Source organism: Vibrio sp. T20 (genome assembly GCF_007858795.1).
Taxonomy (GTDB): domain Bacteria; phylum Pseudomonadota; class Gammaproteobacteria; order Enterobacterales; family Vibrionaceae; genus Vibrio; species Vibrio satsumensis.
Genome location: NZ_VFEB01000183.1, coordinates 1 through 57,671, shown reverse-complemented (window position 1 = coordinate 57,671; position 57,671 = coordinate 1). Strand labels below are relative to the sequence as shown.

49 protein-coding genes and 1 tRNA gene (1 of these 50 running past the window's edge) are annotated in these 57,671 nt (G+C 44.7%); 30 read left to right on the top strand and 20 right to left on the bottom strand.

The genetic code is table 11. From position 1 onward, the window contains the following. Window positions 1–1,011, top strand: the 3' portion of a protein-coding gene (locus tag FTW16_RS20340) for a cation:proton antiporter (protein ID WP_146492290.1). The gene continues 804 nt to the left of window position 1, outside the view; 1,011 of the gene's 1,815 nt are visible here — the last part of the coding sequence; the start codon falls outside the window, past its left edge; it ends in the stop codon at window positions 1,009–1,011. A gap of 118 nt (window positions 1,012–1,129) precedes the next feature. On the opposite strand, the gene folD is transcribed toward FTW16_RS20340, so the two are convergent. Then, window positions 1,130–1,987, bottom strand: a complete 858-nt coding sequence (gene folD / locus FTW16_RS20335; RefSeq protein WP_017062367.1) for a bifunctional methylenetetrahydrofolate dehydrogenase/methenyltetrahydrofolate cyclohydrolase FolD — start codon at window positions 1,985–1,987, stop codon at window positions 1,130–1,132. Between the two features lie 211 nt (window positions 1,988–2,198). Between folD and FTW16_RS20330 the strand changes: the two genes are divergently transcribed. Together FTW16_RS20330 and aroC are read left to right on the top strand one after the other, a co-directional pair. Beyond that, window positions 2,199–2,275 (top strand) — tRNA-Arg (locus FTW16_RS20330). Between the two features lie 270 nt (window positions 2,276–2,545). Beyond that, on the top strand, window positions 2,546–3,631 hold the full coding sequence (gene aroC, locus FTW16_RS20325; RefSeq protein WP_004734182.1) for a chorismate synthase: 1,086 nt from the start codon (window positions 2,546–2,548) through the stop codon (window positions 3,629–3,631). Between the two features lie 131 nt (window positions 3,632–3,762). Here aroC and FTW16_RS20320 read toward each other — a convergent pair whose 3' ends face one another. Beyond that, window positions 3,763–4,386 carry a trimeric intracellular cation channel family protein gene (locus FTW16_RS20320; RefSeq protein WP_004734183.1) on the bottom strand — a complete coding sequence of 208 codons (624 nt, stop codon included), beginning with the start codon at window positions 4,384–4,386 and terminating at the stop codon, window positions 3,763–3,765. Between the two features lie 299 nt (window positions 4,387–4,685). Between FTW16_RS20320 and FTW16_RS20315 the strand changes: the two genes are divergently transcribed. From FTW16_RS20315 to FTW16_RS20305, 3 genes are all read left to right on the top strand, one after another. After that, on the top strand, window positions 4,686–5,216 hold the full coding sequence (locus FTW16_RS20315) for an elongation factor P hydroxylase (RefSeq protein ID WP_146492289.1): 531 nt from the start codon (window positions 4,686–4,688) through the stop codon (window positions 5,214–5,216). Between the two features lie 9 nt (window positions 5,217–5,225). Continuing rightward, window positions 5,226–5,489 carry a YfcL family protein gene (locus tag FTW16_RS20310; protein ID WP_017632537.1) on the top strand — a complete coding sequence of 88 codons (264 nt, stop codon included), beginning with the start codon at window positions 5,226–5,228 and terminating at the stop codon, window positions 5,487–5,489. A 175-nt stretch (window positions 5,490–5,664) separates the two neighbouring features. Continuing rightward, entirely contained in the window at window positions 5,665–6,186 is a 522-nt protein-coding gene (locus FTW16_RS20305) for an NADPH-dependent FMN reductase (protein WP_146492288.1), read from the top strand. A gap of 147 nt (window positions 6,187–6,333) precedes the next feature. Here FTW16_RS20305 and mnmC read toward each other — a convergent pair whose 3' ends face one another. After that, window positions 6,334–8,412, bottom strand: coding sequence for a bifunctional tRNA (5-methylaminomethyl-2-thiouridine)(34)-methyltransferase MnmD/FAD-dependent 5-carboxymethylaminomethyl-2-thiouridine(34) oxidoreductase MnmC (gene mnmC / locus FTW16_RS20300; protein ID WP_222433367.1), 2,079 nt, complete (start codon window positions 8,410–8,412; stop codon window positions 6,334–6,336). A 128-nt stretch (window positions 8,413–8,540) separates the two neighbouring features. On the opposite strand from mnmC, the gene fabB reads away from it, so the two are divergent. The 10 genes from fabB to purF all read left to right on the top strand — a co-directional run bounded on the left by fabB (window position 8,541) and on the right by purF (window position 23,516). Next, the gene (gene fabB / locus FTW16_RS20295; protein WP_048660829.1) at window positions 8,541–9,752 is read left to right on the top strand and encodes a beta-ketoacyl-ACP synthase I; all 1,212 of its coding nucleotides are present in this window, start codon (window positions 8,541–8,543) and stop codon (window positions 9,750–9,752) included. Between the two features lie 483 nt (window positions 9,753–10,235). Next, complete coding sequence (locus FTW16_RS20285; protein ID WP_146492285.1) at window positions 10,236–11,369, top strand: 4-phosphoerythronate dehydrogenase; 1,134 nt, start codon at window positions 10,236–10,238, stop codon at window positions 11,367–11,369. 12 nt (window positions 11,370–11,381) lie between these two features. Further along, the gene (locus FTW16_RS20280) at window positions 11,382–12,395 is read left to right on the top strand and encodes an aspartate-semialdehyde dehydrogenase (protein WP_017062350.1); all 1,014 of its coding nucleotides are present in this window, start codon (window positions 11,382–11,384) and stop codon (window positions 12,393–12,395) included. Window positions 12,396–12,602: 207 nt separating this feature from the next. Further along, complete coding sequence (locus FTW16_RS20275; protein ID WP_146492284.1) at window positions 12,603–17,441, top strand: FimV/HubP family polar landmark protein; 4,839 nt, start codon at window positions 12,603–12,605, stop codon at window positions 17,439–17,441. Window positions 17,442–17,635: 194 nt separating this feature from the next. Continuing rightward, entirely contained in the window at window positions 17,636–18,430 is a 795-nt protein-coding gene (truA, locus tag FTW16_RS20270) for a tRNA pseudouridine(38-40) synthase TruA (protein ID WP_004734161.1), read from the top strand. Between the two features lie 176 nt (window positions 18,431–18,606). After that, window positions 18,607–19,533: an acetyl-CoA carboxylase, carboxyltransferase subunit beta gene (accD, locus tag FTW16_RS20260; protein ID WP_017062348.1), complete on the top strand. Its 927-nt coding sequence runs from the start codon at window positions 18,607–18,609 to the stop codon at window positions 19,531–19,533. Window positions 19,534–19,575: 42 nt separating this feature from the next. Further along, window positions 19,576–20,838, top strand: coding sequence for a bifunctional tetrahydrofolate synthase/dihydrofolate synthase (gene folC, locus FTW16_RS20255; RefSeq protein ID WP_146492283.1), 1,263 nt, complete (start codon window positions 19,576–19,578; stop codon window positions 20,836–20,838). After that, window positions 20,839–21,414, top strand: coding sequence for an SPOR domain-containing protein (locus FTW16_RS20250; RefSeq protein WP_052878957.1), 576 nt, complete (start codon window positions 20,839–20,841; stop codon window positions 21,412–21,414). Between the two features lie 61 nt (window positions 21,415–21,475). Further along, on the top strand, window positions 21,476–21,967 hold the full coding sequence (locus FTW16_RS20245) for a CvpA family protein (RefSeq protein WP_009848678.1): 492 nt from the start codon (window positions 21,476–21,478) through the stop codon (window positions 21,965–21,967). A gap of 34 nt (window positions 21,968–22,001) precedes the next feature. Continuing rightward, the gene (gene purF, locus FTW16_RS20240; protein WP_060982247.1) at window positions 22,002–23,516 is read left to right on the top strand and encodes an amidophosphoribosyltransferase; all 1,515 of its coding nucleotides are present in this window, start codon (window positions 22,002–22,004) and stop codon (window positions 23,514–23,516) included. 122 nt (window positions 23,517–23,638) lie between these two features. Here purF and FTW16_RS20235 read toward each other — a convergent pair whose 3' ends face one another. After that, the gene (locus FTW16_RS20235) at window positions 23,639–24,514 is read right to left on the bottom strand and encodes a LysR family transcriptional regulator (RefSeq protein WP_017067604.1); all 876 of its coding nucleotides are present in this window, start codon (window positions 24,512–24,514) and stop codon (window positions 23,639–23,641) included. A gap of 228 nt (window positions 24,515–24,742) precedes the next feature. Here FTW16_RS20235 and FTW16_RS20230 point away from each other — a divergent pair, with 228 nt between their 5' ends. The 7 genes from FTW16_RS20230 to recR all read left to right on the top strand — a co-directional run bounded on the left by FTW16_RS20230 (window position 24,743) and on the right by recR (window position 30,697). Continuing rightward, window positions 24,743–25,846, top strand: a complete 1,104-nt coding sequence (locus FTW16_RS20230; RefSeq protein ID WP_048669227.1) for a response regulator — start codon at window positions 24,743–24,745, stop codon at window positions 25,844–25,846. Window positions 25,847–25,994: 148 nt separating this feature from the next. Continuing rightward, the gene (locus FTW16_RS24580) at window positions 25,995–26,132 is read left to right on the top strand and encodes a hypothetical protein (protein ID WP_017067606.1); all 138 of its coding nucleotides are present in this window, start codon (window positions 25,995–25,997) and stop codon (window positions 26,130–26,132) included. A 74-nt stretch (window positions 26,133–26,206) separates the two neighbouring features. Then, complete coding sequence (locus FTW16_RS20225; RefSeq protein ID WP_146492282.1) at window positions 26,207–26,578, top strand: YbaN family protein; 372 nt, start codon at window positions 26,207–26,209, stop codon at window positions 26,576–26,578. A gap of 161 nt (window positions 26,579–26,739) precedes the next feature. After that, window positions 26,740–27,285 (top strand): adenine phosphoribosyltransferase, encoded by a 546-nt coding sequence (gene apt, locus FTW16_RS20220; protein ID WP_019823185.1) that lies wholly within the window; start codon window positions 26,740–26,742, stop codon window positions 27,283–27,285. An 18-nt stretch (window positions 27,286–27,303) separates the two neighbouring features. Further along, window positions 27,304–29,538 (top strand): DNA polymerase III subunit gamma/tau, encoded by a 2,235-nt coding sequence (gene dnaX / locus FTW16_RS20215; RefSeq protein WP_146492281.1) that lies wholly within the window; start codon window positions 27,304–27,306, stop codon window positions 29,536–29,538. A gap of 152 nt (window positions 29,539–29,690) precedes the next feature. Then, window positions 29,691–30,020 carry a YbaB/EbfC family nucleoid-associated protein gene (locus FTW16_RS20210; RefSeq protein WP_017062338.1) on the top strand — a complete coding sequence of 110 codons (330 nt, stop codon included), beginning with the start codon at window positions 29,691–29,693 and terminating at the stop codon, window positions 30,018–30,020. Between the two features lie 77 nt (window positions 30,021–30,097). Beyond that, window positions 30,098–30,697, top strand: coding sequence for a recombination mediator RecR (gene recR / locus FTW16_RS20205; protein WP_019823189.1), 600 nt, complete (start codon window positions 30,098–30,100; stop codon window positions 30,695–30,697). A gap of 98 nt (window positions 30,698–30,795) precedes the next feature. On the opposite strand, the gene FTW16_RS20200 is transcribed toward recR, so the two are convergent. The 3 genes from FTW16_RS20200 to FTW16_RS20190 form a co-directional block, all read right to left on the bottom strand. After that, window positions 30,796–31,455, bottom strand: a complete 660-nt coding sequence (locus tag FTW16_RS20200) for a porin family protein (RefSeq protein ID WP_048662027.1) — start codon at window positions 31,453–31,455, stop codon at window positions 30,796–30,798. Between the two features lie 231 nt (window positions 31,456–31,686). After that, window positions 31,687–32,376, bottom strand: a complete 690-nt coding sequence (gene aqpZ / locus FTW16_RS20195) for an aquaporin Z (protein ID WP_146492280.1) — start codon at window positions 32,374–32,376, stop codon at window positions 31,687–31,689. A 93-nt stretch (window positions 32,377–32,469) separates the two neighbouring features. After that, complete coding sequence (locus tag FTW16_RS20190) at window positions 32,470–32,718, bottom strand: YkgJ family cysteine cluster protein (protein ID WP_146492279.1); 249 nt, start codon at window positions 32,716–32,718, stop codon at window positions 32,470–32,472. A 159-nt stretch (window positions 32,719–32,877) separates the two neighbouring features. Here FTW16_RS20190 and FTW16_RS20185 point away from each other — a divergent pair, with 159 nt between their 5' ends. Next, a complete protein-coding gene (locus FTW16_RS20185) occupies window positions 32,878–33,315 on the top strand; it encodes a YcgN family cysteine cluster protein (protein WP_017059388.1) in 438 nt (145 codons plus the stop codon). A 148-nt stretch (window positions 33,316–33,463) separates the two neighbouring features. Here FTW16_RS20185 and FTW16_RS20180 read toward each other — a convergent pair whose 3' ends face one another. The 8 genes from FTW16_RS20180 to gap all read right to left on the bottom strand — a co-directional run bounded on the left by FTW16_RS20180 (window position 33,464) and on the right by gap (window position 44,347). Beyond that, on the bottom strand, window positions 33,464–35,041 hold the full coding sequence (locus tag FTW16_RS20180; protein WP_146492278.1) for an alkaline phosphatase: 1,578 nt from the start codon (window positions 35,039–35,041) through the stop codon (window positions 33,464–33,466). Window positions 35,042–35,234: 193 nt separating this feature from the next. After that, window positions 35,235–37,121, bottom strand: a complete 1,887-nt coding sequence (locus FTW16_RS20175; protein ID WP_146492277.1) for a BCCT family transporter — start codon at window positions 37,119–37,121, stop codon at window positions 35,235–35,237. Between the two features lie 129 nt (window positions 37,122–37,250). Continuing rightward, window positions 37,251–37,604: a hypothetical protein gene (locus FTW16_RS20170; RefSeq protein WP_029405548.1), complete on the bottom strand. Its 354-nt coding sequence runs from the start codon at window positions 37,602–37,604 to the stop codon at window positions 37,251–37,253. Between the two features lie 265 nt (window positions 37,605–37,869). Next, window positions 37,870–38,823, bottom strand: coding sequence for a ChaN family lipoprotein (locus FTW16_RS20165; protein WP_146492276.1), 954 nt, complete (start codon window positions 38,821–38,823; stop codon window positions 37,870–37,872). Between the two features lie 75 nt (window positions 38,824–38,898). After that, window positions 38,899–39,714 carry a 23S rRNA (guanine(745)-N(1))-methyltransferase gene (gene rlmA / locus FTW16_RS20160; protein ID WP_146492275.1) on the bottom strand — a complete coding sequence of 272 codons (816 nt, stop codon included), beginning with the start codon at window positions 39,712–39,714 and terminating at the stop codon, window positions 38,899–38,901. Between the two features lie 169 nt (window positions 39,715–39,883). Beyond that, entirely contained in the window at window positions 39,884–41,920 is a 2,037-nt protein-coding gene (locus FTW16_RS20155; protein ID WP_146492274.1) for a methyl-accepting chemotaxis protein, read from the bottom strand. Window positions 41,921–42,217: 297 nt separating this feature from the next. Further along, window positions 42,218–43,108 carry a D-hexose-6-phosphate mutarotase gene (locus FTW16_RS20150; protein WP_146492273.1) on the bottom strand — a complete coding sequence of 297 codons (891 nt, stop codon included), beginning with the start codon at window positions 43,106–43,108 and terminating at the stop codon, window positions 42,218–42,220. A gap of 243 nt (window positions 43,109–43,351) precedes the next feature. Continuing rightward, window positions 43,352–44,347 carry a type I glyceraldehyde-3-phosphate dehydrogenase gene (gene gap / locus FTW16_RS20145; protein WP_017059382.1) on the bottom strand — a complete coding sequence of 332 codons (996 nt, stop codon included), beginning with the start codon at window positions 44,345–44,347 and terminating at the stop codon, window positions 43,352–43,354. Window positions 44,348–44,666: 319 nt separating this feature from the next. Here gap and msrB point away from each other — a divergent pair, with 319 nt between their 5' ends. Next, window positions 44,667–45,104, top strand: coding sequence for a peptide-methionine (R)-S-oxide reductase MsrB (gene msrB, locus FTW16_RS20140; protein ID WP_019823761.1), 438 nt, complete (start codon window positions 44,667–44,669; stop codon window positions 45,102–45,104). Window positions 45,105–45,276: 172 nt separating this feature from the next. Here the strand turns inward: msrB and FTW16_RS20135 are convergent, their stop codons facing one another. Next, on the bottom strand, window positions 45,277–46,083 hold the full coding sequence (locus FTW16_RS20135) for a DUF2989 domain-containing protein (protein ID WP_146492304.1): 807 nt from the start codon (window positions 46,081–46,083) through the stop codon (window positions 45,277–45,279). Window positions 46,084–46,196: 113 nt separating this feature from the next. Between FTW16_RS20135 and FTW16_RS20130 the strand changes: the two genes are divergently transcribed. Then, window positions 46,197–46,478, top strand: coding sequence for a YeaC family protein (locus tag FTW16_RS20130; RefSeq protein WP_146492272.1), 282 nt, complete (start codon window positions 46,197–46,199; stop codon window positions 46,476–46,478). A 104-nt stretch (window positions 46,479–46,582) separates the two neighbouring features. Here the strand turns inward: FTW16_RS20130 and ansA are convergent, their stop codons facing one another. Beyond that, the gene (gene ansA / locus FTW16_RS20125) at window positions 46,583–47,599 is read right to left on the bottom strand and encodes an asparaginase (protein WP_060982262.1); all 1,017 of its coding nucleotides are present in this window, start codon (window positions 47,597–47,599) and stop codon (window positions 46,583–46,585) included. A gap of 118 nt (window positions 47,600–47,717) precedes the next feature. Further along, window positions 47,718–49,568, bottom strand: a complete 1,851-nt coding sequence (gene sppA, locus FTW16_RS20120; RefSeq protein WP_146492271.1) for a signal peptide peptidase SppA — start codon at window positions 49,566–49,568, stop codon at window positions 47,718–47,720. A gap of 279 nt (window positions 49,569–49,847) precedes the next feature. Here sppA and FTW16_RS20115 point away from each other — a divergent pair, with 279 nt between their 5' ends. From FTW16_RS20115 to FTW16_RS20100, 3 genes are all read left to right on the top strand, one after another. Next, a complete protein-coding gene (locus FTW16_RS20115; protein WP_048660802.1) occupies window positions 49,848–51,857 on the top strand; it encodes an NADPH-dependent 2,4-dienoyl-CoA reductase in 2,010 nt (669 codons plus the stop codon). Window positions 51,858–52,064: 207 nt separating this feature from the next. Further along, window positions 52,065–52,613, top strand: coding sequence for an NAD(P)H nitroreductase (locus FTW16_RS20110; protein ID WP_146492270.1), 549 nt, complete (start codon window positions 52,065–52,067; stop codon window positions 52,611–52,613). A 115-nt stretch (window positions 52,614–52,728) separates the two neighbouring features. Then, entirely contained in the window at window positions 52,729–54,705 is a 1,977-nt protein-coding gene (locus tag FTW16_RS20100; RefSeq protein WP_146492268.1) for a DNA topoisomerase III, read from the top strand. Window positions 54,706–54,744: 39 nt separating this feature from the next. On the opposite strand, the gene FTW16_RS20095 is transcribed toward FTW16_RS20100, so the two are convergent. Further along, window positions 54,745–55,746 (bottom strand): DUF3080 domain-containing protein, encoded by a 1,002-nt coding sequence (locus FTW16_RS20095; RefSeq protein WP_146492267.1) that lies wholly within the window; start codon window positions 55,744–55,746, stop codon window positions 54,745–54,747. Window positions 55,747–55,753: 7 nt separating this feature from the next. Continuing rightward, complete coding sequence (locus tag FTW16_RS20090) at window positions 55,754–56,440, bottom strand: SDR family oxidoreductase (protein ID WP_146492266.1); 687 nt, start codon at window positions 56,438–56,440, stop codon at window positions 55,754–55,756. 261 nt (window positions 56,441–56,701) lie between these two features. Here FTW16_RS20090 and FTW16_RS20085 point away from each other — a divergent pair, with 261 nt between their 5' ends. Further along, entirely contained in the window at window positions 56,702–57,622 is a 921-nt protein-coding gene (locus FTW16_RS20085) for a histone deacetylase (protein ID WP_146492265.1), read from the top strand. Window positions 57,623–57,671: the final 49 nt, after the last annotated feature.

Below are 57,671 nucleotides of genomic sequence, written 5' to 3'. Positions count from 1 at the left end.
GAAACCCTAACCGTGTTGCTTATTTCTGCGTTGTTTATTCTGTTAGCGAGCAGGCTCGATTCAGGTACTTTTCTCTCGATAGGTTGGGGTGGTGTTGGCCTATTAGCGGTAGTGATGCTGGTGGCGCGTCCTTTAAGTGTATGGATCAGCGGGATCGGCACGGATCTTACTTCGGCGGATAAATGGTTTTTGAGCTGGATGGCACCGCGCGGGATCGTTGCAGCCGCGGTTTCTTCTCTGTTTGCAATCAAGCTTCAAGAGAAGCAATTAATCGAAGGCGCGGATTTACTGGTGCCAATGGTGTTCTTGGTCATCATTGGTACGGTTGTGATTCAAAGCCTTACCGCGAGTTGGTGGGCGAGAAGGCTAGGTGTGACTCAAGAGAAGGCACAAGGCGTTATCTTCTTTGGCGCGACTCAGTTTTCACGCCAGTTTGCCAAAGTGCTAGCGACACATAATATCAACAGTGTGCTTGCCGATACCAACTGGGAGAGCATTCGTTTAGCTCGCATGGAAAACTTGAATGTTTATTTTGGTAATCCAGCCTCAAGCCACGCGGAAAATAATCTGGAATTGGATGGAATAGGGCGTGCCATGATCGTGTCGCCTTATCGTCAAACCAACCCGTTAGTTAGCATGCACTATCAAGACGAGTTTGGTGAGAATAAGGTGTTTGAACTTGAGTCATCAGAGAATAAACATGAAAGGCATCAGGTGAGCCGCGATGGTAACAGAAGCTTGTTTTCTGAAGGGATTACCTATTCCAAGCTTAACTCGCTGATGGCTCAGGGTAGCCAAATTAAGAGTACAGGTTTGACTGAGGCATTTGATTTAAAAGAGTTTAACGCTCTGTACCCTAAAGCCATTCCTCTTGGGATTATTATTAGCGGTGATTTCCGTTTAATTACACAAGGGTCTGAGTTGGAAAAACTCATATCAACGGAGTGTGAGCTAATTAGTTTATTACCGCCTTCTGAACAGACGGAAAAAGTTGAGACTCCAGATAAGTAGCAACGAGCACTGCATCAAAAGCGAGCCGGGCTGTTTCAAAGCGAATCTCTAAGTATCAAAAAAGCCGCAACCTTTTCACGCTGCGGCTTTCTAATTTTATTTATACTGCGCTTAAAGATTACTTCGAGTGAAATTGCTCACAAGCGATCATCGTGTTTTCGATTAGGCTTGCCACTGTCATTGGGCCAACACCGCCCGGTACAGGAGTGATGAAGCTTGCGCTTTCTTTCGCGACATCGTATTCAACGTCACCCACTAGCTTGCCAGATTCTAAACGGTTGATGCCAACATCAACCACAACAGCCCCTTTCTTAATCCAAGCACCAGGAATGAAGTTAGGCTTACCCACGGCAACCACAACAACGTCTGCTTGACGCACGTGGCCTTCAAGGTCTTTGGTGAAACGGTGACATGTCGTCGTTGTACAACCCGCTAGAAGAAGTTCTAGGGTCATTGGGCGACCTACGATGTTTGAAGCGCCAACCACAACCGCGTGCTTACCACGTAAGTCGATGTTGTAACGGTCAAGCAGCGTGATGATACCTTTTGGCGTGCAAGAGCGAAGCTTAGGCATACGCTGAGCCAAACGGCCGACATTGTATGGGTGGAAGCCATCAACGTCTTTCTCTGGCGTGATACGCTCAAGAACGTGAGTGCTATCAATGCCTGCTGGTAGAGGCAGTTGAACAAGAATACCGTCGATCTCTGGATCGTCGTTCAGTTGGTCTACCAGTGTTAACAATTCGTCTTCTGTCGCAGTGGCTGGCAAGTCGTAAGATTTAGATACGAAGCCAACTTCTTCACACGCTTTACGCTTACTTCCAACGTAAACTTGAGAAGCAGGGTCTTCACCCACTAAAACAACCGCTAGGCCCGGAGCGCGTAATCCAGCTTCAGTACGAGCTTTTACACGTGCAGCAACTTCAGAGCGAACCGTTTGAGAAATTAGCTTTCCATCAATATTTTGAGCAGTCATGAATTTCCTTAGTATTGATATTCAAGTTAGTGGCTGATGTTTTTGGCGCATTATTCCAGAAAATCTTTTTGATTACCATTAAGCAAACGTTTGCTTTGTTCTATTTTCCAACACTTATATGTTTGTTGCCCTTTTTTTACTCACTTAGATCAGAATGTTACATAAAGCCGTTGCTTTACTGATTCGAATTCGTATAATTCGTTCCTGTAGCGCGCCCTTAGCTCAGCTGGATAGAGCACCTCCCTTCTAAGGAGGTGGTCGAAGGTTCGAATCCTTCAGGGCGTGCCATTATTTAAAGGAACCCGATAACTCTCCGAGTTGTCGGGTTTTTTGCTTTCCTAACATAATAAAAATACTCTTCTTAAAGCGCCACTCATTTTCCTACGTTATTCATTTCATTCGGCTCATGTAATAGAAAGTTAAAATTGTTCGTTTTTTGGGGTTTACATCATTTGGTAATAAAGCCACTATGAATTCACGAAGAATAGACAAGTAAAGCTATTAGCCAGTCGGTTTAGGAATCAAACCTTCTGCTCAATAGCTGATTTAGAGGAAGTAATGGCAGGAAACAGTATCGGACAACATTTCCGCGTGACCACGTTCGGAGAAAGTCACGGTATCGCACTAGGATGTATCGTAGATGGGTGCCCACCAGGATTAGAAATTACCGAAGCAGACCTTCAGAGAGATTTGGATCGTCGTCGCCCTGGTACTTCTCGTTATACAACGGCTCGCCGTGAAGCGGATGAAGTGAAAATCTTATCAGGTGTATTTGAAGGCCAAACTACGGGCACTTCTATTGGTCTATTGATTGAAAATACAGACCAACGCTCTAAAGACTATTCCGAAATTAAAGACAAGTTCCGCCCTGGACACGCTGACTATACGTACCATCAAAAGTACGGTGTGCGTGATTACCGTGGTGGTGGTCGTTCTTCAGCTCGTGAAACTGCAATGCGTGTAGCGGCAGGTGCAATTGCGAAGAAATACCTAAAACAAGAATTTGGTGTTGAAATCCAAGCTTACCTTTCTCAAATGGGTGATATCTCAATTGATAAAGTGGATTGGAACGAGATTGAAAACAACGCTTTCTTCTGTCCAGATGCCGACAAAGTACCTGAATTCGACCAACTGATTCGTGACTTGCTAAAAGAAGGCAACTCTATCGGTGCGAAGATTCAAGTGGTTGCGACTAAAGTGCCTGTAGGCCTTGGTGAGCCAATCTTTGATCGTTTAGATGCAGACATCGCGCACGCTCTAATGAGCATCAATGCGGTGAAAGGTGTTGAGATTGGTGATGGCTTTGATGTGGTTAATCAACGCGGTAGTGAACACCGTGACCCATTAACTCCAGAAGGTTTCAGCAGCAACCACGCTGGCGGTATCTTAGGCGGTATTTCTACAGGCCAAGATATTGTGGCAAGTATCGCGCTTAAGCCAACATCAAGCATTACCGTTCCGGGTGACACGATCACTAAAGACGGTGAAGCAACGCAGCTAATCACGAAAGGTCGTCACGATCCATGTGTTGGTATTCGTGCGGTGCCAATTGCAGAAGCGATGCTGGCGATTGTATTGCTTGATCACTTGCTACGTCACCGTGGTCAAAACTTTGGTGTGACAACTGAAACGCCAAAAATCTAATTCTGTGTATCTTTATTTAGTACGTATATGTTCTTCAATACTGAAGTTATAGATACTAAAAGGGGCTGTCTCGTTATGAGACAGCCCCTTTTTATAGTTAGTGCATTACGTGTTTTCGTAAGAGTAAGCGCTTAGTGTACCGAGCTTTCAGGATCAAGCTGGAACGAAGGTAAACGCCACTTGAATCGCACGGCCGCCATGCGCAGCAAGTAACCAACCACAAGCGTAACAATCGTCGCGGTTACGTCGTTAATGCCAAGTTCAAGCAAACCTAGGTATAAACCTGAGGCGACCAGTGCGACAGACGCATACAGCTCTTCATGCAATACCAATGGTGTTTGACGACAGATAAGGTCGCGCAGCAAACCACCAAAGACCCCGGTGACTAGCGCAGACACCATGCAGATCATTGGGTGTAGACCCATGGTCATCGCGACTTTAGTACCAATGATACTGAACACGATAAGCCCTAGAGCATCTAAACGAATGAATAAGCCTTTTAGCTTGATTACCCACTTAGCCAGCCCCGTTGTAATAACACCCGCGATACAGGTGATTGCCAGATACTGCGGGTTTTCAACCCAACCTAAAGGGTAATGGCCGAGTAAGATATCGCGTACTGTGCCACCGCCAATTGCCGTTGCACTCGCAACCAACATTACACCAAACCAATCCATTTTTTGTTTGCCAGCACTGAGAGCGCCGGTCATGGCTTCTGCCGTGATGCCAATGATATACAAAACACTTAGTAGCATTGCTGTAGCTCTATAATATAGGTCTATAAATTGGAGTCTTATAGGCCTTAGGGATATAAAAATGAAGCGCGAGTGTAGTAGTAAAAACACTGATTGACGAATGAATATTTGTACCGTGAATCGGCATTTCAGATTAGCTAAACTAATCATTCACCTCAAAGTAGTGTAATCTGGGATCAGCAATCGATTGTCACGGTAAAATATTGGGGTCAACCTAATGCCATTGCCCGTTATAGGGCTTTACCGAACGCTTAAAAAAACGCAAAATGCCCCAGTTCTTTTTACTTAAATTTGATTTTATGACGCACCAATACTCAGACATCATCGATATTTTCAATCAAACCTTTTTCGAGAGCTACAATACCAAGATCGAACTGGGTGCAGACGAGCCTATTTACCTGCCAGCCGATGAACAGGTTTCTCACCACCGTATCGTATTTGCTCGCGGTTTTTATGCGTCTGCACTTCACGAAATCGCACACTGGTGTGTCGCTGGCCCAGAACGTCGTTTGTTGGAAGATTTTGGCTATTGGTATGAGCCTGATGGTCGAACAGAAGCGGTTCAAGCTGAGTTTGAAAAAGTAGAAATTCGCCCACAAGCGTATGAATGGATCATTGCGATGAGTGCGGGCTTTCCTTTTAATGTCAGCTGTGACAATCTACACGGCGATTTTGAGCCAGATCGTTTGGCCTTTATGAATAAAGTACACAGCGAAGTCATGGGTATCTTTGAAGCTGGTCTTCCGCCTCGCGTGAAAATGCTCTCTGAAGCATTACGCAGCTTCTACGATGTAGAACCTTTATGCACTAGCCAATTTATTGTGAAATAAGAGAATATTATGATTATCGAATTTGAAGAAAAACTACTTGAAGTAATTGATGCTCGCATTGAAAACGCATCAGACGATGAACTGTTTGCTGGTGGTTACTTACGTGGTCATATTTCTCTTTCTGTGGCTTCATGTGAAGAAGAAGGCATTGAAGATGTGGCTGAAGTAAAAGCTCGCATTGAAAAGAGCCTAGACGACGCTCGCTCTGAACTCACGCCTGCAGACCGTACCATCGTGAATGACCTTTGGGTTGAACTGCAAAACCAAGCTTAATCGCTGGTTGTTTATCATTATCCGCTCAGTCCCTTCCTTTTCATTTTGCTGAGCCGTGAATAGTTTGAGACTCATTCGAAATTTTTGAATGAGTCCGTTCAATCCTTGTGATGGTTCCATTCTCTGACTACGTTATTCTAATCCCACTTAACGGAATTACAGAAAAGGTCACATCATGAAAGTTATCGCATTTGGCGCAAGCACAAGCTCTACCTCTATCAACAAAACTCTAGCAACTTACGCAGCTAACTTGATTGAAGGTGCTGAAGTTAAAGTTCTAAACATCAACGATTACAACGTTCCTATGTTCAGTGAAGACACTGAAAAAGAGATCGGCCAAGCAGAAGGTGCGCAAGCATTCTTGCGTGATCTAGCCGAAGCGGATGCGTTTGTTATCTCTTTTGCTGAGCACAACGGCCACTACCCAGCCGCGTACAAAAACCTATTTGATTGGGCGACACGCATTGATCGCTCTGTGTTTGGCGAGAAGCCTGCGGTTTACCTAGCGACTTCACCTGGGCCAGGCGGCGCACAAACTGTACTAGGCGCAGCAACAGGTTCAGCACCATACTTTGGCGGTAACGTAAAAGCGTCAGTTTCAGTTCCAAGTTTCTACGATAACTTTGATTTTGAGTCTGGCTCTATCAGCAACGAAGAGATTGCTCAGCAGATCAAAGACGCGGTTGCTAAGCTGTAAACACCGAGCAGTTTAAAAAATCGTTTTAAAACAACACGATTAACAAAAAGCCCGAGGGACATAACGTCGCTCGGGCTTTTTAGCTTTTAGTTTCAGGTATTTCCAATATTCAGATGTTTTAGATGTTCAGAATAGTTGAACTAGAAACTACTGGTTTGTTTTTGAATGCTTGTCAGCAACCCATCCAGCCGTTAGTGCCTTGCCTTTACGCAGTCTACGCACCCACATTCTGCTTGGGTGGATGGCTTCTAGTACATCGACAGGTAAAGGCAGTGGATCGCCACAAATTTGTGACGCTAAAACCTCTGCCAGTAATGGAGCTGAGCTTAGCCCTCGCGAACCTAAACCGATAAAACAGTATAGGTTAGGGAAGCTTGTTACCGTTTCAACATCCTCAACCGAGTCACGCTGAGGGTTGAAGTTGTGCAGGTCTTGGTATTGCTCTTTGATTGATTCGAAATTGCCGACATTGCCGACAAAGGGTAAGTGGTCACGGCTTACGCTTCGAATCCCTTGGCGCGCTAGGTTGTCACTGGTGTCGACATCTTTTGTCCATGCTTGGTCTGGTAGCGACCCATGCAGGCGCTCGCCATTGTGCTGCTGAACCTCAATATCAAATTCTTGGTCGATATTGGTCTTGTCGTAGTTCGCACCAATACAGTGGTGTCCATTGTTTGGGTTTTGTGGCGTTAAGTAGCCATCAAAGCACAACACGGTTTTTAGCTGGCTGAGATTTTCCGTGGTCGGAATATGGCTTACTTGGCCTTTAACCGGAGTCAGTGGAACTGGCTGAGTTTGTTCAAACTGAGTGAACTTGTGTCCGTTCGCGACAACTACTTGGTCGTGCTTGGTTTGAATCTCACCTTGTGGTGCTTCAATCGTCAACAACCATTGTTGTTCAGCTTCGAGCCACTCAAGTTGAGTCACTTGATGTTGATATTGTGCGCTCACTTGGTTGCTCTCTTCTAACTTGCCAATCAAACCTTGAGTAAGTTGAAGAGGGCTCAACCAGCCACCCAGTGGAAAGTAAACACTCTCTTTATCGACCGGTAAGCCAATCTCTTCGTTGGCTTGGTCTGGCGTTAAACGCTGAATCAGGTCTGTGTGAAAGTTGCCTTCCAACATGCGGTTGAGCTTTTTAGTGGAGCCTTCGTCCCACATCAAAATGTTTACGCCGCACCAGCTGTGATCAAATTGGACAGACTGCGCCGCTTGATTAATAAATTGACGAGCAAACAGTAACCCTGGGCCAAATATGCGAGACACGTTCGAGGTTGCTTCACTTAACAACGGGTAAATCGCACCTTGGTTGTTACCTGAGGCATTGCCCGCAGCTTGTGGGTGTTCACAATAAAGGGTGATGTTTTTACCACGACGGCTTAGTGTTTTGGCTAATGCAGCACTGGCTACGCCACCACCAATAATCGCAATGTCCTGTGATTCTCTGTGTTGAGCGAGGCCATACCAAGGTTTGATGTTGGTGTGAACATGCTTCTCGCCAAGTCGACCGGCAATCATTTCGCGCTTAGTACCAAATCCTTTAACCTTCTTCATCTCAAAGCCAGCTTCAATTAAACCGCGACGCACAAAGCCAGCGGCGGTGAAAGTGGCGCAACTACAATCTTGTTTAGCCAGCTTGGCCATGCCGTTGAATAGGTTTTGATTCCACATCTCTGGGTTCTTGCTTGGAGCAAAACCGTCTAAGAACCAAGCATCAACTAAACCTTCACGTGGGGTAGGCACATTTGGCATACAATCTTTAATATCACCAAACCATAAATCAAGCGTGATCGCGCCATCACCCAGCACAATACGGTGACATTCAGGTAGGGCTATAGGGTAGTGTTCTTGGAGTTGCGTCGCATACTCTGCCAATTCTGGCCATGATTGATGTGCTTTGATGAGATCCTCTTTATTTAAAGGATATTTTTCAAAACTGATGAAATGTAACTCTTTGGTCATCGCTTGTGGGTTATCTTTAATAAAAGCATCGAACCATTGCCAAACTGCAAGAAAGTTCAAACCTGTGCCAAAGCCGGTTTCGGCAATCACAAAACGGCGTTGTTTATGTTCAAGCCAACGCTCTGGAAGGTGGTTTTGCTTTAAAAAAACGTAGCGAGTTTCTTCTAAACCGTTAACATTAGAGAAGTAAACGTCGTCAAATTGGTCTGAAACTGGTGTACCAGACTCATTCCATTCCAGCTCTGCATTAGTAATTGAAGTCATAAAATCTATCATTTTGTGATTTGAAGCGATATGTTGGTAGGGATTGTACGAATTTCTAGGAAAGCTGACCACTTTTGTTAGGCTTCTTAGTTATCATCTAGCTGAATTTAGAATTATAGGAATGTCACATGAAACGAGTCGTAATCACCGGTATGGGTATTGTTTCAAGTATCGGTAACAACGTCGAAGAAGTTTTAGCATCACTGAAAGAGGGTAAATCTGGTATTACCGCTTCAGAGCAGTTCAAGGAAAATGGCTTGCGCTCTCAAGTTTGGGGTAACCTAAAAATGAACCCTGCTGACCATATTGATCGCAAAAAGATGCGCTTTATGGGTGATGCAGCGGCATTCGCTTATCTTTCAATGGAGCAAGCAATTGCTGATTCTGGTTTAACTGAAGATCAAGTATCTAATGACCGCACGGGTATCGTTGCGGGTTCTGGTGGTGCTTCATCTCTAAACCAAGTAAACGCGGTAGACATCATTCGTGAGAAAGGCGTGAAGCGCGTTGGTCCATATATGGTGCCACGTACAATGGCTTCTACTGTTTCTGCTTGTCTAGCAACTCCTTTCAAAATCCGTGGTGTGAACTACTCTATGAGCTCTGCATGTGCGACATCTGCACACTGTATTGGTCACGCAATGGAGCTTATCCAACTTGGTAAGCAAGACGTTGTATTCGCTGGTGGCGGTGAAGAACTGGATTGGTCTCTGACTATGATGTTCGACGCAATGGGCGCACTTTCTACTAAGTACAACGACACACCAGAACTGGCTTCTCGTACCTACGATGCAGACCGTGATGGTTTCGTTATCTCTGGTGGCGGCGGCATGCTAGTTATCGAAGAGCTTGAGCACGCTGTTGCTCGTGGCGCGAAAATTTACGGCGAGATCGTAGGTTACGGAGCAACTTCAGATGGCTACGACATGGTTGCTCCTTCTGGTGAAGGTGCGGTTCGTTGTATGAAGATGGCAATGCAAAACGTCGATGGCGTTGACTACGTGAACACTCACGGTACTTCAACTCCAGTTGGCGACGTGAAAGAGCTAGGTGCTATCCAAGAAGTATTTGGTGGCAACAGCCCAGCAATTTCCGCAACGAAAGCGATGACAGGTCACGCTCTAGGTGCTGCTGGTGTACACGAAGCAATTTACTCAACGCTAATGCTAGACAATGGCTTTATTGCTCCAAGCATTAACGTTTCTAACCTAGACGAAGCTGCTGCTGGCCTAGACATCGTAACTGAAGCTCGTGAGCAAGAGCTAACAACGGTTATGTCTAACAGCTTTGGTTTTGGCGGTACGAACGCAACGCTAGTAATCAAAAAATACCAAGCTTAACTTAGGCTTGAGTTAGAGAGACAAGGTTAATCGTTAAAGGGTTGCGCTAGTGCCAATTCAACACGCACAGGTCACCCAGTAATAATGACCATCAGAACAAAGTTTTTAGACGTAGGTTTGTAAACGTGTTTTTTAAACATAGTTTTTAAATCTGGTTTTAGAAATTGAAAGGTTTCCAGAGCTTGACCAGTGCTGACCTTGGTTAGTACTGGTTGAACAGACGCAAGACTCTGTCTCCTGGAGAGCGAGATAGGATCCTTTTGTTCTGGATGTTTGCCCGATTGTTTATTCAATCGGGCATTTTTCGTTTTAGCCTTTTGATTTTTTTGCGTGGACTCTTATGTCTGTTGTTTGCGCAGACTCGGCGATTCAGCCCTTTATTCATAATGTATTCCATTTGCTACTCGACACCGTGTGTGGAATTTTGCACAATCATTTCAATTCACATTTAGGTCGATAGACCCCAACAAAAGTACTCGCCAAATGAAAATCTTAATCGATGAAAATATGCCTTATGCTGAAGCGCTTTTTAGCCAGCTAGGTGAAGTGACAATGAAGTCCGGTCGAACGCTAACCGCTGACGATCTTGTTGACGTAGATGCTCTGATGATTCGCTCGGTGACTAAGGTCAATGAAGCGCTGATCAGCAAAGCCAATAAGCTGAAGTTTGTCGGTACTGCGACGGCTGGTATGGACCATGTTGACCAAAAATTGATGAAAGAGCGTGGCATTTTCTTTACTGCGGCGCCTGGCTGTAACAAGGTGGGTGTTGCTGAGTACGCGTTCAGTGCGATGATGGTGCTTGCGCAGCAACAAGGCTTCTCTGTTTTTGATAAAACGGTTGGTATTATCGGCTGTGGTCAAGTGGGCAGTTACTTAGCTAAGTGCCTAGAAGGCATTGGTATTAAAGTTCTGCTGAACGATCCTCTAAAACAGCAAGAGGGTGATACTCGCGAATTTACTGAGCTAGAGACTCTGCTTGAGCAATCAGACGTTATTACATTGCATACACCCATCACCAAGACAGGTGAGTTTCCAACGCATCACTTGATCAATGAGCAAGTGCTGAACAACTTACGTGCTGATCAAATCCTGATTAATGCAGCTCGCGGTCCTGTGGTTGATAACCAAGCGCTAAAAGCTCGCCTGCAAAAAGCCGACGGTTTCACTGCGGTTCTGGATGTGTTTGAATTTGAACCTGAAGTCGACTTCGAGCTTCTTCCGTTACTCGCTTTTGCAACTCCTCACGTAGCGGGCTACGGTTTAGAGGGTAAAGCGCGTGGTACGACGATGATCTTCAACAGTTATTGTGAGTTTTTAGGTACTGAACAGCGTGCGTATGCAAGTGACTTATTGCCGACAGCGCCTGTACCTCAAATGAAATTAGATAGAGCTTGGGATGAAGCAACACTGCACAATTTGACTCAGTTGATCTATGATGTGCGCAAAGACGACGCCTTATTCCGTCGCAATATCGCTACGCCGGGTTCTTTTGACAAGATGCGTAAAGAATATTGGGACCGTAGAGAGTACAGTGCAGTCGAGTTAACGGGCGACGAATCTTGTAATTTGACGCCGTTATCTAAACTCGGTTTTATGGTAAAGCCAACTTTATAAAAGAGAGAAACAATGAGCCAAGAATTTAATATTGCTATTTTAGGTGCGACTGGTGCGGTTGGTGAAACCATTCTTGAAGTACTTAAAGAGCGTAAATTCCCTGTCGGTGAAATGCACTTACTAGCAAGTGAACGTAGTGAAGGCAAAACTTCCCGTTTTAACGGCAAAACAATACAAGTACAAAACGTAGAAGACTTCGATTGGTCTCAAGTACATATTGCGTTTTTCTCTGCAGGTAGCGAGCTTTCGGAGCGCTGGGCTCCAATTGCAGCTGATGAAGGTGTTGTTGTTATCGATAATACATCACGTTTCCGTTACGAATACGATGTTCCTCTGGTTGTGCCTGAGGTGAACCCTGAAGCAATTGCTGAGTTCCGTAACCGTAACATCATCGCGAACCCTAACTGCTCGACTATCCAAATGGTAGTCGCTCTGAAACCAATTCACGATGAAGTGGGCCTTGAGCGTATTAACGTTTCAACTTACCAATCTGTGTCTGGTGCAGGTAAGCCTGGTATCGATGAGCTAGCGGGTCAAACGGCTAAGCTTCTTAATGGTATGCCAGCTGAAAATTCAGCGTTCTCACAGCAGATCGCGTTTAACTGTATTCCTCAAATCGATGAATTTACAGAGAACGGCTACACGCGTGAAGAGATGAAGATGGTTTGGGAAACTCAAAAAATCTTTGCTGACTCTTCAATCACAGTGAACCCGACTTGTGTTCGCGTACCAGTATTCTATGGTCACGCAGAATCTCTGCACATTGAAACTCGCGCGCCAATCGGTGCAGAACAAGTGGTTCAGCTTCTAGAGAACACAGAAGGTGTTGAAGTATTCCAAGCGCTAGACTTCCCAACTCAAGTTCGTGATGCAGGTGGTAAAGACCACGTAATGGTTGGTCGTATTCGTAACGACATCAGCCATCACAGCGGCGTGAACATGTGGGTTGTAGCTGATAACGTTCGTAAAGGCGCAGCAACAAACGCAGTTCAAATCGCTGAAGTTCTGATTCGCGATTACTTCTAAGCTTTATTGCTTTGATAAACAAGCCTCACTCTTTAGTGGGGCTTTTTTAATCGATTAAAAATATTGTTAGTCAAATTGTGTGAAATTGCTGCGAATATTGTTGCTGCAACACATTTTTTGTTTTCATCTCTATAGTTTTACGTCATTTATCCGATATATTTAATAGATCATCACTTTTCCGAATTTAAGCACCTAGCTGAGCCTTTTATGTTTCAAATTTTCAAGCCGTGGTTAATGCCTTTTGCCTTTATCATTGCGACTCAGATTTCCGTTGTTCGTGCAGATTCCATTCGAGTTGTAGGACCTAATGGTCAGATACAATCAGCGCCTACGTTTTCAGAACCTCTTCAAAGAGCGCAATCGAATAGCGCTGAGCCTTCACGTTTCTATGGTCCAACTCGCGGCTCAGAAACATTGTGGTCTATTGCTTCAAAGTTACGCCCTGATAACTCCGTGTCAGTCCAACAAACCCTGTTGGCTATTTATCGCTTAAACCCACAAGCGTTTGAAAACCAGAATATCCATAGCCTGCTGCCTGCCAGTAATTTACGTGTGCCTTCTTTAGATCAAACACGTGCAAGTTCGACGCAGCAAGCTATCAACATCATGAACTCACATCTTGCTAAGCTTGATGCGCCAGTGACCAAGCCTGCAGCTTCAAAGCCAAAAGCAGTTCAAACCTCAAATCAATCGAATACTGGCTCAAAAACTACCACGCCTACAAAACAAGCCAGCTCAACTGAAGACGTTAAGAAACCTGCCTCGCTTGTTCCATCATCTCCAGCGAAAGAGATGAATAAGCTTGAGAAGCAGCTAGAGCTTTCAGAAACTGAACTACTGTCACTTGAAGAGAAGAACCATCAGCTTCGTTTGATGTTGTCGAATGTTCAATCGGAAGTCGATGAGTTAAAAACAGAGCTCAGTGATGAAGATCGCATTCGTAGCGAAGTGGAAAAGCTGCTTGATGAAGAGCGCAGAAAGAACGCCGAAATTGAAAAAATGGCACCAAGTGCACTGGACGAACTGTTATCGAATGGTTGGTTAGTGGCGGCTCTTGCGATTATTCCAGGTTTGCTACTTGGTTTGATCATTGTGATGCTGTTAGGCCGTCGCTCTAAAAATGCTGAGCAACAGCAAATCACTCAAGATCAACCTATTCAGCCACAACCAAGCAGCGTTGCGCCTATTGCATTGGGCGATGAAATGGACGACCTGAACGAACTCTCTTTAGACGATGACTTGTTTGGCTCAGAAGATGATGCCAACAAGTTGTTTGACGACCAAGCACTGGTTGAAGAAGACGATGTATTTGCTGGTTTAGATGAATCTGATCTTGATTTCAATCTGGATGGTGAAGACGATGACCCGTTTGCCAGCATTGGTGAAAATGGTGATTTAGATACTAACTTCGACGATCTAGATTTAGACAGCAGCAACGGTATCAGTGTTAATAGCGAAGACAAAGCGCTTGGTCTTGAAGAGATGGAGCGCGCGCTAGACAAAACAGCGGAAAGCGCACTCGATAGTGATGATGTTGACTTTGACCTTTCTGATGATAACGCAATGTCTGCTGATGACATTGAAGCCTTGTTATCTCAAGAGGGTGAAACTGAAGATCTAGGTTCCAACGAGCTAGACCAGTCTCTGTTAGATGATCTGTTTGCTCTTGATGATGAAGATGACGACAGCTTCGACATTGATGCGTTGATTTCTGAAGAGCAAAGTGATTCGCCGTCTAACACTGAAACACCAGCAAGTGATGATTTTGACATTGATGCGCTTATCTCAGAGCAACAGACTGATACTGCTCCTGAGAATGTAAGCAACGACGAATTTGATATCGAAGCTCTTATCTCGGAACAGCAATCCCCTCAACCTTCGGCTTCTAGCGTAGAAGATGATATTGACGATATCTTTGCTCAGGTTGCCGCTCAGAACGATCAAGCGAATGATCCTTTTAACCTCGATAGCGACGATGAGATTGCCACTAACTTAAACAGTGGTTTGGCGTCTGATGATGATATCGAGAACATTCTATCTCAGTTCGATAAGCCAATCGTAGATGAAGAACCTCAAGATAGCGTTGACCTGCTTGATGAGCAATTGGCAGGGGATGACGTTGATCTAAGTAACTCGACAGACCTCCTTGATGAAATGTTGGAAGACGAATCGGGTGTAGAGTCTGAAAGTGAGCCTTTAGGTTTTGACTCCCTATCTGAACTTGAAGAGCTTTCTGGTTTATCGACGGATGATGATCTAAACATCGCAGAAGACAGCACGGAAACCTTGGATGAATTGATAGGCGATTCTGACGATGATGATTTCGAACTTGATGCCGAAAGTACCGACTTACTGGATGATTTTCTTGATAGTGAATTGTCAGGTGATGAGCTTTCAGCGGATGTACAAGAATCAGAATCTTTAGACCCGTTTGATGACTTACTGACAAGTGGCATTGAAGATGAGCTTGAGTCTGAAGAGAAGGCGTTTGATAAAGAGCTAGATGCAGCCTTTGGTTTTAACAACGTCAACGAGGAGCCGGAAAAGGACTCAGACGTTGCTCTTACTCCGTTAACCTCAGAAACATCTGACGTTGAGCCTGAGCAAGCGTCGGACATTAGTGAAATAACACAACCTGAAATCGTTCGTGATGAATCGCTAGATTCGGAACTGATCCAAGAAAGTGCTGACGTTAAGCCAGAAAATGATGAAAACTTCAATCGTGATGACTTTATCGATGACTTGTTCGGTGTCGCACCGGCAACGGATGCTTTGCTTGATGACTCGCTAGAAACAACAGACGAAGCGTTGATTGATGAGTTAATGACTTCTGATGACAATGATTCGCTGCAAGCGACAGAAGAGCCTGTTGAACCCTCAATTGAAAATACGGTTGAACCAGAGCAAGCGTCTCTTTCAGACAGCAACCAAGCATCAGCGGACGAAACTGCATCATCGGTTGAAGATGACGAACTGGATATCGACTCGCTGTTATCTGAGAATTCTGATTTTGACAAACCAGCTTTTGAAGAGCGAGTTCAAGAAGAAACTGCGTCACTAGAATCAGAACTGAAAGAAGCCGACGTACAAGAGCAGCGCGAAGACATTGCTGCTAGTTTTGAAGAGCAAGCTTCACCATCATCTTTAAATGATATCTCTGAATATGAAGAAGAGACGGTTGAAGACTGGTTAGCTGAAGCGATCGACGATGTAGAGTCGCCTGCGGACGTAGCTTCTGATTTTGACTTTGAACCGAAAATCCAAGGTAGTGAACAATTTGAAGATGTTGTTGAATCCTTGCCAGAGCCAGCTCGTGCTGCAAATATGCCAGAGATCATTCCGAATGAATTTGGTGTGCCGCAAGACGATGATTGGCTGATTGAAGACGATACGTCTGCACCAGAAGTATTAGCAGAAACTGATGTAACACCAGAACCAGTAACACCTGTTGTTGAACCTCAGTTAGACGCTGAACCGCAAGTTGAAGCTACACCACAAGCGGAAGCTGATGCTGCGCCACAATCAGAAATAGCGAAACAAGAAAGCGTAGATGAGTTCTCGTTCGATGACTTTGAGTTGCCAGAGTTTAGTGAAGAAGACGCACTAGCGGAAGCTGATGCTGAATCAACACCAGAACCAGTAATGCCTGCTGTTGAGCCTCAATTAGATGTTGAACCTCGAACTGACGCTCAGGGTCAAGACGACGAAGAGTTCTCGTTTGATGACTTTGAGCTACCAGAGTTCGGTGAAGAAGACGCACTAGCAGAAGCTGATGCTGAATCAACACCAGAACCAATAACGCCTGCTATTGATTCTCAACCAAGTGTTGAATCACAACCAACCGCTGAGCCTCAACTAGATGCTGCACTAAAGGCTGAAACTGCTAAACCAGAAAGTGAAGAAGAGTTCTCGTTTGATGATTTTGAGTTGCCAGAATTCGGTGAAGAAGATGCATTAGCTGAAGTGGTGAGTGAGCCGGATGAAGCTCAATTAGAACAAGACCTATCTGATGGTACAGAGAAGTTCGAGTTCAATGACCTTGATCTTCCAGAGTACGATGAAGAAAGCGCAAAAGCGGACTCTGTTTTAGATGATATTGAGCAAAGCAGTGCTGAGCCAGTAGCAGAAGATGAAGACGTAGAGTTCGATGAGCTTGATTTACCAGAATACGGTGAAGATGAAGCCATCTCAGACGCGTTTGCAGAGAAACCAACACCACTGACTTCTTTCAGCCCACAAGGCGAAGAGCAAGATGCGTTGCATGATTTGTTCGCGAACCCACAAAGCTTCAGTCAGGCTGAAGATTTCTCGAATCCACAAGACTCTGAGTTGGCTGGTTTTACACAGCCAGAAGAATCACTGAGCACAGCTTCTGAGCTAAACTCAACGCCTACTGCGGTTCAAGACGAACCACTAGAAGGCTTTGATGAGACAGCATTAGCTGAGCTGCTTTCTGAAGATGTTCAAGACTCTGTCGACAACATGTTTAATAAGCCATTGGATGCAACATCGATTGATAGTGCAGGGCTAGATATTGATGCCATGCTTGAAGTTGGTGGCGAAGACTGGAAAGGCTTTAACCTAGCGCCAGAGCAACAATCGAGCATGCATCATGATGTGCCTGACGACCAACAAGAGATTTGGGCGTCGGCTGAACAGCAAGCTGAACCGAAGATCAAAGAAGAGAATTGGGCTCAACAAGACAACCTAACCGAATCAGGCAGCAGTCGTGATAAGCAATACATGACGATTGATGAACTGATGGCTCAAGTCGAGCGAGAAGGTGAAGAAGTCACTAATCCAGACGATGAAGAGCTTAAACTGGATGTTGGTCTCAACGAATTCCCTGATGTTATCGGTGATATTGGCAATTATGATGTCGACAGTAATGCAGAAGCTGCGGGTAAGCTTGATTTGGCTAAAATCTACATCGAGATGAGTGACTCGCATGGGGCAATTAAGCTTCTAGAAGAGGCAATCGTTGACGGCAGCGATGATATTCGTCGAGAGGCAAAAAATCTTATCGATTCGTTAAACGGTCGATAAATTAACAAATCATAAAGGGTAGCGTTGGCTACCCTTTATTTTTAGATGATACAGAGCGCTATTGTTTGATTTGCTTTCCCAAAAGCATCGCCTAGGTCGATGCTGATTGTTTATTGAAGTTTTAGCCCCATCCTATTTGGGCTAGCACTGATTTCCGTATATACTTCTCGCCCATTTTCAAAGAGAACAAGAACATGAAAATTGCTTTAGGTATTGAATATAACGGTACCCACTACTTTGGTTGGCAGCGCCAACGAGACGTGAAAAGTGTCCAAGAAGAATTGGAAAAGGCTCTTTCAGTTGTCGCGAATCACCCTGTAGAAGTTATGTGCGCAGGTCGTACAGATGCCGGTGTTCACGGTACGGGACAAGTCGTTCACTTTGAAACTAATGTCGATCGTAAAATGGTGGCATGGACAATGGGCGCGAATGCCAACATGCCAAAAGATATTGCGGTTCGTTGGGCGACAGAAGTGAATGAGGATTTTCATGCTCGCTTCTCAGCAACTGCCCGCCGTTATCGCTACATTATCTTTAACCATGCACTTCGCCCTGGTATTTTGAATTCAGGCGTGAGCCATTATCATGGCCATCTTGATGAGAAAAAAATGCACGAAGCGGGTCAGTACTTACTTGGTGAGAATGATTTCACTTCGTTCAGGGCAACACATTGTCAATCCCGTAGCCCATGGAGAAACATGATTCACTTGAACGTGACTCGTCATGGACACTACATTGTGATTGATATTAAAGCGAATGCGTTTGTTCACCACATGGTGAGGAATATTACTGGTAGCCTTATTGCCGTAGGTAAAGGTGAGCAGAAACCAGAGTGGATCCAGTGGCTTTTAGAAGCTAAAGATCGAAAAGTAGCCGGCGCAACTGCAAAAGCGGAAGGTTTGTATCTTGTGGATGTTGATTATCCTGAACATTTTGAGCTACCACGAGAGCCAATTGGTCCTCTATTTTTGCCGGACAATTTGAACTAAATGTGAGACTTAGGTTCAAAAAATATTACGGTTTAGTGCGTAAGATAGTGCCAGAAAATAGGTACAACCAGTTTTTTATCTACAGTCGCTGTTTTATGTGCTTTAATTCCCACGCATAATTCCCAAATTTATTTCTTTCGCAATCAAGCGGAAGAATCGAAACAAAAAGGTCTTCCATGAGTTGGCTTGAAAAGATTTTAGAAAAAAGCAACATCGTAACATCTCGTAAAGCGTCTATCCCTGAGGGTGTTTGGACTAAATGTACTTCTTGTGAGCAGGTTCTGTACCATGCAGAACTAGAGCGTAACCTAGAAGTATGTCCAAAATGTGACCATCACATGCGCATGAAAGCACGTCGTCGTCTGGATACCTTCCTAGACAAAGGTGAGCGTGTTGAACTCGGTGCTGATCTTGAGCCACAAGACAAGCTGAAGTTTAAAGACTCAAAGCGTTACAAAGAACGTATCTCTGCTGCTCAAAAGAACAGTGGTGAGACAGACGCATTAGTTGCAATGAAAGGCGAACTGCTTGGTTTACCTATTGTAGCGTGTGCTTTTGAATTCTCATTCATGGGCGGCTCAATGGGTTCTGTTGTTGGTGCTCGCTTTGTGAAAGCGGTAGATGCTGCTATTGAGAACAACTGTGGTTTAGTTTGTTTCTCTGCAAGTGGTGGTGCTCGTATGCAAGAGGCATTGATGTCTCTAATGCAAATGGCGAAAACCAGTGCAGCTCTAGAGCGCTTATCTGCGAAAGGCCTACCGTTTGTTTCAGTAATGACTGATCCAACAATGGGCGGTGTTTCTGCAAGTTTGGCAATGCTTGGCGATATCAACATTGGTGAACCAAAAGCACTGATTGGTTTTGCTGGACGTCGTGTAATCGAACAAACGGTACGTGAAGACCTTCCTGAAGGTTTCCAACGTAGTGAGTTTCTTCTAGACCACGGTGCTATCGACATGATCGTTGACCGTCGTGAGATGCGTCAGCGCGTTGCAAGCCTTGTTGCTAAAATGACCAACCAGCCTTCACCATTAGTAGTTTCTGTGAACGATTCACCGAATGAAGCTACTTATGAAGTACCAGAAGCGCCAGAAAAAGGGTAAAGTACCTTCTAACAAACCAACTTAATTATGGTTATGAGTTAGATGAGTCAACAACCTATTCCTCAAGCCACATCCTCTTTGGAGATGTGGCTTGATTATTTATCAAACATCCACACAACCGCTATTGATCTTGGATTAGACCGAGTTCAGGCCGTCGCCTCTAAGGCAAACCTTACCAAACCTGCTCAACATGTTATTACTGTTGCCGGAACCAATGGCAAAGGCTCTACATGTGCACTGATGGAAGCGATTCTATTGGACGCTGGTTACTCAGTTGGTGTCTATAGCTCTCCCCACTTAATTCGCTATAACGAGCGTGTTCGTATCAACGGCCAAGATCTATCTGATGAAAAGATGGTTCAGTCTTTCGATTTCATTGAAAAAGAGCGTGGCGAAATTAGCCTGAGCTTTTTCGAATATGGCACTTTAGCTGCGTTACGTGCGTTTCAAACTGAAGCGGTTGATGTTGTGCTATTAGAAGTTGGTTTAGGCGGACGTTTAGACGCTACCAATATCGTTGAGCATGATGTTTCTGTGATTACTAGTTTGGCTGTCGACCATGTTGACTGGCTTGGTGATGACATCAATGTAATTGGCTTTGAGAAAGCGGGCATTTATCGTAGCGGTAAACCAGCTATTTGTGGTCAACCTAAACCACCGGCAACGGTTGCGGCACACGCTGATGACATTAAGGCTGAGTTCTACCAAGTTGGTATCCAATACACCTATGATGTTGACGGTGATACGTGGAACTGGCGCAGTGGCGCATTTCAACTGGAATCGCTACCTATTCCAAGCCTACCGTTACCTAATGCTGCAACTGCGTTGATGGCATTGGGCACATCAGAGCTTAGTATTAGTGACGTGAACGTTGTTAACGGTATGAAGAATGCGCAGCTTCCAGGGCGTATGCAGCAAATTAGCGAACAACCCGTGATTGTGCTTGATGTGGCGCACAACCCTCATTCTGCTGAATATTTTGCGCAGCAAGTTACGAAGAAGTATGCAGGTAAAAATTTACACGTTGTAGTCGCCATGCTTCATGACAAAGATATCCCAGCGACATTGGAAGTATTAGCGCCAATCGCAACTCATTGGTATCCAGCTTCATTACAAGGGCCACGCGCAGCGACAGCCGCTGAATTGTGTCAAAGCCTACCTGACAGCGTAGAGCAGCATTCAAACCCTGTCGCAGCGTTTGAAGCGGCTTTAGCTGCTGCTAAAGGTGACGATGTTGTGTTGGTTGTCGGTTCTTTCCATACCGTGGGTGAAGTGTTGGAGCATTGGCAGAAAAAAGGAAACTAAATGGCAAGTAAATTCCAAAGCCGATTAGTCGGCACCATCATTTTAGTGGCCATTGGCGTGATTGTATTGCCCGATGTGCTAGATGGTAAGAAGCTCCACTATAAAGAAGAGTTTGCAAGCATTCCGATTAAGCCTGAGCTTGATAGTAATGTTGAAGTGTTTGAAGTACTCGATCCCGTTGAAGATCAGATAGCGCTACCGGATTCTCCGGTTGAGCAAGTGGTTGAAAGTGGTCGTACTGACAATTCAAACACGCAAACCGCGTCTTCTTCCAATAATAAAGAAGCAGACAAAGTGGCGGTCGTGGTTAAGCCAGTACCGGAAAAAAATGAATACCAAGACAGTGCTTGGATTATTCAATTGATGGCTTTGAAGAATGCTGACAACGCAAAAAATGTTGTTAAGGATCTGCAAAAGCGCGGTTATCAGGCTCACACCAAGCAAGAAAAAACTTTTACGCGAGTAATTATTGGCCCGGATGTCTCTAAATCCAAACTTGAGCGACAAATTAAGGAATTAGAAAAAATTACGGGTTCAAAAGGCCAGTTGCTCAAATTTAAACCGTTAAATCCATAAGAAAACGTTTGCGTCAGCATTTTTTCTGTTAAAATGCGCGCCAACTTAAGATGAAGAATTCATGAATTGGTTAGATTTTGTCATTTTAGGCGTGATCGGCTTCTCTGCCGTGATCAGTTTAGTTCGTGGTTTCGCTAAAGAAGCCTTGTCACTCGTAATTTGGTTTGGAGCATTTTTTATTGCTAGCCAGTACTACGCTAAATTAGCGATGTACTTCACCAATATCGAAGATGAGATGTTTCGAAACGGAACTGCGATAGCAGCATTGTTTGTTGCAACGTTAGTTGTGGGTGCCTTAGTTAACTATGTCATCGGTCAGCTAGTTCAGAAAACAGGCCTGTCAGGTACAGATAGAATCCTCGGTGTCGTCTTTGGTGGCTTACGTGGTGTTTTGATTGTTTCTGCAGTGTTGTTTTTCATGGATGCGTTTACTGCATTCCCAAGTTCTGAGTGGTGGAAGAATTCGCAATTGGTTCCGGAATTTAGTCGAATCATTGCGCCGTTCTTCGAGCATTTACAAGCAACATCTAGTTTCTTATCTGGCGCGCTCTAGCGCCAGTTAATGTCGAAAAATCGAGGATTAGGACATGTGTGGTATTGTTGGAATCGTGGGTTCAACACCTGTAAACCAGTCTATTTATGACGCTTTAACGGTATTGCAGCATCGTGGCCAAGATGCCGCTGGTATTTGTACCATAGAAAGCAATCGTTTCCGTCTGCGTAAGGCGAACGGTTTAGTAAAAGATGTTTTTGAAGCAAAACACATGCAGCGCCTACAAGGTGAAGTTGGTATTGGCCATGTTCGTTATCCTACAGCGGGTAGTTCAAGTGCGTCTGAAGCTCAGCCTTTTTACGTAAACTCTCCTTTTGGCATTACGTTGGCACACAACGGTAACCTGACGAACGCAAATGAAGTTCGTGAAAAGTTGTTCGAAAAAGACCGTCGTCATGTAAATACAACCTCTGACTCTGAAGTTCTACTGAACGTATTAGCTCATGAGATCGATACCGTTAAAGGTAACGTGACTTCAGATGACGTTTTCCGCGCTGTTGCAAATGTGCACCGTACAATTCGTGGTGCTTATGCTGTAACTGCGATGATCATCGGCCACGGTATGATTGCATTCCGTGACCCACATGGTATTCGTCCACTGTGCCTTGGTAAGCGTGAAGTTCAAGGTAAAACAGAGTACATGGTAGCGTCTGAATCGGTAGCACTCGATGCTGTTGGTTTTGACTTCATGCGCGACGTAGCACCAGGTGAAGCTATCTACGCAACGTTTGACGGTGAGCTTTTCACTAAGCAATGCGCAGACAACCCACAACTAAACCCATGTATCTTTGAGTTTGTATACTTTGCACGCCCAGATTCATTTATCGACAAAATTTCGGTTTACAGCGCACGCGTTGAGATGGGTGAGATGCTTGGTAAGCGTATTAAAGAAGAGTATGCAGACTTAGATATTGATGTGGTTATCCCAATCCCTGAAACATCGAATGATATTGCGCTACGAATTGCTCAAGCGATCAATAAGCCATACCGTCAAGGTTTCGTGAAAAACCGCTATGTTGGCCGCACGTTCATTATGCCTGGTCAGCAACAACGTAAGAAGTCGGTTCGCCGTAAGCTCAACGCAATCCGCTCTGAGTTTAAAGGTAAGAACGTTCTTCTAGTTGACGATTCTATCGTTCGTGGTACGACATCAGAGCAAATCATCGAGATGGCTCGTGATTCTGGCGCAAACAAGGTTTTCATGGTATCAGCGGCTCCAGAGGTTCGCTTCCCTAACGTTTACGGCATTGATATGCCGAGCGCGACAGAGCTGATTGCTCATGGTCGTGATAACGAAACGATTTGTAAGCAGATTGGCGCAGATGCTCTGATTTTCCAAACATTACCAGATTTGATTTCTGCAGTAGGCATGGGCAATCAAGACATCGCACGCTTCGATACATCAGTATTCAACGGTGAGTATGTAACGGGCGATATCGACCAAGCGTACCTAGATTTCCTAGACTCTTTGCGTAATGACGACTCAAAGGTTCAACGTGAGATTCAACAAGATCTTGCGAACTTAGAGTTACACAATGAAGGTGCTTAATTAGCGTTTCGTCAGTAATAAAGAGTTTTTGCTAGCAATGATTCAATATTGCTAGCGATACAGAAAATAAAAAACCAGAGCATCGGCTCTGGTTTTTTTGTTTGTGGAGAAGGGGATTGATCTTAATGAATGTGGTACGCGATCACAAAATCAATAAACAATCTAACTTTCTCTGGTAGATGGTCTTTGTGGTTGTAAAGCATATAAATATCACGAGGGTTAGCGCTCCAGTCTTCTAAGACTTGTACTAAACTGCCATCTTCAATGTATTCACGAATCATCACGTCAGGCATCAGGGTAATACCTAGGCCTTCTGAGCAAGCTTGTCTCACGACATTAAGCGCATTGGCGTTGAAACGGCCTTTCTCGCTATTTACCACCGTCTCTTCATTCGAATTACTCAGCTGCCACTTAATCAGCGGGTAGCCTTTGAGTAGCGAATGGTTCGCTAGCTCTTCAGCATGGCTTGGAGCTGGGTTCTTCGCTAAGTACTCAGGGCTCGCGATAAGAATATCTTTGACTTCACTGATTTTGCGAGCGATTAGGCTTGAATCACGCTGCGGGCCGACACGGAAAATTACGTCCCACTCAGTTGGATCCAGCTGATCTGCTTGGTTGTTCATCATCAGCTCAATATTGATATCAGGGTATTGAGTCATGAATTCACTGAACATCGGCATCATCATGCGCTTGGTCAGATTTGAGGGGGCCGTAATACGAATCTTACCGGAAGCGCCTTTGCACACGTCAGTTAACTCTTCTGCGGTAGAAGAGAGACGTTGCAACAGCGGAGAGCATTCATTGAAGAAACGTTCGCCTGCCTCTGTTAAAGAAAGTTTACGCGCGTGTCTATTGAGAAGCCTAAGGTTCAAAGAATCTTCCAAGGCTTGGATGCGTCGTGTGATGGTCGCAACCGGAATCATAGTCTTGCGCGATGTTGCGGTGTAGCTCCCATTTTCAACGACGAGTCGAAAGAGGTTTAAATCATCTAATTTCATAAATCCAGACACATTTGTTTACAATCTCATCTAATTTATACGTAACAGTGAGATCAATGTTTGCGTTACGTCAACTCGTTGCACTATTTACAAGTATTCCAACCCTGGTCACGAATTACCAGCAAAGAGTGCAAATTTGTGTATTTAGCATTTTATTACTAAGTTTTATATTAGTTCTTAGAACAGATAACAATAATAATTCGACTTAGTTTTGTGAGGTTATAGATTATGTACAAAACTCACAGTCAGCCAGTAATGACCTCGGCTCAGGAAGTAATTAACCAAAAATGCGTGATGTTGGTTGATGATGATCCTATTTTTCGCCGTATAACCAGCGCGTACCTAGACAAGGTCGGTTATAAAGTGGTTGAGGCTGAAAATGGACTGGACGCTCTGCAAAAGCTTAGAGACTCAGCGCCAGATTTAATTGTGTGTGACTTATCAATGCCAATACTTGATGGCATAGAGCTTGTGGAAGAGCTCAGTTTAGAGTACCCGTCACTGCCTATGATCGTGGTGTCCGGCACTGATGATATGTCTGATGTGGCGAAAGCCTTGCGATTTGGTATTAAAGACTTTTTAGCGAAACCGTTAGAGGATCACGGTCATCTAGGAAGTGCGATTGCGAATACATTGACAGATTCGTTCGATAACATTTCAGACCAACGAGATTTTTCGAGCCAGTGGTTCTGTGTGGATGACGGGGGAGAGATCCCTGAAGACCAAGAACTGCATTGGCACCTGAATTACCTTCAAGATAATCCAAGCGCAGCAAAAGATTTACTGCATGCGCTGCTTCCAGAGAAAGATACGCGACAAGGCTCATGGCGTTGCAGTTACCGTTTACTGCAATCAACAGAGATGATGCCACTTGTGTTTGATTATGCGTGGATGATGAACGGGCAATTTGCTTTTTACCTCGTCGATTCATCGTCTTCTGATAATGGCGGCTCAGCAACAACATTGTTGGTGAGAGCGCTGTTCCACGATTACATAAGAAACAGAAAAGATTTTAATGTTGATCTCAAAGATATTGCTGAGATCTTAGAGAAGGGGATTCGTTGCTCTAAATGTTCTACCCCAGTGAATGCCTTGTTTGGTGTTGCCGACCTTGCCGAGGGAACCATCTCCATTTTACCTGCGGGCTTAGATGGGCAATGGTCGAATGGTGAATTGAATCAACATATTGCAGCAGGTGAGCGCTTGGGCGAGAACTGCAAGAAGAACTTTATAACGCGGGACCTTCCGATCGAACAGGGCTGCCAACTTTCGTTAAGCCTACTTGGAGCGGCAAGTTTTAGTTTAGACATACACCAAGGGTCTACCGATTAACCCTATATTTCCTCGGTTTTTGTGAATAATTGATTAAGGTATAGTTGCGCAAATGGTGCGGCTATGCCTTTTTTGTTAAATGTCGATTTAGCAAAGCGGGTTTGGTTCGCCAGATACTTACCTTTACTAACAAAAACAAGAAGCAATCATGGCAGATAACAAAGACTTTCAAGACCCGTTTAATGTATTCTATTTTTTAGGCTTTCTAGCCGCATTTTTAATGATCCCATTGCTACCTGCAACACTTACGTTGATCCGTGTATTCAATGGTTACGCAACATTCTAGTTAAGCTGTCGTCGCTGATTAACGATAGCTAACTCAAGGAGGCCACAATTAGCGTTCGAGTTTTAAGTCTCAATATTGCTGGTGGCCTTTGCATATTTCTCGCAGTTCTAGGGATAGTTTTACCTGTTCTGCCAACCACACCTTTTCTCCTTCTTGCTAGCGCATGCTTCATGCGAAGTAATCCGAAAGTTCATAAATGGATGCACGAGCACAAAACGCTGGGTCCTTTACTGAACAATTGGTACCAACACGGTGCCGTAACCAAACAAGTTAAAACGCGCGGCGTATTCTTTATCTTGTTGAGTTTTGCGTTATCCATCTACTTTGCCCCTATCATGTGGGTCAAGGCCTTCCTAATTTGTGTACTTGTTATTCTTCTCACATGGTTTATGCGACTTCCAACTCATGAGTTGGTTGCTGACAGCAAAGAAAATCACTACCATTAAGCCAGTGTGCCTGCTTGTATAGCGGGCGTTTATTATTTCAGCAATCAGAGTTATGACTCTCGTTGCAATGAATACCAATCGTACCTTTCCTTAATTCCAAGCGTTGATGTTTGATTCGTTGACGAGAGTTTGGAAAGCGGCCTAATGAAGTGCATAAGATTATGAACACAGAAAAAATCTCTCTGATCAAAGCAAGCATCAAAAGCATTCCTGATTACCCTAAAGCGGGTATTTTATTCCGTGACGTAACAAGCTTGATGGAAGACCCAGCGGCTTACAAAGCGACAATCGACTTGCTAGCGGAAACATACAAGGACATGGGCTTTACTAAGATCGTTGGTACTGAAGCTCGTGGTTTCTTATTTGGTGCGCCTTTGGCACTAGAGCTAGGTGTTGGCTTCATTCCTGTTCGTAAACCGGGCAAACTGCCTCGTGAAACTGTGGCACAATCTTATGAGCTTGAGTACGGCACAGATACGCTAGAAATCCATACTGACGCTATCGTTGAAGGCGATAAAGTGTTGATGGTTGATGATTTGCTAGCAACGGGCGGTACGATTGAAGCAACAACAAAGTTGATTCGTCAGCTAGGTGGTGTGGTAGAACACGCTGCATTTGTTATTAACCTTCCAGAAATCGGTGGTGACAAGCGCTTACAGGGCTTAGGTCTAGAAGTGTTTAGCATCTGCGAATTCGACGGCCACTAATCCTTTTCGGAATTATTCATGAGCTATCTTGCGTTAGCGCGAAAATGGCGACCAACCAGATTCAAAGAAGTGGTTGGTCAAGCCCATGTTTTAACAGCATTAGAGAATGCCCTTAGCCAAAATAGGTTGCACCACGCGTACCTATTTAGCGGAACACGCGGTGTCGGTAAAACGACCATCGGCCGCTTGTTTGCTAAGGGACTTAACTGTGAAACAGGCATTACTTCAACCCCTTGTGGTGAATGTGCAACTTGTAAAGAGATCGATGAAGGTCGCTTTGTTGACCTGCTAGAGATCGATGCGGCATCACGTACCAAGGTAGAAGATACCCGTGAGCTTCTGGACAATGTTCAGTACAAGCCAGCGCGTGGTCGCTTTAAGGTTTACCTTATCGATGAAGTACACATGCTTTCTAGGCACAGTTTTAACGCGCTTCTAAAGACGTTAGAAGAGCCGCCTGAGTATGTGAAATTCTTGCTCGCAACGACTGATCCGCAAAAGCTTCCTGTGACGATTTTGTCGCGTTGTCTGCAGTTTCATCTTAAGCCGATCAGCGTTGATAATATTCACGAACAGCTTGACCACATTCTTGAACAAGAGAGTGTGACGTCTGAACCTCGTGCGCTAGGGATGATTGCTCATGCTGCTGACGGCAGTATGCGTGATGCTCTGAGTTTAACGGATCAAGCTATCGCATTAGGCAACGGTAATGTCGTGACAGACACCGTGGCTCACATGCTCGGTACGCTAGACACCGACCAAGCAATTCACCTGCTTGAAGCGATCAGCAGTAAGCAGCCTCAAGTGGCTATGGCTTGTATTCAAAGCCTTGCTGAGAACGGCGTAGAGTGGGATGGTTTGCTGAATCAGCTTGCGACTCAACTCCATCGTTTGGCGATGTTCCAAGCTTTGCCGTCAACATTAGACAAAGCCCAACCGGATGCTGAGAAGCTAGAACTGTTGAGTAAGGCACTAAGCCCTCAAGACATTCAGCTTTACTACCAGATCGTGTTGAAAGGTCGTGAAGACTTACCATTGTCGCCAACCGCTCGTGTTGGCATTGAGATGGTGGTTTTACGCATGTTGGCCTTTAGACCTGCTGAACAAACGGTTGCAACAGCAATCTCGACTCAGTCGACAAGCACTGCACCAGCAGCTCAAGCTCAGAGCATTGCTCAATCTGTGAGCCAACCTGCGCCAATGGCAGCTCCGAGACAGCCTCAGATGCAACAACAGGCGCCTCAACAGCAAGCTATGCAGCAACAATCGGTACAACAGGCTCCACAGCAGAATCCGGCACAGTATTCAGATTCGCAAGGTTACGCTGATCACGCAGGCAACCAAGGTTATCCAGAACAGGGTTACCCGCATAGTCAGTATGATGCGCCACCGGCTTATGACGAACGTCCTAGCTACGGTGCAGAGCAGCCTCAACAATCGAATTATCAGAATCAAGCGCCAGCTCAGCCGCAAAACGCTGCACCTTCAGCGCCACCTGCTTCTGCTGCTCCGCAAGGACAATCAGAACGTCCGGCTTCACCTGTCAGTGGTTTACGCCACCAATTGCGTTCTCAACGCAGGGGCAGTACAACACCGGACAACAAAGGTTCAGCGCCAAAAAAGGCTAAAGCGACACCAGCTAAAACTTCAGTTCTTGACCGAGTTGCTCAGCAACACGGTGGCTCTGAGCGGGTGTCGCCAGCTTCTTTATCTGCCTCCTCTGCAGAAAAGGTAACCAATGATAATGAACCTTATCGCTGGAAACCGTCTAAACCTGTAGTGAAAGAGGTGAGCAAAGAGCTTACACCTACTCAGATCAAGCGTGCGTTAGAGCATATTAAGACACCAGAAATGGTCGATAAATTGCTTCAAGAGTCGATTGCTCAAGATGAATGGTCCGCCACGATTCAAAAGCTAGAGACAGCCAAGCTTGTTGAACAGTTAGCATTGAACTCAGTGTTTGCTAAAAACGACACATCAATCACTTTAACGTTAAGAGCGAGCCAAGCTCACTTGAATACGGACCGCGCGCAGAGCGAACTATTACAGTCGCTCAATACTGTGCTCGGAGAAGATTGTCATTTGAGTGTTGAAATCGGTGATGGTGGAGAAACGCCACTAGAATTACGAGAAAGGTTGTACCAAGGCAAGTTGAAAGACGCGTTTACCAGTTTGGAAAACGATGCCAACGTACAGTTTATCGAAAGACGTTTTGCTGCAGAACTCGACAGAGACAGCGTTCGTCCTATCTAGAACACTTTCTCGTTTAGTGACCGGCATATCATCCCAGATAAGCAAATCTGAGAACTGAACATCGAGGGGTTGAATCGCACTGGCTTAACCCCCATTTAAGCACGTATAGCTTAATTAATTTTAATAAACCAATTAGACCAGAGAGTATTAACATGTTTGGTAAAGGCGGTATGGGCAACATGATGAAGCAAGCCCAGCAAATGCAAGAGCGCATGCAAAAGCTTCAAGAAGAAATCGCAAATATGGAAGTTACAGGTGAGTCAGGTGCTGGCCTTGTAAAAGTAACGATCACTGGTAGCCACAGCGTTCGCCGTGTTGATATCGATGAAAGCCTAATGGAAGACGATAAAGAGATGCTTGAAGATCTTATCGCTGCTGCTTTCAACGATGCGGCTCGTCGCGTTGAAGAAACTCAAAAAGAGAAAATGGCTAGCGTAACTGGCGGAATGCAACTTCCACCAGGTATGAAGATGCCTTTCTAAGAAACTATTTCTAAAGGTTTATTCAAGCTGCGGTTTATCTTGAGTAAACCGTTACTTGAAAATTAGAACGGTTAAATATGCGTACCAGTCATATGCTGGAGCATTTGATGGAGGCCTTACGTTGTCTACCTGGGGTTGGCCCCAAGTCGGCGCAGCGTATGGCCTTTCATTTGTTACAGCGCGATAGAAAAGGCGGCCTACAGTTGGCTGAAGCTCTTAGCCAAGCAATGACCGAAATTGGTCACTGTAATGAGTGCCGTACTTTTACTGAAGAAGATACTTGCCACATTTGTACCAATCCTAAACGTCAGGAAAATGGTCAAATCTGTGTAGTAGAGAGCCCTGCAGACATTGCAGCTATCGAAGCAACTGGCCAATACTCTGGTCGTTACTTTGTTCTTATGGGTCACCTTTCACCACTTGATGGCATTGGTCCAAGTGATATCGGTCTCGATGTGCTGGACTACCGCTTACGACGTGGTGATATCTCTGAAGTAATCCTAGCGACCAACCCGACAGTTGAAGGGGAAGCAACAGCGCATTACATTGCTGAATTATGTAATGCCCATGAAGTGAACGCTAGCCGTATCGCTCATGGTGTTCCCGTTGGTGGTGAGCTAGAGCTGGTGGATGGCACCACGCTTTCGCACTCCTTACTCGGTCGTCATAAGATCTAAAAAAGCCGCTTGGTGAATTATCACTGAGCGGCTTTTTCTTTATTAAGGCAGTCTGAATATCTTCCCTATATTCACTTTAGCTGAATATCACTATCTAATTAGAAGCGGTAATCGACAGATACAGTAAACTCGCTGTTGTTTGGTACAGATAGTTCAATTAAATTGCCTTCAGAATATGATTCGAACATATGACGGTATTGGAAATCGGCAGAAACGTTTTTCATGATCTTGTATTGAACACCGGCTTGTAAACCGTACACAAAGTCAGTTTCTTTAGATTTAGCTGAACCATTCTCTGAAGAGTCAATTAGATCAATATACTCGCCTTTAAAAGTGTTTTGTGTCATACCAACCGTCGCGCCACCAAATACGGAGAACTGAGAGTTAATGGCGTGAATATAGTCATAAGATAAAAGGAACTCTGTCTGAGCTAAATCTAGATTAATTTCGTCCTGATCCCCACGGCTATGCCATAGTTCATTGTCACCAGTAAAGTTAATCGTACCAGTAATTCTGTGGTTTTCTTGAATGTAAGCACCGCCACGAATATGGAAAGCAGCGCCTTTGGCTGTTTTACTTTCTTTAAAGCCAGGTCCAGAGATTTGAGCTTTAGCTGAGTGGTAACCCAAACCACCACCAACAAAAAACTCGGTTTTAATTGGTTCTGGCATTAATTCAGGGGTTGGTGCCGATTCGTTAGCGAAAGCTGTTGTTGCCGTTAAAGAAGAAAGAGCTAGTACAAGTAGTGTTTTTTTCATTGTTATGTCCATCGGTATAGGGAATGGGGTGCATTATGCGCAGCACTGACAACTGCGGCTAATGATTCAATGGAATAGCCCTGTTAACCAAAAGTTATCAAGCTAGAGGTGACCGATGTGATAGGAAGATACAGGTAGAGCTTTATAAGTAACTAAACGACATAAAACACAAAGCCGCTAATTTAACGGCCTTGCATTTATTTAACGTAGGTTTTTATTGAGTTATAGGACTTAATCTGAACCTCTCACTGCTTTGTAGATCATTGCGCCAATCACGGCACCAATAATCGGTGCAACCCAGAATAGCCATAATTGCGACACAGCCCAATCACCGACAAACACAGCTACGCCAGTACTTCGAGCGGGGTTCACTGAGGTGTTGGTTACAGGAATGCTGATAAGGTGAATTAGGGTTAAACATAGACCGATAGCGATAGGTGCGAATCCAGCCGGTGCTTTTGAATCGGTTGCGCCCATGATCACAAACAGGAACACCATGGTCATGATGACCTCACAGACGAGTGCAGCGGTAAGTGAATAGCCGCCCGGAGAGTGTTCACCATAACCATTTGAAGCAAAGCCTGATGAGACAACGTCAAAACCTGCTTGGCCGGAAGCTATAACAAATAGCACGCCACCCGCGATAATACCGCCAATCACTTGGGCAATAATATAAGGCGCAACATCTTTGCCATCAAAGCGACCACCACTCCATAGACCGATGGTGACAGCTGGGTTGAGGTGACAACCTGATATATGCCCAATAGCAAAGGCCATGGTGAGTACGGTTAAACCAAAGGCGAGGGATACCCCGAGTAAGCCGATACCTACATCGGGAAAAGCAGCGGCCAACACGGCGCTACCACAACCACCTAATACCAACCAAAATGTACCGAACATTTCTGCGATATACCTATTCATAACTATCCTTATTAATCTTTACCAGTATCAATAAGATAGTTTAAATTTATCAAAGTTGTGAAATCTTGGGCATATATAAAAAGAAAAGTATTGTTAGGTTATTGCTTCGAGCTCAATAAGGTTATCAAGTGCTTCTTGATCTGTTTTTCCACAGATGATAGGACAAGCTTTAAATTGGTGACACACCTTGGGGCGTGAAGACTGACCAAATAGCTTACAGAGATTTTGCTCATTTAATTGAATGCAACGCACGCCAGCAGGCTTGCCATTTGGCATTCCAGGAATAGCAGATGTAATACTTGGAGCGACACAGCATGCTCCACAACCTAGGCGACATTCCATCAAATTAAACTCACTAAATAACAGGGTGCGCGATAGTAGCAAAAAATGATGAGAGTGACAGCTGTTGATTGAATCAAAGAATGAACAATTATTATCCTTGAACTTTTTATGGGCTAGCGGTATAACACGCACCCCAGTAAAAGAGTAAGAAGTAATCCTATGACGAATCCATTTTGGCAAGAAAAGACACTAGAACAAATGACCGAGAATGAGTGGGAATCACTGTGTGACGGTTGTGGTAAGTGTTGTCTACATAAGCTAATGGATGAAGATAGCGATGAAGTGTACTACACCAATGTAGCGTGTAGCTGGTTAAACGACAAAACATGTTCATGTAAAGATTACCCGAACCGCTTCACTTCAGGTGAAGAGTGTTTGAAGCTGACTCGTGACAAGATCGATGAATTCCATTGGTTGCCAGATACTTGTGCCTATCGTCTTCTATCTGAATCTAAGCCGATCCCTGAGTGGCACCCATTGATCACTGGATCAAAAACAGAGATGCATGCAGCTGGTGAAAGTGTTCGTAATAAAGTGGTTTACGAAATTGATGTTGTTGATTGGGAAGACCACATTTTGAACCACCCAAATCGTTAATGATTAAAGAAAAACAGTCGCTCAATAGCGGCTGTTTTGCTATTTGGCGTCACCTAAATTTGAAACTTACTTAGTTTAAAGGCTTAAAGGTTTAAAACAAAAAACGCCCCGAAGGGCGCTAAAGTTAAACGAGCAAAAAAGATTCAGGCTAGTTTACTTGTTGTTTAATGTACTCACCTAGTTCTGAGTGGTGCATGATTTTCGAAACTGGCAGTATCTTTTCAGCAGGACCCCAAGCAAACACGTTCACTGGTGTGTGAGTGTGTGTACCTGTACCCCAAACGATGTTTTGACCTGTTGCTTGTTCTCGAGCAAGTAGGTTGCCACGGTCGTTATATGGGAAGAATGCATCGAAATCGTTGATAGCAGGCACTTCTTCTGCCGACAAATATTTGTGCTGAGCCAATCGGTATGGGTTCGGCTTACTTGCTAATACATTTTTCGCTTGTTCAGCTGTAATAGGGAACTCACTGCTTTTGTTGACGATCTCAGCGAGCTTTTCAGGTGTTTGTTGCGCTTTATCCAGCTTCTGAAATTCGCTGATCATGCCGTAGTAGCTTTGCTTCTGATTATATAAACCATCGAGAATATCGAATGCACCAAAGTTAAAGTTAGGTGCATAGTCGCGGTCGGCGAAGGCTTCACCAGAACGTTTCTGTGGTTTTGGTAGGTCGTTAGAAGAGTAGCTGAAGCCAAAAGATCCTGTTTCATGGTCTGCAGTTACAATCACGATCGTGTCTTCACGATCTTTTGCCCATTCATACACTGTGTGGATCGCTTCATCAAATTTGAGCAGTTCATGCAGCATAGTGCCTGCATCGTTACTGTGTCCCGCCCAATCTATTTGGCCGCCTTCGACCATTAGGAAAAAGCCATCTTCATCTTTGGATAGGATGTTGAGCGCTTTTTGTGTCATCTCTTTCAGGCTTGGCTGAGTTCGTTCGCCACTCTTTTTCTTGTTGCTGTAAGCGATGCCATCATCCATGCCTGAGTAGGCGAACAGGCCAAGTAGTTTATCGCCCTTAGCGTCGTCTAGCATGTTGCGATTAAACGCCAGTTGGTAGCCGTCTTTCTCTGCTTCAGTCAGCAGGTTACGGTCGTCTTTACGCTTCGATTTGAGATAAACATCACCTTGAGTTAGTTTTTCAAGTTGCTTATAGGTTTCACCTTTGTCGTTGGTCGATTTAGGGATCCAATGACGCAGTCCTCCAGAGAGCATCACATCAGCGCCGGTTGCTAGCATATCAGATGCAATTTGATTCTCTAAAGAACGGTGAGGTTGGTGAGCGGCGAAAGAAGCAGGGGTCGCGTGAGTTAAGCGCGTGTCGGAAACTAAGCCGGTCGCTTTGCCTGCTTTTTTCGCTTTCTCAAGTACTGTCTCAACATGGTTACCCTGAGAATCGATACCGATCACCTCTGAACCGCTGTAGATACCCGTTGCAAGCATGGTCGCAGAGCAAGCTGAATCCACTACGATTGCGTCTTCCGGATGCGTTAGGGATGAACCAATAACCCCTTCTTGAGCAAGTTGATAAATGGCCGTTTTGTTCCCTTTATAGATTGAATTTGGCGCTTGGTTTGCGTAGGTTTCCAATAAGCCAACTTGCTGAGGTCCCATACCGTCGCCGATCATCAGAATGACATTTTTGATTTCTGCTGAAAGTACGTTGAATGAGAGTGTAGAGGTTACCACTGCGGTAACAATTGGTTTCATAAAGTGCTTCATTAGTTATCCCTTTTTATATAAGCGGGATGATTAGAACACCGATTTGTGTCAAAGTCGTTTCATATTTATTTCATCAATATGAAATTGAGCAATAACTCAAGTTTTTAGAAAAGCATAAAAAAAGGCTCACATTTCTGTGAGCCTTGGTCGTATTTAGGAGGGTCCAAATCAATGGACTGCGTCATGGCTAATGTCAAGCAAGCGGTAAGTCTGCAACCACCTGGTTGAACGTGATACGAGCATTCTGAGCTTGCTCAGATAACTCGATCTTTTTCGCTTGTGCGGCACTAAGATTACTCTCGGCCAACTCAAGTGCTTGTTGTAGATTCTCTGGTAACTCGTGAGTTTCCATTTGTGAACCTTGTTCTAACACATAAGCGCGAATTTCTTTCTTCACTGCGGCAAGTTCTGTGTAAGCAACACGCTCAAGTTCTGCGGCTTCTTGCGCAGCATCTTTTTCTTTCTCAAATTGAGCCAGCGCCATACCCTCTGCAGACCAAGGATCCATGTCTGGCAGTTCTTCGATGTTGATCGTTGGCTCGATGTACGCATCTTGATGGCGCAGGTCTAGGTTTGTCGCACGAACCGCTGAAATCATCAACATGACAGAGATAGCAAGCAGCGGCAGGCCACCAACAATCGCCGCCGTTTGTAGCGTACTTAGACCGCCCAAGAACATTAGAATCGTTGGTAGGAACGATAGAGTAAATGCCCAGAACATACGGTTCCAACGCATTGGTTCTTCTGTCACGTTGTTTTGTACAACAGACGCTAGGATGTATGAGATTGAGTCAAAGGTTGTCGCAGTAAAAATGATACACAGTAGTGTAAATACCGCGATAACTAGTGTGCTCATTGGCAGTTGGGCAAGCATCGAGAAGATAGCTTTGGTTGCGCCTTCAGCATTCAAAATAGCAACGACATCTAGCTCACCAGAAAGTTGCAGTGATAAGCCGTAGTTACCTAAAATCATGAAGAATAAGAAACAACCTAGAGAACCAAAGAAGATCGAACCTGACACCATTTGTTTGATGGTTCTGCCGCGAGAAATACGCGCAACAAACAGACCCATACTTGGTGCAAATACTAGCCACCATGCCCAGTAGAAAATTGTCCAGTCTTGTGGGAAGTGAGTATTTTCAAAGGTACCGTAACCACCAAATGGTTCAGCCCAAGTTGCCATCACGAAGAAGTTAGATAGTAGACGACCAATTGAGTCTAAACCTGTTTCTAGCATGAAGATTGTTGGACCTGCAATCAGAACGAAAGCCAGTAGACCCATCGCACCCCAGAAGTTGATGTTACTTAGGATCTTGATGCCTTTTTCCAATCCAGCATAAGATGAGTAAGCAAAAATCGCAGTACACACTAAAAGAACCATCACTTGCGTTAGGTTATTTTTAGGTAGACCAAATAGGTGATTCAGACCTTCAGTGATTAGAGGTGCAGCTAAACCTAGCGTTGTTGCAGCGCCGCCTAATAGACCGAAAATGAAAAGGATATCGACGATTTTTCCAGGTACGCCTTTACTGCGGTGTTCACCAAGAACAGGCATTAACGCACTAGAGATCTTTAGAACTGGCTGTTTACGTACATAGAAGAAGTAAGCGATAGGAATCGCCGGGATCAGGTAGATAGACCAAGCGATTGGTCCCCAGTGGAACAAACCGTAAGTTGCAGCCCAACGAACCGCTTCTTCACTACCAGGTTCTAGTTGGAAAGGCGGTGATTGGTAGTAGTAAGCCCACTCAATACAGCCCCAGTACAAGATACTTGCACCGATACCGCCACAAAATAACATTGCAGCCCATGATGCTGTTTTGAATTCAGGCTCTTCATCAGCTTCGCCCAGTTTAATTTGTCCCATATCACTGAACACAACGTAAACCATAAATGCACAGGCAGCGAGGCCTAGCGCAAGATATAGAAATCCAAGTTGGTCAGTCATGAATGTTTTCGCAACCGCAATCCAGTCTGCGCCCTGTGCTGGGAACAAAATTAGCGGGAAAACTATCGTGAGTAGGAGTGCAATCGCACCAAAGAAGGTAGGCTTGTCAATAAGCTCAAAAGTGTTTTTCACGAGTATTATTCCATTAAAATGAGAGCGGAATTATGGAATGAACTCGTTTTTTAGACCAAATCGGGTCTGTTGTCGTGACGACAAATCGCTTTAATGCAGAAGGAAATCTGCGGTAACAGGAGAGTAAAGTTAGATTAAAGCGAGTAGGATGCCACCAACGGTTGCCGCTGCGGATAAGTATTGCCCTGCTGAATAAGAACCATCGTCCTCTTCTTCAATCTTATCTGGATGATCCATACCTAAAGCGCCATGAGCAAATGACTCTACCTTATCGGTAACGGTCGCGTTTTCAGCTTCGACTTTTTTGGCTTCTTTATCGATTTCTTTAAGTGCAGATAATAGAGCTTTGCCTTCATCAGAAAGCTTGACGGTATTTTGTTCAACCTTAAGAGGTGCAGGCTGTTCAGCTTCAGTGCTTTTAGCTTGTGCATTCATTTGCGAAGGTGAATACAGCTGAGTATTACTCGTTCCTACTGGCGTCATATCGCCCTCCTTACCTATCCTTAAATATAGTATCGGCAGAGGTGTGAAAAACTTGTGCAATTAATCATCGATAGTGATGTTTTTTATTCGCACATTACATTTTCTTCTGCTTGGTTAAATTGTCTATTTACTAAGCAAGTCCTGTGCCGATAAGAATGTTTGATTTTAGATAGAGTTAGGATGAATGACGGGAACGTGATCTAGTTCTGACGATGGACTGATTATCTAGGATTAGTCCATCGACTCTTTAGCTTAGAAGAATGGTTTAGTCACATTCTAGGCTAGCACTGCGTTTTGACAGGTGCTTGTATGCCTTCATTCGGTTCTCTTTCTTAACAAAGCGAGCCGGTGGCGAGAGAACTTCAAGCTGATAATCGCTGTTATCCGATGTGATCTCTTCAACTGGGCTGATGATGGCGATTTTCAAATCAGGGTTACGGCGTAGAATTGATGCCGCCGTCCCTAAACCACCCTCGGTGTGGAACATGCCTGCTACATGAATCACTTGTTTATTCGGATTCGACGCTAGGTAATCCACAATTGATTCAGCCATGGTTTCATCCCAGGTTACTTGAGCGGCAAACTGCTTTTCTGTTTGCTCTGGCGTGCCGTGATGCATAGAAGCCATGAACTTTTCTTTGTATGGGCTATCGCCAGTATCCACTTCTGCAGCAATCCATAGGCGTTGCTCGGTCGATAATTGGTCTAGGTAAGGCAATCCTTTACGGCCAATGCACTGAACGAATGGCTTTGGTGCATTTGCCGCAATAACATCGACGTCGTTGGCTTTTGAGAACTCAACTAATGCGCGGTAATCACTTTCGTAATTTGGCCACGCCGCTGCTTGAGACATGAGAATTTGTTCGCCAATTTCACCGTTTAAGTATTGGTCGAGTGTGGTTTGGTGCTCTCGAGTGAACTGTTCCATTGAAAGTGTAATGTTTGATGTTGCATTGCGGCGCGCTTTTAATAAATCAGTTTGAAAGCGGTGGATGGCGGAGTGAGTATGCCATTCGCCAATAAGAATGACGTCAGCGTCTAGCAACTCTTGAGGTAAAGCGTTAAGTGAGAGTGCTTCGCCTTGTGGTGAGGCAAACTGGTAATCGTAGTAGGTGGAAACGGTTTCCGGTTGAACCACTTTTTGAGAAGTGTTTTCTGAGGGTTGATTAGCACAAGCTGTGAGAAGAGTGGCTAATCCGGTAAGAATAATACGTTGCATGAAATGCCTCCTTGAAGAACACGCATACTAAAGGAGGCAAGATGAGATTTCAATGCAAACGATAATCAATATCAATTAAACCTGTTTGCGATACACTCTTAGCATAAAGTCAGCTTCACAGTTGAATTGCTCTGCGTTGGTGAGTTGTTGTTTAAACTCTTCAGTCGCTTTCCAAGCAAACGGCGTCATCTGTAGTAGGTCGAATGCATCTGACCCCGATAGTTCCATCATATAGTTTAGATGCTCTTGGTGTTCAAGAGTAAAACCTTCGATCAATTCAGGATCTTCATCGTGTAAACGCACACCATCATAAATGGCGTCACGCAACTGATATAGGTGTCGGCTTGCCGGTGTTACTGTAATCACGACACCATTGTCTTTAATTGTACGTTGGAGCTCTTCTGCCTTACATGGTGCATAAATGCGTAGAATGCCGTCTAAGCTGTTTTCTGCAAAGGGTAGGCGATGGCTAGAGGCAACAGAGAAGTCGACTGCTGGGTAGCGTTTAGCGGCGTATTTGATAGCAATCTTAGAAATGTCTAGACCAAAAATAGCACCGTTCTTATCTTGAAGATTCAACGCGATTTCATTGGTGTAATATCCCTCGCCACAGCCAATATCCAATAGGCTAGATGCAGTTTCTGGCATGTAGTTTGAACATAGTTCGACTACTGCTTGGCGCATAGGATTGTAATGGTTGCCTTCTAGGAAACGACGACGTGCTTGCATCATCTCTTTGTTGTCACCTGGATCTTTTGAACGTTTATGATGTGCAGGCATCAAGTTGACATAGCCTTCTTTCGCTAGGTCGAACTGATGGTTCTTTTCACACTTAAACGTACGATCGTGTTGAGATAAAGGTTGGTGACACAAAGGGCATTGGTAAGTCATTGCGAACTCGAGGTAGAAATTTCAAGTCCAAAATTTTAACAGGAAGCATAGTGGGGCGCTAGAATAAACGCAGTTGTCTTAGCTAGTGATAATTCATGAAGAGATAGAGCCAACGATGGCTGGCTCTATTGATACTTAGTGAATTGCTTAATAGAAGGTCTATTAATAATTAGCTAAAGAAGTTCACTTGATTTTTCAATGACTCCGCTTGCTTTTGAAGCTCATCAGCACTTCGAGATGTCTGCGCGCTGGTTTCACGGCTCTGTTGGTTGAGGTCGCTTATCGCATGCGCGTTTGCCGCAATTTCTTGAGAAACCTGAGCTTGTTCCTCTGATGTAGCAGCAATCGTTTCAGCTTGAGAAGCGATCGATTCAACTTGAGAGGCAATCGACTCTAGCGCAGTGCCTGCTTCTTGCGCTTTATCGAGTACTTGGTTGGCATTCGATTGGCTTTGCGTCATCAGGTTTACGGCATTGTGGGTCGACGATTTCAGCTTCTCGATGATGCTTACCACGTCTTGGACTGAGGTTTGAGTTCGATGAGCCAATGTTCTTACTTCGTCGGCTACCACTGCAAAGCCACGGCCTTGCTCACCCGCACGTGCCGCTTCTATTGCAGCGTTCAACGCAAGTAAGTTGGTTTGCTCTGCGATGTCATCAATCATCTTAGTAACAGTTTGAATACTTTCGCTATCAGAGCTTACTTGCTCGATGGCCGATGCGGATTTGTCTAATTGATCATTCAGCTGGGCGACATCAATACACACACCTTCAACGACTTCTAAACCTTTCTGGCTGTCTTCATTGGCAAGGCGAACATTTTCAGCAATGCTGTTCACTTGCTGTGCCACTGATTCAGCAGAGGTGGCCATCTCTTCTATAGCAGTAACGACTTGCTCAACCTGTGCTTGCTGGCGGTCAGATTGACTCAGATTGTGACTGGCATCTTGTGACACACTGCTCGAGCTGTTCTGTACTTGGTCACTGGTCGCACGAATCTCGCCCACGAGTGTATTCAACTGGGCTGCCATGTTGGCAACGCCGGTATTTAGGTTGCTGATTTCGTTCTTAGTCTGCTGACCATTGTTTGGAATATGTAGGCTTACTTCGCCTTTTCCTAAACGCAGCATGTACTCGTTTAACGTGGTTAGCGGCGTCAGTGTGCGGTTTAACACGAAGGTTAACGCGATGATGGTAGCCGCAGCAATTAGGGTAGCAATAATGGCGATGAGCTTCAGTAAATCGTCACTGCCTTTGGTCACTTCTTTAATGAATGTACCGCCAAGCAGTTTCCAATCCCAACCCGGAACTTCGGTGTATACCAGGTACTTCTCACCAACCGTTTCTTGATACTGATATGGGTATAGAATCAGCCCCGATGGCTGTTCAAAGATTTGATAGAAAGGTTTGTTACCGTCGTAGTCAGCAACATCAACAATCGATTTACCACCACCAACGTTCGTGGGGTGCAGTAAGTACTGACCTTGATGCTCTTTCTCGTTATCGACAATAATGGTATAGCCCGTATCACCCCAAGAAACCGAGCGTAAAGATTCAAACAGACTTTGAGTCGCGTCTTCTACTGGCAAACCAATGAAAGAAACACCGTTTACTTTGCCTTGAGTGTTGATCAAAGGCGCATAGTAGGTAATGTAACGTTGGCCGAAGAGTTTAACTTGAGAGTAATAAGGTTGGCCACTTTTGAGCTTGTTATAGCCCGGATGGTCTTTCCCTAGTGTAGTCGCAACAACTCGTTCACCTGAAGGTTTCTTGAGAGAAGTCGACACACGAATAAAGTCATCGCCAAATGGGGCAAATAGGGTCGCTACGGCGCCAGTGTCGCGGGTAAAGCTATCGACCAGTTTAGTGTCGTTGATTAGGCTCTCACCATATTGAGTCATGTTGGGAATTGAATGGCCGTTGAATTCAACGTCATAATTTTCAACATAAACACCTGCTAGGTAACCGTTACGAAAAGTGGATTCTAAAACTTTGGCGGTGTGCAGGTAGGCGTCGAACTGACCAGAGATGGTTTTGGCCATCGCTTCGACTTTTGATTGATGCTCCTTTAATGTGTTCTCTAAAAGTACCTGTGAGGCATTACGATAAACGAGGGTCGCTATCGAGCTAAATGCGATAAGCAAGCACAATAAAATGACCAACTTAAGTTGGAAGCCAACACTTTGATTTTTGTATTTCTCGAGCATGAATTCACTATCCTGTCTTCATTGAGGTGCTGTTAAGTGGTTTTAGGTAAGTTTGTTATTGAGTTTTCTATCATAGGAACTTATTTATCGGCAGTAATTGATAACAATTAATGAATTGATAGTTATATTTATAAATTAAATGAATAAATCGTAAGCTGGCGTTGATTTGAACAGATGAGGATTCTATTTCTGTAAAAAGATTCAGTTGCTTAGGTGTGAGCGAGATTAGACGGATAAAAAAATGCAGCCAATATGGCTGCATTTTTGTTTCGAACTAGATTACTTAGAAGCTTATTTTTAAGCCTCATTTGAAGAGAGCACCGTAATCAGCTGGTGGCTTTCACCTGGCTGTAACGTTTTGCCTGCTTCTAGACTTGGTGCGTGCAGTGTTGATTCAACACATAGCATGGTTAGGTAACCGTCGTCTTGCATATCGCCCATACTAGTAGCGCCTTCCGCCCACGGGTTCCACAGTACTGCAGAGTTATGGCCGTGGTTTTCAACCGTTAGAGTACGATCCAGCTTCTTGTCAGCAACAAAGATTTGCGCTTCTGGCTGAGTGTAAACACGGTCAATCGTATCGGTTAGCACAAGTTCAGCACCACCTTGGCAGATCTTGCCACCTTGTAGGCTATCGATGTACTCAGCACCCATACCTGTGGTCGTTGTGTTGTGGATATCGCCAACGTTTAGGTAAGTGTGCAGCGCGCCAGAGAAAGTCCATGGCTGTGAATCTGTGTTCTTCACATCTAATGTTACTTTTAGCTCATCGCCAATCTCAACATTTAGGCGTGCATCGAACTGATGAGGCCACACTGCCAGCGTCTCTTCACTAGGCTTTAGACCTAAGCTTACAATCACACCAGCTTCGCTTTCACGGTGCTCAACCAATTGCCACTCGCTTGAACGTGCAAAACCATGTGCTGGTGCTGCAATGCGACCAAACCAAGGCCAACATACTGGAATACCGCCGCGTAGGGCTGTTTTTCCGTCGAATTTAGCTTGTTGGCTCATCCAAATCAGGTCTTCTTGGCCTTGTGGTTGGAACGACACAACATGGCCGCCAAAGAGTGAAATCGCTGCGTTTGCTTTATCGTGGATAACGCGAACCAGTTTTACACCTTCGTGCTCAACGATAGTGACATTGTCAGAAAGTACAGTCAGTGCAGGTAGAGTAGATAAATCCATTACATGATCCTTCTAAGGAAATTGAATTCAAATGCTGACAAAAACTAGGGTGCTTGTGATTTTATGAGTGACAAGCAGAGTCAGTATTGGAGTTGAATTTCAGTGTTTTGGCGATCGGGGGTGAAGTCGGAAGTCGTTTAAAAGATAGCAGGTATTAAAAAGGCGACACTAAGGTCGCCTTTTTCAAAGTCTGCTCAAAACAGTCTTCGCTAATGCTTATCTAAAGCGATTTCTAAAAAGAAATTACTTAGAGATGTGAGCGATTAGGTCTAGAACTTTGTTTGAGTAACCGATTTCGTTGTCGTACCAAGATACAACTTTAACGAATTTGTCAGTTAGAGCAACACCAGCTTTAGCATCGAATACTGAAGTTTGAACTTCACCGATGAAATCTTGTGATACTACTTGGTCTTCAGTGTAACCAAGAACGCCAGCCATTTCGCCTTCAGAAGCTTCTTTCATTGCAGCACAAATTTCTTCGTAAGATGCAGCTTCTTTTAGGTTAACAGTTAGGTCAACTACAGATACGTTAGCAGTTGGTACACGGAAAGCCATACCAGTTAGAAGGCCGTTTAGTTCTGGAAGAACAACGCCTACAGCTTTAGCAGCACCAGTTGAAGATGGAATGATGTTTTGAGAAGCACCACGGCCACCGCGCCAGTCTTTAGCAGAAGGGCCATCTACAGTTTTTTGAGTTGCTGTAGTAGCGTGAACTGTAGTCATAAGACCAGACTCAATGCCCCACTTATCGTTAAGTACTTTAGCGATAGGTGCAAGACAGTTAGTAGTACAAGAAGCGTTAGAAACGATGTCTTGACCAGCGTAAGATGCTTGGTTAACGCCCATTACGAACATTGGAGTTGCATCTTTAGAAGGACCAGTAAGAACTACTTTCTTAGCGCCAGCAGTGATGTGCTTACGTGCAGTCTCGTCAGTTAGGAAAAGACCAGTTGCTTCAGCAACTACGTCTACGTCGATAGCATCCCACTTAAGGTCTTCTGGGTTACGTTCAGCTGTAACACGTACAGTTTTACCGTTAACGATTAGGTTACCGCCTTCAACTTCAACAGTACCGTTGAAACGGCCGTGAGTTGAGTCGTACTTAAGCATGTATGCCATGTACTCTACGTCGATTAGATCGTTAATACCTACTACTTCGATGTCTGCACGCTCTTGAGCTGCGCGGAATACGAAACGGCCGATACGGCCAAAACCGTTAATACCTACTTTGATAGTCATTGTAGTTGCTCCACAACTTAATTTCTGATTAAAGATAACTGGTAGTAAAATTACAGAATCCAGTATACATCTGCAATAGATAATCCGACTTAACTTGTTTAATGTCAAAAAAAAGCGACGCTTTTCTTAACAATTGGGTGTAAGTGGTTGAAAATTGACCATTGCAAGTGGCTCTGTACCCTTCCAGTTGGGTAAAATACCCCTAAATGATGATTCACTTATGAGTGTATATGTACAATGTTTCCTGGTGAGAAAGTATGTGCTACAAAACGACTGATATGCAAGCCTTTATAGAAAAAAGTAAATATAATAACTGATAATGTGGAGAGATATTAACGTGATTCAAAAGGGAGGAAATATGATAAAGCCTGATGAATACTGGCGTGAACGCCTAACGGACGACGAATTTGCAGTGTGTCGTGAACGTGGTACTGAAGCCCCATATAGCGGTAAGTTACTGCACAACCATAAGACTGGCGTCTATAGCTGTACATGCTGTGAAAGCCCTTTGTTTCTGTCGGATAACAAATATGACTCTGGGTGTGGTTGGCCAAGCTTTGATGCCCCAGTAAATGATGAAGCAGTACGCTATATAGAAGATCTAAGTCACGGAATGAAGCGTGTAGAGATCCGTTGTACCGCTTGTGATAGCCATTTAGGTCACGTTTTTCCTGATGGTCCGAAGACCACTGGTGAACGGTTCTGTGTTAATTCAGTGTCGTTAATTTTCAACAAAAATGACGAAAGTACGAAATAACTTGTAACTATTGTCTAATCCTTACAGGTCGCATTTGTCGATTTAGGAATGCTGAAACGCCCAAGATTTCAGATTTAACTCTAGTACAAATAAAAACAGCTACCAAAAAGGTAGCTGTTTTTTTAAAGCAGGTGAATAAGAAGCTTAAGTTAGAACACTATAAATGAAGCGATCAGTAACTCGGGACGATTGAAGGGCTGTAGACCCCATCCTCAATAGCTTCGACAATTTTGTCTGCGTCTTTATTTAACTGTTTGTATTTTGAATCTTCAAAACGATAGAGAACGGCCAGTTCCGCTTCTGATGCAATTGGTACATCAAACTCTTTGGCAACCATCGCCCAGACATACGCCTTTTCCATATGGCCCAAGCTGTGATTGATGCTGGCCATTGACTTAAAGATCTCTGTATTGACGGCAGAGTTGCTCGACAACGTTAAGGCATTATTAAGCAGCTTAAGTGTTTTAGCATGATCTCTGGTGGTATAGAAGGTTGCTAAGGCATATTGCATCTCCGCCGTGTTTAACGCTTCTGTGCCTTCCAGTTGTAGGAAACTGCGTCTTGCGTTGGTGTCTCCAGTTTGCGACCACAAGAAGTAAAGCGTTTCCGGTGTATCAGATTGCGATAGCTCACCAACAATGCGCTCAGACTCTTCAATACTGTGCATTAAAGAGGTAAAGCGGCGCTCTTGCAGTTTAGATTGGTCAATAGTTTCGATCTGAGCTGCGAGCTCTAGGCACTTTTTGTAAGCAGTGACTAATTCGAACTCTTTAATCTTATTGATTTCGGAGGGGTGTTTCTGAACTTCAAATCGATGCCAGATAAGATCGGTACGTGCGACACGACATTGCCCATCGTTCATGTTCAATTGTTCACACTGAAGGCCCGGGTTGCTTTGGCACAGTTGATCGGTATTTTTGTTTCCTTCAAGACACCCAACCAGAGTGAAAGGCAATAGGCTAATCGCCAACCATTTCATAATTTTCATATTCCTTCACTTGTGATCAAATGCACTTATTATCGGTCAGGTTCTTGACTCAATTCTGTTACGGGTTATTTTCTGGTGAAAATTGTTAAAACTAAGGCTTTACCATGGATGCAGAACAACTTCTTAGCGCAATGACACCCGAGGTCTACGAACGTTTAACTTATGCAGTTGAAACGGGTAAATGGCCAGAAGGTACGGCGCTCTCAAAAGAGCAGCGCGACTCGTGTATGCAAGCGGTTATGTTATATCAATCTAAACATAACTCTGAAGCTCAACATATGACAATTGCAGCTGGTGGTGAGATTAGCTTTAAATCTAAGTCTGAACTAAAGAAACAGTTTAAATCAGATCAAGACGATATTGTTAGGGTTAACCCTAATCATTAGGCTTAAATTACAACAAAGGGGTGGCAATGTGCCACCCCTTTTACTTTAAGCCGTTTATTTATAAGCAATAAAACGATTTAGTTCACGTTAATTGGCTAACAGACTTATAAGCTCATCTCGCCACGCAACACTTGTTGCATTTGAGTTTTCACTTCTTCGTAGCTTAGATTTTGGCTTAATAGGTAGTGAAGTTTCGCTAGTGCCGCTTCCGGAGTCATATCATAACCACTGACAACCCCAGCTTCTGCTAAAGCACAGCCCGTCGCATAGCCACCCATGTTCACTTTACCTGCTAAACATTGAGTTAGGTTTACCACGATAACTCCACGCTCTGATGCGTCTTTTAGGTGCTGAAGTAGTTCTGGGTTTTGTGGTGCGTTACCCACACCAAAAGTAAGTAGAATCATTGCGTTAACAGGCTGCAATAGTGTGTTGCGGATCACTTCATGTGATATGCCAGGGTACATAGTGATTACGCCGATAGGTTGCGGAGTAATATTATGAACCTTGAAAGCACCTTCAGGCTGCTCGTTTACCTTTACGTTATTGCTGATTTGGATATTGATACCCGCTTCTAGCAATGGGTTCAGATTTGGAGAAGTAAACGCATTGAAGCCATCAGCGTGTGATTTTGTGCTGCGGTTACCACGCATTAACTTGTTGTTAAAGAACAGCGTCACTTCGTTTATTGGGTAGTTTGCAGCAATGTGTAGCGCATTCAGTAGGTTTGCTTGTCCGTCTGAACGAAGCTCTGCTAATGGGATCTGAGAGCCCGTTACAATCACAGGTTTGCCGAGGTTTTCAAGCATGAAAGACAGTGCAGAGGCGGTGTATGCCATAGTATCTGTACCATGCAGGATAACGAAACCATCGTACTTATCGTAGTTCGCGCGGATGTCATCAGCGATAGTCTGCCAATCAAGTGGCGTCATATCTGAAGAGTCCATTAATGGAGAGTATTCGTGAATGGTGTACTCAGGCATCTCTGGGCGATGGAATTCAGGCATGCCAGCTAGCTGCTTATCCATGAAACCTGCGACTGGAACATAGCCGTGGTCAATAGACTTCTGCATGCCAATTGTGCCGCCGGTGTACGCGATATAGATGTGTTTTCTTTCCATGGCGAATAATACTTAGTGTGATATAGGGAACAGGGGGGCGATTATAGCGAATTATCATGCAATAAAAAGAGGCACCTAACACAGAGGCGCCTCTTGATAATAAAGCGTTGAACTTATCTTATTGAACTTGGCAATTTAAGCAGAAAGCGTAGCGGCCTTGTGGGTCGTTAAAGTTGCCTAACAGCTGGCTATCTTGAGCTAACTGTTGAGTAACAGGCTGTAAACTGCTTGGTATCATCGATTGAATATCAAGGCCTATCGACATCTGAACTTGGTTCATAAATTCTTGAATAAATTGTTCAGTGGCCGAAAGTGGCTCTTCTACCCAGTAGATGTTGTAGCTTTCAAGTTCTGCAAGTGAAGCCGCAGCTGCAACCGCATCATCAAAATCGCCAATCTCATCGACTAAGCCTTTCTGGATTGCATCTTGACCTGTCCATACTCGGCCTTGAGCGATCTTGTCTACAGCATCGACTTCCATGCCGCGATTTTCTCCAACTAGGCTGATGAATCGGCGGTAACCGTTTTCAATGCCCATTTGAAAAGCGTCTTTCGCGCCATCGCTAAGTCCTGTCGTAATACCGATACCTGAGAAAGGTGACGTACCAATGCCGTCAGTGTAAACACCAATATCGTTTAATCCTTTTTCGAAGGTCGTGATAACACTGAAGATACCAATCGAACCGGTGAGCGTGGTTGGTTGCGCTAGGATCTTATCCGCACCCATCGAGATCCAGTAACCACCTGAAGCAGCAAGGCTCGACATCGACACAACAACCGGTTTACCTGCTTGCTTGATCGCTTCTATTTCATTGCGAATCACTTCTGAAGCAAATGCGCTACCACCTGGGCTATCTACACGAAGTACAACGGCTTTCACTTTATCATCATTACGCGCTTGGCGAAGTAGGGCTGCAGTAGTATCACCACCAACCGTACCACGCGGCTGTTTACCATCCATAATTGCGCCGCTAGCAACAATCACGGCGACATCGTGTGACTCACTGGTCATGTCTGGAAGCATGGTTGCACGGTATTCGTAGTAACCAAACGCGTTGTAGCTGTCTTGACCGTCACTGCCGAAAACATCGGCAAGCTCTAGTCGAACTTGTTGGCGTGTCGCTAGCTCATCCACTAAGCCAAGTTTCTCAGCCAGTTTTGCAATGTCACCGTCCACAGACTCAAGTTCTTTCAAGAACGTTTCCATGCTTGGGTTCAGTGTTTTAGCATCGATCTGACGGTTGTTGCTGACGTCATCAACGTACGCCCCCCACAGTTGGCTTAACCAACGAGAAGCGGACTCTTTCGCTGCATCTGACATGTCGTCACGAATGAAGGGCTCGATAGCTGATTTATAGGTACCAACACGGAACACGTGCGTATTTACGTCTAGCTTCTCTAATAAGGTTTTGTAGTAAAGCGAATAGGCGCTGTAACCTTTGAGAAGCACACCACCGTCAGGGGACATGTACACCTTAGTGGCGTAACTTGCCAGGTAGTATTGGCTCTGGTTGTAGAAGTCACCTACCGCATAAATCGGCTTACCCGACGCTTTAAACTCATTTAAGGCTTTAGCAATGTAACGCAGTTTAGTTAGATTGGTCTCTGGCAGCTCTTTAAGTGCTAAAACAATACCCGTTACATTATCGTCGTCTTTTGCGTAGCGAATCGTTTCAACGATATCAAACAGGATGTTTTCTTTTGGAAGGTCTTTGCCCAGCAGCGAACCCGTGACCGAATCCATCGGGTTAATATAGCGGCTTTGCTCTACGATAGGGCCAGACAGGTTAAGTACTAACGCTGATTCTTGTGGAACAGTCGGCTGGGCCGTATCTGAATGGAAGTACACAAAGTAGATGATGGCGATACTGAGTAAAAAGAAAAGGTTTACCAGCGCAAGACGCACAAACGTGATGAGCTTCCAAATCCCTTTAAAGATCATGCCTATAAATTTGAATATTTTTTTCATTCTGTCTCCGCAGTGAGATCACGTCGCTTTAACAAGCCGTAGTACCATTAATCTCAATAATATGAACTGCTTAGTATCCTACGATAATTCCCAAGCTCAAACTATACTAAGAATTGTTAATCGATATATATTCTCATTAAGTGTAGTTAGATTAAGAACTTTTGAACGATTAATACATCCTGCATTATGATCGGTGTTACAAAAATGTAAACGGCTGTTTGAACTTTTGGTAATTGAGTTATATTGTGGTCTGACCACAAGGATATAATAATAGAAGTGATGTCTGCCATGTACCCACATTTACTTGAACCACTCGATCTTGGTTTTACTCAATTACGTAACCGTGTATTGATGGGATCAATGCACACAGGTTTAGAAGAAAATAAAGAAGGCCTGCATAAACTCGCCGCGTTTTATGAAGAGCGAGCAAAAGGAGGCGTTGGCCTTATTGTTACCGGTGGTTTTTCTCCTAATTTACGTGGCAGATTGACCCCATTTAGTGCTGAATTCAGTAAAGTGAAGCACGCAAAAGCTCACCAAGTTGTTACTGAAGCCGTGCACAAGCATGGCGGTAAAATTGCCCTTCAGTTGCTGCATGCTGGCCGCTATGCAATGCACCCATTCGCGCAAAGTGCTTCTGGTATTAAAGCGCCAATTGCTAAGTTCGCACCTAGCGAGATGAGCCCTCGTCAGATCAAAAAGACCATTGGTGCCTTTGCCAATAGTGCCGAGCTCGCTCAAGTGGCAGGTTACGACGGCATTGAGATCATGGGCTCGGAAGGTTACTTGATTAATCAGTTCATCTGTAAGCGTACCAACATGCGTTACGACGAGTGGGGCGGTTCTTACGAGAAGCGTATGCGTTTCCCTTTAGAGATCGTTAAATCGATTCGCGAAGCGGTGGGTAAAGATTTCATTATTATTTTCCGTTTGTCGATGCTTGATTTGGTTGAGCAAGGCAGCACGTTTGAAGATGTTGTTCTTTTGGCTCAGAAGCTAGAAGAAGCGGGCGTGACTATCATCAATACTGGCATTGGTTGGCATGAAGCTCGTGTTCCGACTATCGCGACACAAGTACCACGAGGTGCTTTCTCTTGGGTGACGGAAAAAGTGAAACCATACGTGTCGATCCCAGTGGTGACTTGTAACCGAATCAACACACCAGAAGAGGCCGAGCGTATCCTCAGTTCAGGACAGGCCGACATGGTATCAATGGCGCGTCCATTTTTGGCTGACCCTGACTTTGTTAATAAAGCCGCTCAAGACCAAGCTCAGTTCATCAATACCTGTATCGGTTGTAACCAAGCTTGTTTAGATAACGTGTTTAAAGGTAAACGTGCGAGCTGTTTGGTTAACCCACGAGCTTGTTACGAGACTGAAATTGTTGTTCAACCAGCTCAAGCCACTAAGACCATTGCGGTTGTCGGTGCAGGCCCCGCAGGCTTGGCTTGTGCGACGACATTAGCGCAACGTGGACACAAGGTTGACTTGATAGAGAAGAATGACCGTATCGGTGGACAATTCAGACTGGCAATGCAGATTCCGGGCAAAGAAGAGTTCAGAGAAACGATTCGTTACTTTGCTAACCAAATCGATGCATCAGGTGTGAACCTGAAACTGGATACCGAAGCAACGTTTGAGATGTTGCTGAAGTACGATGAAGTGGTGATGGCGGCAGGAGTTGAACCGAGAAAGCTCGATATTGAGGGCATCGACCAAGAAAACGTAGTCGATTACCAAACCTTGATTCGCGAAAAGACACCAGTAGGCGAAAAAGTCGCGATTGTTGGTGCTGGTGGTATTGGTGTCGATGTGGCAACCATGCTAACCGAGCCTACTTCTCACAGTTTAGATGACTGGCTGCATGAGTGGGGCATCGATAAGAATATGGAACACCCAGGTGGTTTGTATCCTTACCCGGATTCATTCAGCGATAAGACAGTCTGGGTAATGCAGCGTAAAGCGGGTCGTGTTGGTAAAGGCCCGGGCAAAACCACAGGTTGGATTCATAAACGTACGCTAGAAAAGCGCGGCGTGAACCTACTGGGTGGCGTGAGCTACAACAAGATTGATGACCAAGGTCTGCATATCAGTATTGGCAAGAAAGAACAGGTCCTCGATGCCGATTCCGTTATCGTATGTGCGGGCCAGGTGTCAGTTCGACCATTCGAAGATATGTGGCAAGAGTTTGGTGGCAAACTGCACGTGATAGGCGGTGCCGATTATGCCGGTGAGCTAGATGCAGTACGTGCTATCCGTCAAGGTGTTGAGCTAGCTATTAAGTTATAGAATCATCTATCAAACTGTAATCTTATCGGTAGATATTGTTACTTAGTTTGCTGAGCTAGATTTTGAACAAGGCTCCTAAGTCATAGATTTAGGAGCCTTTATTGTTTCTAATCTAGGCCAAATGGCTAGTCGTTGAGATTTATTATCGTTTGTATTCTGTGCTAAAGTTCAAGTATACAAATAATAAAGAAATAGTAAGGACTTCAAATGGATGCTTTGGATCTATTGCTCAACAGGCGCTCAATCGCAAAACTCTCTGATCCGGCACCTGAAGGTGTAGCGTTAGAAAATATCATCAAAGCGGGCTTACGGGCTCCAGATCACGGCGCACTAACACCTTGGCGCTTTGTTATCGCGCAGGGTTCAGGTCTACAGAAGCTTTCAGACATATTAGTGCGTGCCGCTGAAGCGGATGCAAGCGAAGAAGCGGTTATCGAGAAAGTAAAAAAAGCGCCGTTCCGAGCTCCAATGGTGATTACCGTTATTGCAAAAGTTACCGAGCACGAAAAAGTGCCCGCGTTCGAACAACACCTTTCTGCGGGTTGCGCTGCACAAGCCATGCAAATGGCTGCTGTCGCGCAAGGCTTCCAAGGCTTTTGGCGCTCAGGTAAATGGATGTTCCACCCAGAAGTACACCAAGCATTTGGCCTAGAAGGCGACGACGAAATTGTTGGTTTCCTATACCTTGGCACTCCAGGCTGTACACCAATGAAAGTGCCAGAGCGCGACTTCGCTAAGTTTGTTGAGTTCTTGTAAAGAGCGTTGAAGCTTGAATAGTGGAATGCTAACTGTATAAACAACCAGTTTTTCTTGATTTATTAGGGTCACATTAGATAATGTGGCCCTAATTGTTTGTAGCATCTGGAAAAACATGTCTCGCCTTATTATTGCTGAAAAACCAAGCCTCGGCCGCGCGATCGCTGCTGCACTGCCTAATCCACAGAAGAAAGACCAAGGGTTTATCAAATGTGGCAATGGCGATGTGGTGACTTGGTGTATTGGACACTTATTGGAGCAGGTTGAGCCAGACGCTTATGACGACCGCTACAAGAAATGGAACCTAGCCGATCTCCCTATCGTGCCAGAGCAATGGCAGCTAAGACCACGCAAGACTTCAAGTAAACAGCTCACGGTGATCCGAAAGCTATTGAAGGACGCCACTCAAATTGTTCACGCCGGAGACCCGGATAGAGAAGGACAGTTGCTGGTTGATGAAGTGATCGATTACTGCAAGGTCTCTAAGGCCAAGAAAGAGTCGATGGACAGGCTACTGATCAGCGACTTGAACTTACCTGCTGTAAAGCGTGCACTTTCTCAAATGCGTAGCAACCGCGACTTTATCCCACTGTCTATTTCCGCTTTAGCACGCTCTAGAGCCGATTGGCTGTATGGCATGAACATGACTCGCGCTTATACCTTGCTTGGTCAAAAGGCTGGCTACCAAGGCGTGTTGTCGGTAGGGCGAGTGCAGACTCCAGTACTTGGTTTGGTTGTAAGACGTGATGAAGAAATTGAGAATTTTATTCCTAAAGATTACTTCACTCTGCACGCTTTGATCCCTTATCAAAATAACGGGCAAAGCTTTGATATTCGCGCGCGTTGGAAACCAAGCGAAGCATGCAAACCATGGCAAGATGAAGAAGGTCGAGTGCTTAATCGCAAGTTGGTTGAGAACGTGGCTAACCGAATTGCGAATCAACCCGCGGTGGTAACGGAATCAGAGCAAAAGCAAAGTAAACAAGCTGCGCCACTGCCTTACTCGTTGTCAGCACTGCAGATTGATGCGTCTAAGCGTTTTGGCATGAGTGCTCAGCAGGTGTTGGACACGTGCCAGTCATTATATGAGAAGCACAAGCTCATCACTTACCCTCGCTCTGATAGTCGTTATTTACCTAAAGATCACTACTCACAAAGAGAGTCGGTAGTGGATGCTATCGCTAACAATGCGAAAGAGTTGCAAAGTGGTGCTCACGGTGCGGATCTTTCACTGAAATCAAAAGCGTGGAACGACAGCAAGGTTGATGCTCACCATGCGATTATTCCCACTCCGAAAAAATCATCGGTGAATGGCTTATCTGCCAACGAGATGAAAATTTATCAGCAAATCGCTCGTCAGTATCTAATGCAGTTCTACCCACCTGCGGTTTTTGCTGATGCTAAGCTGGTCTTTGATATCGCTGGTGGCGTGTTCATTGCGAAAGGACGTCAGCTTATCAATCCCGGTTGGAAGGTGTTGGTGGGCAAAACAGATACCGAAGAGAAAGGTGATGGCACGGATACGGTTCCTCCATTGGATAAAGGTACGGTGTTGACGTGTCGTGAAGGCGTGATTGGTGATAAGAAAACCGAGCCACCAAAACATTTTACTGAAGCGACCTTGCTACAAGCGATGACAGGTATCGCGCGTTTTGTTGCGAACAAAGACCTCAAAGCCATTTTGAAAGAGACTGATGGCCTTGGCACTGAAGCGACTCGTGCGGGCATTCTGGATACGCTATTCAAAAGGCAACTGCTAACGCGCCAAGGTAAGAGTATTCATAGTAGCCCTGCGGGGAGAGGCTTGATCCATGCCTTACCTGAGGATTCGACCTTTCCAGACATGACGGCACATTGGGAGCACCAGTTGCAAGGCATGGCAGAACGAAATCAAGCGTATCAACCTTTCATGCAAGCGTTAGAAAGCAAGATTGATGGTTTGATGGGCAAGGTAAAAACGGGCGAAGTTCCTGAATCTCTGCGCCATCTTCCTAAAGTTGAGAGACCCGCTTTTAAACGCCGTAAAGGCGGTGGTGCGAAGAAAGTTTATGCCAAGAAAGGTACCTATGCTAAAAAAGGCACTAAAAGCTAGGAACTGAGAGCAAACAGCTGTTTATTGGCGATACTGGAATTAACGACCGACTTTGCGTCCGCAGCGCTTAAACAGCTGTTGCCAATAATCAACATGGCGGCGAGTGGATGATCGAAAGGCTTGATGCGCATCTTGGATGGGAAAGTAATAACTGTGCAGGTCAGGTTGCGCGTCAAACATCCCTAGTTGCGGGGCTAACTGCTGGTAAAAGCCATCCAGCTGCGCCATGTAAGGCTGAACCTTACCTATGTATTGCTGCTCGAATACATTGTTGAGATAACGAAACTTAGTGGTGTCTCGCTGCTTCCCGCAGATGATGTTGGCATCAAAAGTAGTGAGTTGCTTGGTGATGGTATCAAGCTCAGCTGAGGCACGGGCGAGCGAGTAGTATAAATCCCCGAGCGTAGAGCTCTTCTCTAATACTTCTTGAACCTCAGTAGTCTTGCCTGAAACGAGCGGAACGTTTAACGCTTGATTGATATGTTCTAAGGCATCACCGGTTTGTCTTACCTGATCGCCGATATCAGCACGTAACCACTGACTACCACGCATTTGCGACTGCATCGCTTCACTGGCATAGATTAGATTCCATTGGTGTAGTGGAAATTGTGCGAGTTTCTGTTGCTCGATTTCTCTGAGTAATTTTATGATCTCTGGATCTAATTCATTATTAGATAAACACTTACCAACACCTTCCAGTAGAGCGACTTGATAATCGTAATTCCGGAACTCGTCGGCGACTTTTCCAAGTACGGAATTTCTTTCTGCAATCAGATTGAATAACCCACATTGTCGAAGTTGATAACTGTCGATGAGACCGATAGAAAGTGAGGGCACGTCAAGCAACAGCTCTCGCTTTCTCGGTAGGTTTTCAAACTCCCAGTCATCATTGAGTTCTTTTGCATCTTGTACTCTGGCGACCTTAGTTTGATAGTCGTCGAACAAGTCGCCGGGGCCATCACTGAAACAGCCAGCTAGCATCACTGTCAGACAAAACAGTGTTGAGTGCTTAACTAGGTTTGAGAGAGGCCCTGCATTCATCTGTGGATCACCAGTCTATTTCGCTGCCATCGAAATTGAAGAAGTGACCACTCACTTCGGTATTCGCTGACTCGATGACTTTAATAAGGCCGGATGCTGAAGTGTCGGTGTCGATCAGAGCATTCGGCCCGCCCATTTCAGTCTGTACCCAACCTGGATGCAGTGCTAACACCGTAAAGCCATTCTCGGTTAAGTCGTTGCTTAGGCTCTTCACCACGGAGTTTAGAGCGGCTTTAGAGGAGCGATAGATATAACCGCCGCCTGAGGTGTTCTCAGTCATACTGCCGACTCTAGAGGATAAACAAGCGACCTTTTTGATATCGCTGTCTTCTAATAAAGGCAATAGCGTTTCGACAAGTTTCAGCGGAGCAATAGTGTTGACTTCAAAAACACGACGCCACTCTTCGACATCGGTATTACCCAGCCCATAACCTTTAGGACCATAGTAGCCAGCGTTGTTGAGCAAGATATCAATCGGTTCCATTTGCGAGGGGAGTTGGCCTACTGCTTGGTAATCGGTTATCTCTAATTGAATGCAGGTTAGGTTGCTGTTGTGCTTTGCGAGTGAGAGCAGTTCTTTTGCTGAATTGGCTTCACGATAAGTCGCGTACACCTTGTGGTTACCTTTCAAGTACTGCTGAGTCAGGCTTAAGCCAATGCCGCGGTTCGCTCCAGTAATAAAAATTACGCTCATGGTGATTCCTTTTCAGTTCAATTAGTTAAGTTTGATGGCTTAACACGAGAAAATCAACGCTCCACCAACTGGCCATTAACATTCCTACAAAAATCATTACTGCTGTTACTGAGCCGCAGATCACCCCAAAGATGAGTATTAGGTTTCTCATTGCTGTCTCTTTTTGAAATTTAATATAATGATAACCATTATCATTAATTAAGGTTGTCGCCTAGGCTGAGACTGTTATGATTTTGAGAAAGATACGCAATTAACCTGATTATGATTCCTTTAATTTACCACCCAATCTATTCGCAGTTACCTTTACCAGAAGGTCACCGTTACCCAATCAACAAATATCAGTTGTTATATAGTGCTGTTGAGAAACGAATGGATAGCGAACCTCGATGGAAGAGCAAGTTTGAAGTGTTTCAACCAACGCCGGTTTCGGTTGAGCAAGTAAAACAGGTACACGATAGTGACTATGTCGATTTACTTGTGTCTGGTAATTTGCCAGCGGCCAAAATGAGACGCATCGGGTTCCCGTGGAGTGAGCAACTGATCGAAAGGACACTCTACTCAAGTGGAGGAACTTGTTTAGCGGCTGAAATGGCCATAGAGAGTGGTTTAGCGATTCATTTGAGTGGTGGTTATCATCACGCACACCATGATTTTGGTAGCGGATTTTGTTTGTTGAACGATCTGGTTTTAGCGGCAAAACATGCGCTGACCTTTGAACATATCGATAAAGTGCTTATCGTCGACAGCGATGTTCATCATGGTGATGGCACTGCGACTCTTTGCCAAGAGAATGACGACATCATTACTTTGTCGTTCCACTGCGATAAAAACTTCCCTGCACGAAAACCGCTATCTGATTTAGATGTGCCGTTAAGTCGTGAAACAGAAGATAAAGAGTTTCTGCGTTGTTTTGAGCAAGTCACCAAGCTGGCGATTGCTCACCATCAACCTGATCTCATTATTTATGATGCGGGTATCGATATCCATCAAGACGATGAACTAGGCTATTTGAATGTGTCTACACAAGGGATATTTGAACGCGACTGCTTGATGATCGACTTAGCGAAATCAGAATCTATCCCGATGGCATGTGTTGTTGGTGGTGGCTATCGAACACAGCATGAAGATCTGGTTCCTATTCACATGCAATTATTGAAAGCGGCACTAGAAGTGAATGTTTGACGTGACAAACTCGGGTTTTCTCCAGATACAAAAAAGCCGCTGATTTCTC

Bases quoted from the DNA above. Each gene is read 5' to 3' on its own strand.
- gap (WP_017059382.1), bottom strand. From the start codon at position 44,347: ATGACTATCAAAGTAGGTATTAACGGTTTTGGCCGTATCGGCCGTTTC.
- FTW16_RS20090 (WP_146492266.1), bottom strand. From the start codon at position 56,440: ATGAGCGTAATTTTTATTACTGGAGCGAACCGCGGCATTGGCTTAAGC.
- aqpZ (WP_146492280.1), bottom strand. From the start codon at position 32,376: ATGAATAGGTATATCGCAGAAATGTTCGGTACATTTTGGTTGGTATTA.
- FTW16_RS20285 (WP_146492285.1), top strand. From the start codon at position 10,236: ATGAAAATCTTAATCGATGAAAATATGCCTTATGCTGAAGCGCTTTTT.
- truA (WP_004734161.1), top strand. From the start codon at position 17,636: ATGAAAATTGCTTTAGGTATTGAATATAACGGTACCCACTACTTTGGT.
- FTW16_RS20315 (WP_146492289.1), top strand. From the start codon at position 4,686: ATGACGCACCAATACTCAGACATCATCGATATTTTCAATCAAACCTTT.
- mnmC (WP_222433367.1), bottom strand. From the start codon at position 8,412: ATGACTTCAATTACTAATGCAGAGCTGGAATGGAATGAGTCTGGTACA.
- FTW16_RS20110 (WP_146492270.1), top strand. From the start codon at position 52,065: ATGGATGCTTTGGATCTATTGCTCAACAGGCGCTCAATCGCAAAACTC.
- FTW16_RS20185 (WP_017059388.1), top strand. From the start codon at position 32,878: ATGACGAATCCATTTTGGCAAGAAAAGACACTAGAACAAATGACCGAG.
- FTW16_RS20310 (WP_017632537.1), top strand. From the start codon at position 5,226: ATGATTATCGAATTTGAAGAAAAACTACTTGAAGTAATTGATGCTCGC.
- accD (WP_017062348.1), top strand. From the start codon at position 18,607: ATGAGTTGGCTTGAAAAGATTTTAGAAAAAAGCAACATCGTAACATCT.
- recR (WP_019823189.1), top strand. From the start codon at position 30,098: ATGCGTACCAGTCATATGCTGGAGCATTTGATGGAGGCCTTACGTTGT.
- FTW16_RS20235 (WP_017067604.1), bottom strand. From the start codon at position 24,514: ATGAAATTAGATGATTTAAACCTCTTTCGACTCGTCGTTGAAAATGGG.
- FTW16_RS20190 (WP_146492279.1), bottom strand. From the start codon at position 32,718: ATGGAATGTCGCCTAGGTTGTGGAGCATGCTGTGTCGCTCCAAGTATT.
- FTW16_RS20200 (WP_048662027.1), bottom strand. From the start codon at position 31,455: ATGAAAAAAACACTACTTGTACTAGCTCTTTCTTCTTTAACGGCAACA.
- ansA (WP_060982262.1), bottom strand. From the start codon at position 47,599: ATGGAAAGAAAACACATCTATATCGCGTACACCGGCGGCACAATTGGC.
- FTW16_RS20305 (WP_146492288.1), top strand. From the start codon at position 5,665: ATGAAAGTTATCGCATTTGGCGCAAGCACAAGCTCTACCTCTATCAAC.
- FTW16_RS20320 (WP_004734183.1), bottom strand. From the start codon at position 4,386: ATGCTACTAAGTGTTTTGTATATCATTGGCATCACGGCAGAAGCCATG.
- FTW16_RS24580 (WP_017067606.1), top strand. From the start codon at position 25,995: ATGGCAGATAACAAAGACTTTCAAGACCCGTTTAATGTATTCTATTTT.
- FTW16_RS20230 (WP_048669227.1), top strand. From the start codon at position 24,743: ATGTACAAAACTCACAGTCAGCCAGTAATGACCTCGGCTCAGGAAGTA.
- FTW16_RS20130 (WP_146492272.1), top strand. From the start codon at position 46,197: ATGGATGCAGAACAACTTCTTAGCGCAATGACACCCGAGGTCTACGAA.
- FTW16_RS20280 (WP_017062350.1), top strand. From the start codon at position 11,382: ATGAGCCAAGAATTTAATATTGCTATTTTAGGTGCGACTGGTGCGGTT.
- FTW16_RS20095 (WP_146492267.1), bottom strand. From the start codon at position 55,746: ATGAATGCAGGGCCTCTCTCAAACCTAGTTAAGCACTCAACACTGTTT.
- purF (WP_060982247.1), top strand. From the start codon at position 22,002: ATGTGTGGTATTGTTGGAATCGTGGGTTCAACACCTGTAAACCAGTCT.
- FTW16_RS20135 (WP_146492304.1), bottom strand. From the start codon at position 46,083: ATGAAATGGTTGGCGATTAGCCTATTGCCTTTCACTCTGGTTGGGTGT.
- FTW16_RS20100 (WP_146492268.1), top strand. From the start codon at position 52,729: ATGTCTCGCCTTATTATTGCTGAAAAACCAAGCCTCGGCCGCGCGATC.
- FTW16_RS20150 (WP_146492273.1), bottom strand. From the start codon at position 43,108: ATGGATTTATCTACTCTACCTGCACTGACTGTACTTTCTGACAATGTC.
- FTW16_RS20245 (WP_009848678.1), top strand. From the start codon at position 21,476: ATGAATTGGTTAGATTTTGTCATTTTAGGCGTGATCGGCTTCTCTGCC.
- folD (WP_017062367.1), bottom strand. From the start codon at position 1,987: ATGACTGCTCAAAATATTGATGGAAAGCTAATTTCTCAAACGGTTCGC.
- FTW16_RS20170 (WP_029405548.1), bottom strand. From the start codon at position 37,604: ATGACGCCAGTAGGAACGAGTAATACTCAGCTGTATTCACCTTCGCAA.
- FTW16_RS20250 (WP_052878957.1), top strand. From the start codon at position 20,839: ATGGCAAGTAAATTCCAAAGCCGATTAGTCGGCACCATCATTTTAGTG.
- FTW16_RS20165 (WP_146492276.1), bottom strand. From the start codon at position 38,823: ATGCAACGTATTATTCTTACCGGATTAGCCACTCTTCTCACAGCTTGT.
- fabB (WP_048660829.1), top strand. From the start codon at position 8,541: ATGAAACGAGTCGTAATCACCGGTATGGGTATTGTTTCAAGTATCGGT.
- FTW16_RS20210 (WP_017062338.1), top strand. From the start codon at position 29,691: ATGTTTGGTAAAGGCGGTATGGGCAACATGATGAAGCAAGCCCAGCAA.
- apt (WP_019823185.1), top strand. From the start codon at position 26,740: ATGAACACAGAAAAAATCTCTCTGATCAAAGCAAGCATCAAAAGCATT.
- aroC (WP_004734182.1), top strand. From the start codon at position 2,546: ATGGCAGGAAACAGTATCGGACAACATTTCCGCGTGACCACGTTCGGA.
- folC (WP_146492283.1), top strand. From the start codon at position 19,576: ATGAGTCAACAACCTATTCCTCAAGCCACATCCTCTTTGGAGATGTGG.
- FTW16_RS20085 (WP_146492265.1), top strand. From the start codon at position 56,702: ATGATTCCTTTAATTTACCACCCAATCTATTCGCAGTTACCTTTACCA.
- dnaX (WP_146492281.1), top strand. From the start codon at position 27,304: ATGAGCTATCTTGCGTTAGCGCGAAAATGGCGACCAACCAGATTCAAA.
- rlmA (WP_146492275.1), bottom strand. From the start codon at position 39,714: ATGACTTACCAATGCCCTTTGTGTCACCAACCTTTATCTCAACACGAT.
- sppA (WP_146492271.1), bottom strand. From the start codon at position 49,568: ATGAAAAAAATATTCAAATTTATAGGCATGATCTTTAAAGGGATTTGG.
- FTW16_RS20275 (WP_146492284.1), top strand. From the start codon at position 12,603: ATGTTTCAAATTTTCAAGCCGTGGTTAATGCCTTTTGCCTTTATCATT.
- FTW16_RS20155 (WP_146492274.1), bottom strand. From the start codon at position 41,920: ATGCTCGAGAAATACAAAAATCAAAGTGTTGGCTTCCAACTTAAGTTG.
- msrB (WP_019823761.1), top strand. From the start codon at position 44,667: ATGTGGAGAGATATTAACGTGATTCAAAAGGGAGGAAATATGATAAAG.
- FTW16_RS20115 (WP_048660802.1), top strand. From the start codon at position 49,848: ATGTCTGCCATGTACCCACATTTACTTGAACCACTCGATCTTGGTTTT.
- FTW16_RS20180 (WP_146492278.1), bottom strand. From the start codon at position 35,041: ATGAAGCACTTTATGAAACCAATTGTTACCGCAGTGGTAACCTCTACA.